General features: G+C 67.1%; 51 protein-coding genes. 21 read left to right on the top strand and 30 right to left on the bottom strand.

Annotated features, from left to right (window positions below):
* The first annotated feature begins 149 nt into the window (after positions 1-149).
* The 4 genes from U1H82_RS08380 (at position 150) to U1H82_RS08365 (ending at position 3,593) form a co-directional block, all read left to right on the top strand.
* Complete coding sequence (locus U1H82_RS08380) at positions 150-491, top strand: endonuclease domain-containing protein (protein ID WP_322964481.1); 342 nt, start codon at positions 150-152, stop codon at positions 489-491.
* Entirely contained in the window at positions 488-1,594 is a 1,107-nt protein-coding gene (locus tag U1H82_RS08375) for an ATP phosphoribosyltransferase regulatory subunit (RefSeq protein WP_322964480.1), read from the top strand. The genes U1H82_RS08380 and U1H82_RS08375 overlap by 4 nt, the downstream gene beginning before the upstream one ends.
* Positions 1,595-1,706: 112 nt before the next feature.
* Positions 1,707-2,996, top strand: a complete 1,290-nt coding sequence (locus U1H82_RS08370; RefSeq protein ID WP_294203840.1) for an adenylosuccinate synthase — start codon at positions 1,707-1,709, stop codon at positions 2,994-2,996.
* A 204-nt stretch (positions 2,997-3,200) separates the two neighbouring features.
* Positions 3,201-3,593 (top strand): hypothetical protein, encoded by a 393-nt coding sequence (locus tag U1H82_RS08365; RefSeq protein ID WP_322964479.1) that lies wholly within the window; start codon positions 3,201-3,203, stop codon positions 3,591-3,593.
* Positions 3,594-3,660: 67 nt separating this feature from the next.
* Here U1H82_RS08365 and aroC read toward each other — a convergent pair whose 3' ends face one another.
* The 5 genes from aroC to U1H82_RS08340 form a co-directional block, all read right to left on the bottom strand.
* Entirely contained in the window at positions 3,661-4,728 is a 1,068-nt protein-coding gene (gene aroC / locus U1H82_RS08360; RefSeq protein WP_322964478.1) for a chorismate synthase, read from the bottom strand.
* The gene (locus U1H82_RS08355; RefSeq protein ID WP_322964477.1) at positions 4,725-5,270 is read right to left on the bottom strand and encodes a GNAT family N-acetyltransferase; all 546 of its coding nucleotides are present in this window, start codon (positions 5,268-5,270) and stop codon (positions 4,725-4,727) included. The genes aroC and U1H82_RS08355 overlap by 4 nt, the downstream gene beginning before the upstream one ends.
* Positions 5,271-5,470: 200 nt before the next feature.
* Positions 5,471-6,262 (bottom strand): enoyl-ACP reductase FabI, encoded by a 792-nt coding sequence (gene fabI / locus U1H82_RS08350; RefSeq protein WP_322964768.1) that lies wholly within the window; start codon positions 6,260-6,262, stop codon positions 5,471-5,473.
* An 8-nt stretch (positions 6,263-6,270) separates the two neighbouring features.
* The gene (locus U1H82_RS08345; RefSeq protein ID WP_322964476.1) at positions 6,271-7,242 is read right to left on the bottom strand and encodes a YihY/virulence factor BrkB family protein; all 972 of its coding nucleotides are present in this window, start codon (positions 7,240-7,242) and stop codon (positions 6,271-6,273) included.
* Between the two features lie 7 nt (positions 7,243-7,249).
* Positions 7,250-8,212 (bottom strand): DnaJ C-terminal domain-containing protein, encoded by a 963-nt coding sequence (locus U1H82_RS08340; protein ID WP_322964475.1) that lies wholly within the window; start codon positions 8,210-8,212, stop codon positions 7,250-7,252.
* Positions 8,213-8,312: 100 nt separating this feature from the next.
* Between U1H82_RS08340 and U1H82_RS08335 the strand changes: the two genes are divergently transcribed.
* Complete coding sequence (locus U1H82_RS08335) at positions 8,313-8,543, top strand: hypothetical protein (RefSeq protein WP_322964474.1); 231 nt, start codon at positions 8,313-8,315, stop codon at positions 8,541-8,543.
* Positions 8,544-8,546: 3 nt separating this feature from the next.
* On the opposite strand, the gene U1H82_RS08330 is transcribed toward U1H82_RS08335, so the two are convergent.
* From U1H82_RS08330 to ku, 5 genes are read right to left on the bottom strand one after another with little or no spacing between them, the layout of a single operon-like run.
* Positions 8,547-9,185, bottom strand: coding sequence for a GNAT family N-acetyltransferase (locus tag U1H82_RS08330; protein ID WP_322964473.1), 639 nt, complete (start codon positions 9,183-9,185; stop codon positions 8,547-8,549).
* On the bottom strand, positions 9,182-10,099 hold the full coding sequence (locus U1H82_RS08325) for a transglutaminase family protein (RefSeq protein WP_322964472.1): 918 nt from the start codon (positions 10,097-10,099) through the stop codon (positions 9,182-9,184). The genes U1H82_RS08330 and U1H82_RS08325 overlap by 4 nt, the downstream gene beginning before the upstream one ends.
* Entirely contained in the window at positions 10,096-12,552 is a 2,457-nt protein-coding gene (locus U1H82_RS08320; RefSeq protein WP_322964471.1) for a circularly permuted type 2 ATP-grasp protein, read from the bottom strand. The genes U1H82_RS08325 and U1H82_RS08320 overlap by 4 nt, the downstream gene beginning before the upstream one ends.
* Positions 12,553-12,597: 45 nt before the next feature.
* A complete protein-coding gene (gene ligD / locus U1H82_RS08315) occupies positions 12,598-15,042 on the bottom strand; it encodes a DNA ligase D (protein WP_322964470.1) in 2,445 nt (814 codons plus the stop codon).
* Positions 15,035-15,925 (bottom strand): non-homologous end joining protein Ku, encoded by an 891-nt coding sequence (ku, locus tag U1H82_RS08310; protein WP_322964469.1) that lies wholly within the window; start codon positions 15,923-15,925, stop codon positions 15,035-15,037. The genes ligD and ku overlap by 8 nt, the downstream gene beginning before the upstream one ends.
* Positions 15,926-16,020: 95 nt before the next feature.
* Here ku and pdxH point away from each other — a divergent pair, with 95 nt between their 5' ends.
* The 3 genes from pdxH to U1H82_RS08295 are packed head-to-tail and all read left to right on the top strand — an operon-like array spanning position 16,021 to position 18,355.
* A complete protein-coding gene (pdxH, locus tag U1H82_RS08305; RefSeq protein ID WP_322964468.1) occupies positions 16,021-16,602 on the top strand; it encodes a pyridoxamine 5'-phosphate oxidase in 582 nt (193 codons plus the stop codon).
* Entirely contained in the window at positions 16,599-17,552 is a 954-nt protein-coding gene (locus U1H82_RS08300) for a cation diffusion facilitator family transporter (RefSeq protein ID WP_322964467.1), read from the top strand. The genes pdxH and U1H82_RS08300 overlap by 4 nt, the downstream gene beginning before the upstream one ends.
* A complete protein-coding gene (locus U1H82_RS08295; protein ID WP_322964466.1) occupies positions 17,552-18,355 on the top strand; it encodes a PhzF family protein in 804 nt (267 codons plus the stop codon). The genes U1H82_RS08300 and U1H82_RS08295 overlap by 1 nt, the downstream gene beginning before the upstream one ends.
* A 10-nt stretch (positions 18,356-18,365) precedes the next feature.
* Here the strand turns inward: U1H82_RS08295 and U1H82_RS08290 are convergent, their stop codons facing one another.
* Positions 18,366-19,082 (bottom strand): WecB/TagA/CpsF family glycosyltransferase, encoded by a 717-nt coding sequence (locus U1H82_RS08290; RefSeq protein WP_322964465.1) that lies wholly within the window; start codon positions 19,080-19,082, stop codon positions 18,366-18,368.
* Positions 19,079-20,275: a glycosyltransferase family 2 protein gene (locus tag U1H82_RS08285; RefSeq protein ID WP_322964464.1), complete on the bottom strand. Its 1,197-nt coding sequence runs from the start codon at positions 20,273-20,275 to the stop codon at positions 19,079-19,081. The genes U1H82_RS08290 and U1H82_RS08285 overlap by 4 nt, the downstream gene beginning before the upstream one ends.
* A 228-nt stretch (positions 20,276-20,503) precedes the next feature.
* On the opposite strand from U1H82_RS08285, the gene U1H82_RS08280 reads away from it, so the two are divergent.
* The 3 genes from U1H82_RS08280 to U1H82_RS08270 are packed head-to-tail and all read left to right on the top strand — an operon-like array spanning position 20,504 to position 23,577.
* Entirely contained in the window at positions 20,504-21,772 is a 1,269-nt protein-coding gene (locus U1H82_RS08280) for an O-antigen ligase family protein (protein WP_322964463.1), read from the top strand.
* A gap of 31 nt (positions 21,773-21,803) precedes the next feature.
* Positions 21,804-22,535 (top strand): GDSL-type esterase/lipase family protein, encoded by a 732-nt coding sequence (locus U1H82_RS08275; protein ID WP_322964462.1) that lies wholly within the window; start codon positions 21,804-21,806, stop codon positions 22,533-22,535.
* Positions 22,536-22,542: 7 nt separating this feature from the next.
* Complete coding sequence (locus tag U1H82_RS08270; protein ID WP_322964461.1) at positions 22,543-23,577, top strand: glycosyltransferase family 2 protein; 1,035 nt, start codon at positions 22,543-22,545, stop codon at positions 23,575-23,577.
* 22 nt (positions 23,578-23,599) lie between these two features.
* Here the strand turns inward: U1H82_RS08270 and U1H82_RS08265 are convergent, their stop codons facing one another.
* Positions 23,600-24,649: a glycosyltransferase family 2 protein gene (locus tag U1H82_RS08265; RefSeq protein WP_322964460.1), complete on the bottom strand. Its 1,050-nt coding sequence runs from the start codon at positions 24,647-24,649 to the stop codon at positions 23,600-23,602.
* Between the two features lie 135 nt (positions 24,650-24,784).
* Here U1H82_RS08265 and U1H82_RS08260 point away from each other — a divergent pair, with 135 nt between their 5' ends.
* Entirely contained in the window at positions 24,785-26,260 is a 1,476-nt protein-coding gene (locus tag U1H82_RS08260; protein ID WP_322964459.1) for a lipopolysaccharide biosynthesis protein, read from the top strand.
* A 4-nt stretch (positions 26,261-26,264) separates the two neighbouring features.
* Here U1H82_RS08260 and U1H82_RS08255 read toward each other — a convergent pair whose 3' ends face one another.
* Entirely contained in the window at positions 26,265-27,152 is an 888-nt protein-coding gene (locus tag U1H82_RS08255) for a glycosyltransferase family 2 protein (protein WP_322964458.1), read from the bottom strand.
* A 78-nt stretch (positions 27,153-27,230) separates the two neighbouring features.
* Here U1H82_RS08255 and U1H82_RS08250 point away from each other — a divergent pair, with 78 nt between their 5' ends.
* Positions 27,231-28,322 (top strand): hypothetical protein, encoded by a 1,092-nt coding sequence (locus U1H82_RS08250; RefSeq protein ID WP_322964457.1) that lies wholly within the window; start codon positions 27,231-27,233, stop codon positions 28,320-28,322.
* A gap of 3 nt (positions 28,323-28,325) precedes the next feature.
* Here the strand turns inward: U1H82_RS08250 and U1H82_RS08245 are convergent, their stop codons facing one another.
* Together U1H82_RS08245 and U1H82_RS08240 are read right to left on the bottom strand one after the other, a co-directional pair.
* Positions 28,326-29,285 carry a transglutaminase-like cysteine peptidase gene (locus U1H82_RS08245; RefSeq protein ID WP_322964456.1) on the bottom strand — a complete coding sequence of 320 codons (960 nt, stop codon included), beginning with the start codon at positions 29,283-29,285 and terminating at the stop codon, positions 28,326-28,328.
* 121 nt (positions 29,286-29,406) lie between these two features.
* Positions 29,407-29,610 carry a hypothetical protein gene (locus U1H82_RS08240; protein ID WP_322964455.1) on the bottom strand — a complete coding sequence of 68 codons (204 nt, stop codon included), beginning with the start codon at positions 29,608-29,610 and terminating at the stop codon, positions 29,407-29,409.
* Positions 29,611-29,851: 241 nt separating this feature from the next.
* Here U1H82_RS08240 and U1H82_RS08235 point away from each other — a divergent pair, with 241 nt between their 5' ends.
* The 5 genes from U1H82_RS08235 (at position 29,852) to U1H82_RS08215 (ending at position 35,879) form a co-directional block, all read left to right on the top strand.
* Positions 29,852-31,234, top strand: a complete 1,383-nt coding sequence (locus U1H82_RS08235) for a sugar transferase (protein WP_322964454.1) — start codon at positions 29,852-29,854, stop codon at positions 31,232-31,234.
* A complete protein-coding gene (locus U1H82_RS08230) occupies positions 31,224-32,504 on the top strand; it encodes a cell wall hydrolase (RefSeq protein ID WP_322964453.1) in 1,281 nt (426 codons plus the stop codon). Before U1H82_RS08235 ends, U1H82_RS08230 begins: the two co-directional genes overlap by 11 nt.
* A 92-nt stretch (positions 32,505-32,596) precedes the next feature.
* Positions 32,597-33,064, top strand: a complete 468-nt coding sequence (locus tag U1H82_RS08225; protein WP_322964452.1) for a hypothetical protein — start codon at positions 32,597-32,599, stop codon at positions 33,062-33,064.
* Positions 33,061-34,479 carry a polysaccharide deacetylase family protein gene (locus U1H82_RS08220; RefSeq protein WP_322964451.1) on the top strand — a complete coding sequence of 473 codons (1,419 nt, stop codon included), beginning with the start codon at positions 33,061-33,063 and terminating at the stop codon, positions 34,477-34,479. Before U1H82_RS08225 ends, U1H82_RS08220 begins: the two co-directional genes overlap by 4 nt.
* A 41-nt stretch (positions 34,480-34,520) precedes the next feature.
* Positions 34,521-35,879, top strand: coding sequence for an O-antigen ligase family protein (locus tag U1H82_RS08215; protein ID WP_322964450.1), 1,359 nt, complete (start codon positions 34,521-34,523; stop codon positions 35,877-35,879).
* Here U1H82_RS08215 and U1H82_RS08210 read toward each other — a convergent pair.
* The 6 genes from U1H82_RS08210 to U1H82_RS08185 form a co-directional block, all read right to left on the bottom strand.
* Positions 35,813-36,442: a hypothetical protein gene (locus U1H82_RS08210; protein ID WP_322964449.1), complete on the bottom strand. Its 630-nt coding sequence runs from the start codon at positions 36,440-36,442 to the stop codon at positions 35,813-35,815. The two genes, U1H82_RS08215 and U1H82_RS08210, sit on opposite strands and share 67 nt — an antisense overlap.
* 4 nt (positions 36,443-36,446) lie before the next feature.
* Positions 36,447-38,594: a GumC family protein gene (locus U1H82_RS08205; RefSeq protein WP_322964448.1), complete on the bottom strand. Its 2,148-nt coding sequence runs from the start codon at positions 38,592-38,594 to the stop codon at positions 36,447-36,449.
* A gap of 12 nt (positions 38,595-38,606) precedes the next feature.
* Positions 38,607-39,896, bottom strand: a complete 1,290-nt coding sequence (locus U1H82_RS08200) for an outer membrane beta-barrel protein (protein ID WP_322964447.1) — start codon at positions 39,894-39,896, stop codon at positions 38,607-38,609.
* Positions 39,897-39,945: 49 nt separating this feature from the next.
* Entirely contained in the window at positions 39,946-40,416 is a 471-nt protein-coding gene (locus U1H82_RS08195) for a hypothetical protein (protein ID WP_322964446.1), read from the bottom strand.
* 34 nt (positions 40,417-40,450) lie between these two features.
* Positions 40,451-41,056, bottom strand: a complete 606-nt coding sequence (locus U1H82_RS08190; RefSeq protein WP_322964445.1) for a polysaccharide biosynthesis/export family protein — start codon at positions 41,054-41,056, stop codon at positions 40,451-40,453.
* Between the two features lie 138 nt (positions 41,057-41,194).
* Positions 41,195-42,403, bottom strand: a complete 1,209-nt coding sequence (locus U1H82_RS08185; protein ID WP_322964444.1) for a glycosyltransferase family 4 protein — start codon at positions 42,401-42,403, stop codon at positions 41,195-41,197.
* Positions 42,404-42,642: 239 nt separating this feature from the next.
* Between U1H82_RS08185 and U1H82_RS08180 the strand changes: the two genes are divergently transcribed.
* Together U1H82_RS08180 and U1H82_RS08175 are read left to right on the top strand one after the other, a co-directional pair.
* Positions 42,643-43,698 carry an acyltransferase family protein gene (locus U1H82_RS08180; protein WP_322964767.1) on the top strand — a complete coding sequence of 352 codons (1,056 nt, stop codon included), beginning with the start codon at positions 42,643-42,645 and terminating at the stop codon, positions 43,696-43,698.
* On the top strand, positions 43,695-44,222 hold the full coding sequence (locus U1H82_RS08175; protein ID WP_322964443.1) for a serine O-acetyltransferase: 528 nt from the start codon (positions 43,695-43,697) through the stop codon (positions 44,220-44,222). The genes U1H82_RS08180 and U1H82_RS08175 overlap by 4 nt, the downstream gene beginning before the upstream one ends.
* A gap of 6 nt (positions 44,223-44,228) precedes the next feature.
* On the opposite strand, the gene U1H82_RS08170 is transcribed toward U1H82_RS08175, so the two are convergent.
* The 7 genes from U1H82_RS08170 to U1H82_RS08140 all read right to left on the bottom strand — a co-directional run bounded on the left by U1H82_RS08170 (position 44,229) and on the right by U1H82_RS08140 (position 51,150).
* Positions 44,229-47,615 (bottom strand): chromosome segregation SMC family protein, encoded by a 3,387-nt coding sequence (locus tag U1H82_RS08170; RefSeq protein ID WP_322964442.1) that lies wholly within the window; start codon positions 47,613-47,615, stop codon positions 44,229-44,231.
* Between the two features lie 121 nt (positions 47,616-47,736).
* Positions 47,737-48,981, bottom strand: a complete 1,245-nt coding sequence (locus U1H82_RS08165; RefSeq protein WP_322964441.1) for a tyrosine-type recombinase/integrase — start codon at positions 48,979-48,981, stop codon at positions 47,737-47,739.
* The gene (locus tag U1H82_RS08160) at positions 48,981-49,175 is read right to left on the bottom strand and encodes a hypothetical protein (RefSeq protein WP_322964440.1); all 195 of its coding nucleotides are present in this window, start codon (positions 49,173-49,175) and stop codon (positions 48,981-48,983) included. Before U1H82_RS08160 ends, U1H82_RS08165 begins: the two co-directional genes overlap by 1 nt.
* A gap of 166 nt (positions 49,176-49,341) precedes the next feature.
* The gene (locus U1H82_RS08155; RefSeq protein WP_322964439.1) at positions 49,342-50,118 is read right to left on the bottom strand and encodes a phage antirepressor KilAC domain-containing protein; all 777 of its coding nucleotides are present in this window, start codon (positions 50,116-50,118) and stop codon (positions 49,342-49,344) included.
* Positions 50,119-50,175: 57 nt separating this feature from the next.
* Positions 50,176-50,361, bottom strand: coding sequence for a hypothetical protein (locus U1H82_RS08150; RefSeq protein WP_322964438.1), 186 nt, complete (start codon positions 50,359-50,361; stop codon positions 50,176-50,178).
* Positions 50,358-50,975, bottom strand: a complete 618-nt coding sequence (locus U1H82_RS08145) for a hypothetical protein (RefSeq protein ID WP_322964437.1) — start codon at positions 50,973-50,975, stop codon at positions 50,358-50,360. Before U1H82_RS08145 ends, U1H82_RS08150 begins: the two co-directional genes overlap by 4 nt.
* Positions 50,968-51,150 carry a hypothetical protein gene (locus U1H82_RS08140; protein WP_322964436.1) on the bottom strand — a complete coding sequence of 61 codons (183 nt, stop codon included), beginning with the start codon at positions 51,148-51,150 and terminating at the stop codon, positions 50,968-50,970. Before U1H82_RS08140 ends, U1H82_RS08145 begins: the two co-directional genes overlap by 8 nt.
* 454 nt (positions 51,151-51,604) lie before the next feature.
* Between U1H82_RS08140 and U1H82_RS08135 the strand changes: the two genes are divergently transcribed.
* Entirely contained in the window at positions 51,605-52,102 is a 498-nt protein-coding gene (locus U1H82_RS08135) for a hypothetical protein (RefSeq protein WP_322964435.1), read from the top strand.
* Positions 52,103-53,018: 916 nt separating this feature from the next.
* On the opposite strand, the gene U1H82_RS08130 is transcribed toward U1H82_RS08135, so the two are convergent.
* Positions 53,019-54,226 (bottom strand): IS3 family transposase gene (locus U1H82_RS08130; RefSeq protein ID WP_322962882.1). Its coding sequence is split into 2 segments (ribosomal slippage): positions 53,019-53,902 and positions 53,902-54,226, totalling 1,209 coding nucleotides; the frame shifts between segments, so codons are not numbered across the junction.
* Positions 54,227-54,282 lie beyond the last annotated feature (56 nt).

The following is a 54,282-nucleotide window of genomic DNA, read 5'->3' as shown; positions in this document are numbered from 1 at the left end:
CCAAACCCCCCTCCCCCCGGGGGGGTTGGGGGTGGGGGGGGGGGCGGGGGCTGGGCAATGGCGCCTTGCCAAGCCCCGACCCCTCACCCCGGCCCTCTCCCCAGTGGGGAGAGGGAGTGGTACGTTCCCCATGAAGGGGGAGCCATCACATGAAGACCGATCCGGTCCTTCGCGACCGTGCCCGCGCCATGCGTCGCGAAATGACCGAACCGGAAAAGCGTCTCTGGCTCATACTCCGTGATCGCCGCTTTCACGGAATCAAATTCTCCCGCCAAGTCCCGATAGGCCCCTATATCGCCGACTTCGCCGCCCGCTCGCACCGAGTGGTCATAGAGGTTGACGGCGATACGCATAGCGACCAATCACGCGATGCCCGTCGCACCTCCTGGCTGGAGAGCCAAGGCTATGCGGTGATCCGCTTCCCGAATGCGGATGTCATGACCAACCCCGACGGCGTGGCGCACACGCTGATGAACAGGCTTATCCGATGACCGCGCTCCTTCCCGAAGGCTATCACGACCGTCTTCCCCCCTATGCCGATGCCGCCGCGTCGGTGGAGGCGCGGGTGCTGGAGGCGGCGCGGCTGCATGGCTATGAGCGCGCCGATCCGCCGTCGATCGAGTTTGCCGAGGCGCTGGGCTCGCGGCTGAAGGCTGGGGGGCTGCATGACGCGGTGCGCTTCGTCGATCCGGTGTCGCAGCGTACGCTCGCCATCCGGCCCGACCTGACCGCGCAGGTGGCGCGGATCGCCGCCACCCGCATGGGCCACCACCCGCGCCCGGTCCGCCTGTCCTATGCGGGCACCGTCGTCCGCCTGCGCGGCTCCGAACTCGCGCCCGCGCGCGAGTGGCGGCAGATCGGGGCGGAGCTGATCGGGCTGGACTCGACGGCGGCCGCGACCGAAGTCGTGCGCGTCGCGGTCGAGGCTTTGGTCGCGGCGGGTACGACGGGGATTTCGATCGACTTCACGCTGCCCGATCTGGTCGACCTGCTCGCCGCCGGGCCGTTGCCGGTTGCCGCCGATCAGGTCGCCGCGTTGCGTGACCGGTTGGACGCCAAGGATGCGGGCGGGGTCGCGGCGATCGCGCCCGAATACCTCCCGCTGGTCGAGGCCGCCGGGCCGTTCGCGACCGCGATGGAGCGGTTGCGCGCCTTCGACACCCATGGCGTATTGGCCAGCCGCCTCGACGCGCTGGAGGCGATCGCGGCCGCGCTAGGGCAGGGGGTGGCGATGACGCTCGACCCGACCGAGCGGCATGGCTTCGAGTTTCAGAGCTGGCTAGGCTTCTCGCTGTTCGTGGCAGGCCCGCCGCGCGAGGTCGGGCGCGGCGGCACCTACACCATCTTTCACGAGGACGGCACAGAGGAGAAGGCCACCGGCTTCTCGCTCTATGCCGACGCCATCGTCGCCACCGCGCCGCCGACCGAGCGGCGACGGCTGTTCCTGCCCTTCGGCACCGAACCCGCAACCGGCGCTGCCCTGCGCGCGCAGGGCTGGGTGACGGTGCAGGCGCTGGAGGCGGGCGACACGCCCGAGGCACAGCTTTGCACCCATATCCTGACGAACGGCGAGCCGACGGCCATCGCCGGTTGACATACGGGGCCGCGTCCCGCTAGGCGCGCCCCGCACATTATTGGAAACCCCCATCCGCCGAGTCCTGTCGAAGGGCGCATGGGGTCCGTCCGGCAGGCGGAGCATAGCATCCATGGCAAATGTAGCAGTCATCGGCGCGCAATGGGGCGACGAAGGCAAGGGCAAGATCGTCGACTGGCTGGCCGAGCGCGCCGACATGGTCGTCCGCTTCCAGGGCGGGCATAATGCCGGTCACACGCTGGTCGTGGGCGAGAATGTCTACAAGCTGTCGCTCCTCCCCTCGGGCATCGTGCGCGGCACCCCCAGTGTCATCGGCAACGGTGTCGTCCTCGACCCCTGGGCGCTGAAGGCCGAGATCGAGCGGCTGGGCGAGCAGGGCGTCCATGCGTCCCCTGAGACGCTGCGCATCGCCGACAATTGCCCGCTGATCCTGCCGATCCACCGCGATCTCGACGGTCTGCGCGAGGATGCCAGCGGCGCAGGGAAAATCGGCACGACGCGGCGCGGCATCGGCCCGGCTTATGAGGACAAGGTTGGCCGCCGCGCGATCCGCGTGTGCGACCTGGCGCATCTGGACGACCTGGGGCCGCAGCTCGACCGCCTCTGCGCGCACCACGACGCGCTGCGTGCCGGGTTCGGCGAGCCGCCGGTCGACCGCGAGCGGCTGCTCGCCGATCTGCGCGAGATCGCCGCCTTCGTCCTGCCCTTCGCCAAGCCGGTGTGGCGCGACCTCAACGAGGCGCGGACGGGCGGCAAGCGTATTCTGTTCGAGGGCGCGCAGGGCGTGCTGCTCGACATCGACCATGGCACCTATCCCTTCGTCACCTCGTCCAACACCATCGCGGGCGCTGCGGCGGGCGGTTCGGGGCTCGGGCCGTCGGGCGTCGGCTTCGTGCTGGGCATCGCCAAGGCCTATACCACCCGCGTCGGCTCCGGCCCGTTCCCGACCGAGCTGGAGGACGAAACTGGCCAGCGCTTGGGCGAGCGCGGCCATGAGTTCGGCACCGTCACGGGCCGCAAGCGTCGCTGCGGCTGGTTCGACTCGGTGCTGGTGCGCCAGTCGGCGGCGGTCGGCGGCATCACCGGCATCGCGCTGACCAAGATCGACGTGCTCGACGGGTTCGACGAAGTGAAAATCTGCGTCGGCTACAAGCTGGGCGACGAGACGCTCGACTATTACCCGACCCATGCGGCGGATCAGGCCAAGGTCGTCCCCGTCTATGAGACGATGGAGGGCTGGCAGGAGTCGACGGCGGGTGCGCGCAGCTGGGCCGATCTGCCAGCACAGGCGATCAAATATATCCGGCGGATCGAGGAGTTGATCCGCTGCCCCGTGGCGCTGGTGTCGACAAGCCCGGAGCGGGAGGACACGATCCTGGTTCGCGATCCTTTTGCGGATTGATGGGGAAGGCCCTGGCGGAAGTCGGGGCCTTTTTTATTGAGGCGAGGCATTCGGCTTCGCGCGCGATGACGCACCGGGAAAGCCCGGTTTTTCTCAACGCAATTCGGCCTGAGCGAGGCCAGCGGCCATGTCCGAACCCCAGTCAAAAGCCCGGCCGCTTGCGCGACCGGGCCTTTCCCGTAGTGACGAACCCGAAAGGGTTACATGCCGCCGCTGCTACCCGGCGGGGTCGTGGTGCCGCCGGTCGTGCCGCTACCCATCGAACCGCTGGTCGTCGGATCGCTGCCCAGCGTGCCGCTGCCCGTGGTGGTCGATGAACCCGTCGTGTCGGGCAACGTCGACGGCGTGTTCACCGTGCTGTCGGGCGTGGTCGTCCGGCTGCGGCTCTTATTGCGCGTCGTCGAGCGGGTCGAGGTGCTCGGGGTGGTCGACATTGTGTCGCCCGGCTGGCCCATGGTCTGGCCGGGCATTTGCCCCGGCATCGTTTGGCCCGTGGTGCCGGTCTGTCCCGACATCCCGCCCGTCGTACCGCCCGATACCTGCGCGAAGCCCGCGGCGGGGATCACAAGCGCGGCGGCGGCGATTACATGCATGTAACGCATTGATTCTCTCCTGCTTTATTCTCGCAATGGTTAACGAGGCAGGAGAACGTCCGTTCCTCTATTTAACCACATTGGCCGCGATGAAGCAACGCTTGATCGGCTAAAACCAGTGCGACCATCGCTTCGACCACCGGCACGCCGCGAATGCCGACACAGGGGTCGTGACGGCCCTTGGTGGCGATCTGGGTTTCCTCCCCGGTGCGGGTGATGGTGTCGACCGGGGTCAGGATCGAGCTGGTCGGCTTGAACGCGACGCGCATGGTGACGGGCTGGCCGGTGGCGATGCCGCCCGCGATCCCGCCCGCATGGTTGGCCAGGAAGCGCGGGCCGCCATTCCCGGCGCGCATCGGATCGGCGTTCTGCTCGCCGGTCAGCGCGGCGGCGGCGAACCCGTCGCCGATTTCGAAACCCTTGACCGCATTGATGCTCATGCAAGCCGAGGCGAGTTCGCTGTCCAGCTTGGCATAGAGCGGCGCACCCCAGCCCGCAGGCACGCCGGTCGCCTCGCAGGCGACAACCGCGCCGACCGAGGAGCCCGACTTGCGCGCGCCGTCGACGATCGCTTCCCAGCGCTCGGCGGCGGCGGCATCGGGGCAGAAAAAGGGGTTGGCGTCGATCTGCGCATCATCGAACGCGTCATAGTCGATCCGGTCGCCGCCGATCGACTCGACCCAGGCGCGGATACGGACCTGCGGGATCACCGCCCGCGCGACTGCGCCCGCCGCGACCCGCGCAGCCGTCTCGCGCGCCGAGGACCGCCCGCCGCCGCGATAGTCGCGAAAGCCGTATTTGGCGTCATAGGCGTAATCGGCATGGCCGGGGCGATAGGCGAGCGCGACGTTGCTGTAGTCCTTGGATCTTTGGTCGACATTCTCGATCATCAGGCTGATCGGGGTGCCGGTGGTCCGTCCCTCGAACACGCCGGACAGGATGCGGACCTGATCCGGTTCGCGCCGCTGGGTCGTGAAGCGGCTGGTGCCCGGGCGGCGCTTGTCGAGCCAGGGCTGGATGTCCTCTTCGGACAGCGCGATCCCCGGCGGGCACCCGTCGACCACCGCGCCGAGTGCTGGTCCATGGCTCTCGCCCCAGGTGGTGAAGCGGAACAGGCGGCCGAACGTATTGAAGCTCACGCAGCATCTCCCAGCCGGGCAAAGGCCGGCGCGTGTGTGGCGGCCCCGCGCACGCCGCAGGGGATCAGGCCGCCCTGGAGCGGGGCGGCAAGGAAATACTCACCCGCATAGGGGCTGTCGAAGCCGCTCGCGACATCGGCAGCGAAGCCGAACCGGTTGTAGAAAGCGGGGTCGCCCAGCGCGAAGCAGAGGACGACGCCTTCCTTTTCCAGGCGTTCGAGCCCGGCGGCGACCAAAGCCTCGCCGACGCCCTGCTGTCGCCAGTCGCGGGCGACCGCGATGGGGGCGAGGGCGACGGCGTTGATCGGCTTGCTGCCGATCTCGACGGTCATGCGGCTGAAGGCAATCGCGCCGATCAGGCTGTCCGTCGCTTCGTCGATCGCGACCAGCATCAGGACCATGTCGCCCTCGACGCAGAGGTCGCGGACCAAGGCGGCTTCGGCGGGGGCGGGGAAGCTGGCGACGAGCAACGCATCGAGCGCGGCGACGTCCGGCCCTTGTGCGGGGCGAATGGTGATGGCGGCGATAGGCTGGTCGGACATGGGTTCGTCTTTAGCGTCGCCGGGGCGCAAGGCGCGATAGATAATGTTGGCGGGCATTCCTCCCCTGGAAGGGGAGGTGGCAGGGCGAAGCCCTGACGGAGGGGTGTCCCGCTAAGTGATGGCAGTCCGCCCTCGCTGCCGGTTACACCCCTCCACCAGCTTCGCTGGTCCCCCTCCCCTTGCAGGGGAGGAAGAGTTTATTACGCCAGCGCGATATCGGGGGCGTCTTCGGCCTTCATGCCGATGACGTTGTAGCCTGCGTCGACATGGTGGATTTCACCCGTCACGCCCGACGACAGGTCGGACAGCATGTACAGGCCCGCGCCACCCACATCCTCAATCGTCACGGTACGACGCAGCGGCGAATTCAGCTCGTTCCACTTCAGGATATAGTTGAAGTCGCCGATGCCGCGCGCCGCCAGCGTCTGGATCGGGCCCGCCGAGATCGCGTTGATGCGGATATTCTCCGGGCCGAGGTCGACCGCGAGATACTTCACGCTGGTCTCCAGCGCCGCCTTGGCCACGCCCATGACGTTGTAATGCGGGATGACCTTTTCCGCGCCATAATAGGTCAGCGTCAGGATCGAGCCGCCCTCGGGCATCATCGTCCGCGCGCGCTGGGCGACGGCGACCAGCGAATAGGCCGAGATGTTCATGGTCATCAGGAAATTGTCGAGCGTGGTGTCGTAATAGCGACCGCGCAGCTGCGACTTGTCCGAAAAACCGATGGCATGGACGACGAAGTCGATCGTCGGCCACTCGGCCTTCAGATCGGCGAACAGCGTGTCGAGCGACTCCATCTCGGACACGTCGCAATCGAACAGGCGGGCCACGCCCAGCTGTTCGGCCAGCGGGCGGACCCGCTTTTCCATCGCCGCGCCCTGATACGAAAAGGCGAGCTCCGCGCCCGCCTCCGAAAGCTGCTTGGCGATGCCCCAGGCCAGCGACTTGTCATTCGCCAGGCCCATGATGAGCCCCCGCTTGCCCGCCATCAATCCGTTCACGCCGTTACCGCTCCTGCCGGTTCACTTCCATCAATCCCCCTCTCTAGCGCCGTTTCCGGGGGTTCCGCCAGTGCCGCGTTCAAATGCGCGCCAAAAACCAGGCCCAGACCGATCAGATAGAAGAACAGCAGCATGACGACGACCCCCGCCAGGCTGCCATAGGTCAGGTCGTATCCGCCCAGTTGCGACAGCGCCCAAGGGAGGAGCGCGGTCATGCTGACCCACCAGGCGGCGGTGAACAGCGCGCCGGGCCATTTGGGACAATCGCTCTCACGATATTTGCCCGGCGTGACCGAATAGAAGAGCAGATAGAGCGCGCCGAACATGACGACGCCGGGGATCATCCGCGACAGGCCGACCCAGCCCGCGACGTCCTGCGAGAAGGGGACGAGGCGATAGATGAACTGCTCGGCGGCTGTCAGGATACCGGCGGCCAGGAAGGACAAGAGCGCGACCACGACCGAGGCGATCATGACCAGCGTCGAGGACAGCCGCGATTTCCAGAAGGCTGCCGTCGCCTTCACGCCGTAAGCGCGGTGGAAGATATCGCGGATCGTCTCGATAAAGCCGCCGACCGTCCACAGTCCGACCAGCCCGCCCAGCCACAGCAGCGAACCGGTCCGCGCCGCCAGCACATCGGCGATGGGTTTGCGCAACAGGTTGCTGACATCGGGGGGCAGGACGTGGAGGAAGCTTTCCACTGCATGCTGCGTCTCGTTGCTCTGTCCGAACAGCGACAAGAGCGCGGCGGTGGTGATGAAGAAGGGAAATAGCGTCATCAACGCCAGATAGGCGAGGTTCCCGGCATGGATGAACCCGTCGTTGAACACGCCCAGGCTGGTGCGTTTCAATATCTCAAAGGCATAGGAGCCCGGCCGGACCTTGGCGAGTTGCCGGTCCAGCCGGGTACGGGCCTTGCCCCGATGATGCGCACGTTCTTCGGGGGTCAGGCCATTCACATCGCTCATGGAACGATCAGACGCCCATGGCGGCCCTCGGGTTCCTGCCGTCGGTCCATTCGGTGGCGAAGCGTTGCAAGGCTGCATCATCGGCGGGGATGTCGATCATCAGGGTGATCAGCTGGTCGCCGCGCCCGCCATCCTTCTTGTGAAAGCCCTTGCCCTTCAGGCGCAGCGTCTTGCCCGATGTCGTGCCCTTCGGCACGGTCAACATGACCGGGCGTTCGACGGTCGGCACTTTCACCTGGCCGCCCAGCACCGCCTCGGTCAGGCTGATCGGCAGGTCGAGGCGGACATCGTCGCCATCGCGGGTGAAGAAGGCGTGCGGCACGACCTCGATGGTGATGATCGCGTCGCCCGCGCCGCCGGGGCCCGGCTCGCCTTTACCGCCGAGGCGCATCTGGGTGCCGGTCTCGACCCCGGCGGGCAGCTTCAGGTCGATGGTCTTGCCATCGGCCAGCGTGATCCGTTGCGGGCTGAGCGTCGCGGCATCGACGAAGGGGACGCGCAATGCATAGGCGGAATTGGCGCCCTTCGGTGCCGAGCGGCCCCGGCCGAACCCGCCAAAGCCGCCCGAGAAACCGCCGCCGCCGCCGCGCCCGGCTCCGCCGAACATCCCCTCGAAGATGTCGGACATGTCGGCGCCCTCGCCGCCAAAATCGAATTGCTGGCGAAAGCCCCCGCCGCCGCCAGCCCCCGGCCGCGCGCCGCCGCCAAAGCCGCCCGCGCCGCCACCATAGCCGAAGGGCGACGTCGGATTGCCGTCGCCATCGATCTCGCCCCGGTCGAACCGGGCGCGCTTGTCCTTGTCGTTCAGCAGGTCATAGGCATTGGTGACCTGGCTGAACTTCTCCGCCGCTTTCGGATTGTCCTTGTTGCGATCGGGATGCAGTTCCTTCGCCAGCTTGCGATAGGCTTTCTTGATATCGGCTTCGCTGGCCATGCGGCTGACGCCCAGCGTCTGATATGGATCGGCCACTCTGTTCCCCGTTGGCAGTGTATTACCGATCTATGTGGGGAAGTCCGCGCCGGAGCGCAATCCGTCCCCCGTGCGTTGCAGCATGACAAGGAGACGGATCATGACCCAGCCGATGCAGGCCATTGGAAAAGACGGCAAGAAAGGCGCGCCCGACGGCGTGTCGGATGCCCCCGGCAAACATGGCGGCGAAAGCCAGGGCGGCGGTTACGAAGGCGTGCCCGAGCGCGAAGGCGACTTCCATGGCGGCCAGAGCGGCGCGGCCTATCATGGTACGGGCGGGCATCCGGACCCGGACAAGGACAATCCCAACGCAGTGACCGAGGAGGGGTGACGATCAGGCCGCGAGGATTTCTGCCGTCCAATAGGGGCTGATCGTCCGCCACCCAAGGGTGGTATAGAGCGCCCGACCCTCTTCGGTGGCGGTAAGCAGGGATGGCGCGGAGGCGTGGCGCTTTGCCGAGCCCAGCGCCGCCATCAGTGCTCTACCAAGTCCCTTTCGGCGATGCTCCGGCGCCGTCACGATCCGGTCGTAGACGAAGGCGTCCGGCGTGTCGGCGGCATAGCCGCTCGCGGCAAGCGCGCCGCCGTCATCCAGAATGCGGACCGTGATGACCTGGTCGGTGCGCGACATCGCGATCCGATAGCCCTTTGGCGTGCTGGGTTCGGCAAGGTCGTCGCCCGCCTGCATGAAATAGGCGGGAGGTTGAATATGCCAGTCGTTCGGCAGGACTGCTCGCACGGCGTCTGCTTCGCCCAACCATTTCAGCAGATAGCCGGGCGCGTGGAGCGAGCGGGCGAGTTGCGACAGGCCGTCGTTCACGGTCGGATATATCCAGCGGCTGACCTCGACATCGCTGCGCGTATCGACACGGTAACCGCCGTGATCGGGGACCGGCAGTGATACGCCCCGCGCCAGGGAGCGTCCGGTGAGCCATGCCAGTACATGATGCGGGTCGACCATCGCCCCCGTCATGCGGTGATCCTGCTTTGGGTGGCGGGAACTTCGATGTCCTCCACCGGCGCGACGTCGACGCTGACCTCCATCTTCTGCGCGCCCGAGCCCAGCACCACACCATCGACCGGTGCGATCTCGGCATAGTCGCGGCCGACCGCGACGATGATATGGTCGCCCGCCATCCAGATGCCGTTGGTGGGATCGACCCCGACCCAGCCCGCTTGCGGCCCGCACCAGATCAGCACCCAGGCATGGGTGGCGTCCGCGCCGACCAGTCGTGGCTGGCCCGGCGGCGGCAGGGTGCGGATATAGCCCGAGGCATAGGCCGCCGGGATGCCCGCGGCGCGCAGGCCCGTAATCATGATCTGCGCGAAATCCTGGCACACGCCGCGCCGCTGGCGAAAGGCCTCGGCCGGGGGCGTGTCGACCAGGGTGGCGGCGGCGTCGAAGGCGAACTCGCGCTGGATGCGGCTAGCCAGCGCGAACCCCGCCTCCAAGGCGCCGCGCTCCGGCGACAGGTCGGCCGCGCACCATTCGGCAATGGCGGGGTCGAGCGGGATCAGCGGCGAAGGAAAGATATAATTGGCCGGACCCGCCGCCGACAGGTCACGGCTGCTACGGGCGAGCGCCGAGACTTGGGCCAGCGTCGGGTCGCCGGGCGAGGGCATCGGCACCAGCCGGTCGACCAGCATCCGTGCACGGCTCTCGATGGTCAGGCTGCGCACCGGGCGGTCGACGACCAGCCGCGTGACATGCGCCAGTCCCGCTTCGGCGCGGGCCGAGCGGGTACGGCCGACCGGCTGGACGATCAGGTCATAGCGTTCCAGCGTCTGGCCGGGCCAGTCGATCGGCTTCAGCCGCAGGTTGCACCGCGCATATTTGACCTGCGCACCGTAATCGAAGCGGGTGATGTGGCGGATGTCGTAGATCATGCGAGGGTAAGCCCTCCGGCACGGAGAGGCTCCGCCCCTTGCAGGAAATAGCGGCGTGCGATCGCCTCGGACAACAGGCCCAGCCGTCGTTCGATATCGCCCAGCGTGTCCGCGTCCAGCGTGCGTGCATCCTGGGTCTCGACGGCGGCGCGGATCGCGATGGCGAGCGCCTGTTGCGGCTCGGCCATGTCGTCGTCGGACAGGACGGGCAGGCGCGACAGGCAGTCGGCGATGCGCGCGGTCTGATAGGCGAGCGCGCGCGGATTATTGGGATCGAGCGCGACGAGATCGACCACCGCGACGCGCGCGAGACCACTCGGATAACGCTGGCGATAGCTGATCTGGCTGTTGGCGAGGTCGAGCAGGGTGGACAGGTCATCCGCCGACGCGCCCGCCATGCCGAACAGCCGTGTCGCGCGCGCCACCGCCACCGCCCGCTCCACCCGGCGGCCCAGATCGTGGAAGCGCCAGGCGGTGGTGCGCACCATATGCTCGGCCGACAGCCCGGCGATGGCGGCGTAGCGGCGTTGCAGCGACCCTGCCCGGTCGAGCATCCCGACATGGCTGGGGAAGGGCGCCTCCAGCAGCCGCACCATGTCGGCGGACAGGCGGTCGCGCGAACCTTCGCTGATCCCGCGCGCCAGCCGGTTGATGCGGGCGACCGAGTGAAAGCCCTCATCCTCCATCGCGGTGCGCGCGAACTGGGTCAGCGCGGCGCGGTGCAGGCTGTCGGGCTGTGGTGCCGCCCCGCCGCCCGCGATCAGCCCGACCAGCCGCCCGACGGTGCGCGGGTCCAGCGCCGCGCCGCCATCCACGTCGATCGAATTGCCCAGCATCACGCGGATTGCGGACAATAGTGCCTCGCCGCGCTCCAGATAACGGCCCAGCCAATAGAAATTGTCCGCGACCCGGCTGGGCAGTGTCCCCGGATTGCGCCGGACGTGAAGCGAATCGGGGTCGGCGAGCAGCGATATGGGTGTGACCGGCTCCGGTCCGTGGACGCAGACATCGGCGGACCACAGACCCTCGCCGATCATCGCGGCGGTCGCCTCGGGATGGTCGCCGATCCGGCCGAAGCCGCCGGGCATGACGGTCCATGCCCCTTCGGCATCGCGGGCGGCAAAGACGCGTAAGGTAAAGGGACGGGGCTCCAGCCGGTCGCCGATCACGACGGGCATGGTGGACAGACGCACGATCTCCTGCCCGACATAATCCTGCGGACGCTTCGCCATATCGGCGATCAGCGCGCCGCGTTCCTCGGGCGACAGGCTCATGCCCGCGCGCGCGCCGCCGGGCAGGCCCAGCGGTCTGGGGCCGAAGGCGGGGGCGATCAGCAGCGAGTCGAGATGCCCGGCGACATGGTCGGCCTGGGCCGGGCCGCCACACCACCAGGTCGCGATATTGGGCAGCGTGAGCGGCGCACCGAGCAGCTGTTTCGCCAGCACCGGCAGGAAGGCGGAGAAGGCCGCACTTTCCAACACACCCGCACCCGGCGCATTGGCGATCACCACCTGCCCCTCGACATAGGCGTCGATCAGGCCGGGCACGCCGATCTGCGAATGGCTGTCGAAGGCCAGCGGGTCGAGCATCCGGGGATCGAGCCGCCGCCACAGCGCGTCGATCCGCTTCAGTCCCGCGACGGTGCGGACATAGACCTGTCCCTCGATCGCGGCGAGGTCGGCACCCTCCACCAAAAGCAGGCCGAGATAGCGCGCCAGATGCGCCTGTTCGGGATAGCTGGGATTGAACCGGCCCGGCGTCAGCAGGCCGATACGCGGATCGGCGCGGCGGCACTGGGCGGCGAGCCCGGCGCGGAAGGCGGCGAAGAAGGGCGCATGCCGCTGTACGTTCAACCGGTTCTGCAGGCCGCCCAGCGTGCGGCTGACCGCCAGTCGGTTCTCCAGCGCATAACCCGCGCCCGCCGGATTGCGGAGGTGATCGGCCAGCACCCGCCACTCGCCGTCCGGTCCACGCGCCAGATCGAAAGCGACGAAGCTCAAATGATGCCCGCCCGGCGGCGTCACCCCGACCATCGGCCGCAGGAAATAGGGGCTGCCGGTCGCCAGCGCGGCGGGGATATGCCCCTCCGCCACCAGGTCACCGGGGCCATAGAGATCGGCCAGGATCATCTCCAGCAGGTCCGCCCGCTGCACCACACCCGCTTCGATCCCGGCCCATTCGGCGGTATCGATCAGCAGGGGGACGGGCGAGACGGGCCAGGGCCGCTCGTCGGTTTCGCCGATGATGCGGAAACCGGTGCCGATATCGGCGGCGTGCCGCTGCACCCGCTCGCGCGCATGGGCCAGGTTGCTGGCGACGGCGGCCAGCTCCTCCAGCATCGCGGGCCAGGCCGGGTCGCTCGACCCCGCCAGCACGTCCGCAGACGTCGCGGCCCTGCGATAGTCGGCGATCCAGGCGCTGGCCTGTGCGGGGCTATCTTCGGCAGGGTCCATCGGGGCGGGAAAATCGCCGTATCGGCCCCAGGTTGCAACAGGTGATTACAGGTCGGGCAAAATCTGGTCCGCCACGCCCCAGCCGCGCAAGCCCGCGCTACCCGCCCGTTTGAGCAGTTCCGTGCCGTCTCGGATCGTCCAGCGCGCCGCCGTGTCGATCCCGTCCAGCTCGCGCCACGCCACCGGGGCCGCGACCGGCGCACCCGAGCGTGCGCGCGCCGAATAGGGCATGACGGCGGTCGCACCGCGCTGGTTGCGCAGCCAGTCGATGAAGATGCGGCCTTTCCGTTTCGCCTTGGTCGCCACCGCGATGAAACGGTCGGGATCGTGCTTCGCCAGCGCCTTGGCGAAGCGTTCGGCGAAGTTCGACACGGCGGGCCATTCGGCATGTGGGGTGAGCGGCACGACGACATGCACGCCCTTGCCCCCCGACAGCATCGCAAAGCTGGTCAGCCCCAGTTCGGCGAGCTGGTCATGGATATGGACGGCCGCACGCTTCACGTCGGCGAAGGTCACCGACGGGTCGGGGTCGAGGTCGAAGATCATCCGGTCGGGCTGTTCCAGCGTGGCGATGGACGAGCCCCAGCCGTGGAACTCGATCGACCCCATCTGGATACAGGCGCGCAGGCCATCGGCATCCTCGATATAGAGATAGGGTTCGGTGCCGCCGTCCTTCTCCTTGATCGGGACCGAGTGGACATGCGGCCCAAAACTGCCCGCGTCATGCTTCTGGAAGAAACAGGCCCGCGCCCGGCCCTGCGGGCAGCGGACCAGACTGACCGGCCGGTGCGCGACCCAGGGCAGCATCAGTGGGGCGGTCGCCGCGACATAGTCGGCCAGATCGCCCTTGGTGAGATCGCTGTCGGGGAAGATCACCCGCTCGGCATGGGTGATGGCGACATCGCTGTCCTTGGCCGGGGGCGTGGGTGCGGGGCGTTCCTCGACCACCTGCTCGGCGGGCTTGTCCTCGCGCAGGCCGATGAAGCTGGGGTGGCGGAGCAGGCCGTCGGGCGTCGTCTCGGTAAAGGCGATCTCGGCGACCAGATCGGGGCGCACCCAATGCGCGCCCCGCACCATCGCGCGCGGGGCCTCGACGGGGGCGGTCTTGCGCGCGCGGGCGTCGAGCAGTTTGCGGAGTTCGGCCATGCGCGCTTCGGTAAAGCCGGTGCCGACCTTGCCGACATAGGCGAGCGTGCCGTCGCGGTTCACGCCCAGCAGCAGCGACTTCAACCCCCGCCGCGCCTTATCGGACGGGAGCCAGCCGACGATCACGAATTCCTGCCGCTTCAGGCATTTGATCTTCAACCAGTCGCGGCTGCGCGCCGATGGATAACGGCTGTCGGCGCGTTTGGAGACGACGCCCTCCAGCCCCTCGGCGCAGAGCTTGACGAACAGCGCCTCGCCCGAGCCGGTGACATGGTCGGCGAACTGGATCGTCTCGTCGCCCTCGGGGATGATCCCGCGCAGCCGCGCCTTGCGCTGGACCAGCGGCAGGTCGGTCAGGTCCTCGCCGTCGAGCGAGAGCAGGTCGAAGGCGAACAGGCTCATCGGCTGGTCGGTGCCGATCGCGTCCTTCAGCGTCGAGAAGTCGGGCCGCCCATCCTTGAACGCGACGATCTCGCCATCGATCAGCGCGGTGGTGACGGATAGCTCGGCGGCGGCCGCGACGATGCCGGGGAATTTCGCGCTCCAGTCCAGGCCATTGCGCGTGAAGACCTGCGCCTTGCCGCCGCCGACCGCGATCAGCGCGCGGTAGCCATCATATTTGATCTCGTGCAGCCAGCCATTTCCGGCAGGCACCTGATCGACCAGCGTGCAAAGCGCCGGGGCTTGGAATTCGGGCATCGTGCCCGCTTTCGCCTTGGCCTTCGCCTTGCGTGGTGGCGCCTTCGGGGTCTTGGCTGGCCTGGGCTTTGCTGCTTTTCCCTCGGCGATCTGCGCCATGGTCCGCCCGGTCGACACGCTGGTCAGCGCCTGATCGGTCAGCGTGTCGGTGCCCCCGGCCTGCGCATCGGCGACCTTGCGAAGAAGCCAGTTCTCGCGCTTCTCCTTGCCCCGTGGCTTCATGCGGACGAGCAGCCATTCGCCCTTCATCCGCTCGCCGTCGAGGATGAAGTGGAGATGGCCGTCCTCAAGGTCCTTCGCGCTTTTGCCCGCGACCGGCGACCATGTGCCGCGATCCCACAGCATCACCGTGCCGCCGCCATACTCCCCCGCAGGGATCGTCCCCTCGAAGGTCGCATAGGACAGCGGATGATCCTCGGTCCGCACCGCCAGCCGTTTCTCGTCCGGGTCCAGGCTCGGCCCGCGCGTCACCGCCCAGCTTTTGAGCACCCCGTCCACCTCCAGCCGGAAGTCCCAGTGCAGCCGGGTCGCATCATGTTTCTGCACGATGAAGCTGTTGCCCTTGCCCGGTTCCAGCGTCCCCGCAGGCTCGGCGGTGCGGGTGAAGTCGCGCTTGGCGTTATAGCGTTCGAGCGGATCAGCCATGTTTGCGCGCCGGGGCTTTGCGCGTGGTCGTCTTCTTGGGCGCAGCCTTACGCGTCGTCTTGGGCGCGGCTTTCCGCGAACGGCTGCGCGTCTCGCCCGTCTCCATCGACTGTTTCAGCGCCGCCATCAGGTCCGCGACATTGCCGCCCGATTTCGCGGGCGCGTCGTCCTCTTCCTCGATGACCTTCTTGCCCTTCGCCTTGCGCTTGCGGTCGATCAGGCGGTGCAGCGCCTCGACATAATGGTCGTGGAATTGCTTGGGGTCGAAGGGGCCGGACTTCTTCTCGATCAGCGCCTCCGCCAGATCGAGCAATTCGGCGTCGGGCTTGGCATCGCCGATGTCGCTGAAATAGGCCTGCGCCTTGTTCACTTCATCGGAATAGCGCAGCGTCTCCAGGATCAGCCCGCGTCCGCATGGCCTGAGCGAAACGATATATTCGCGGCCCCTGAGCGCCAGTTGCCCCAGTCCGACCTTGCCCGTCCGCTTCAACGCTTCGCGCAGGACGATGAAGGCTTCCTCCGCCAGATCGTCGGCGGGCACGACGAAATAGGGGCGTTCGTAATAGAGGACGTTGATCTCGTCCGCGTCGACGAAGCGCGTCAGTTCCAGCGTCTTCTTCGACTCCAGCTTGACCGCGTCGATCTCGTCCTGGTCGAGCAGGACGTAATCGCCCTTGGCGACCTGATAGCCCTTCACGATTTCATCGGTGTCGACCGGGCCGATGTCGTTGACGACCTTTTCGTAATGGATCGGCTTGCCGCTGGGTTCGTGGATCTGCTTGAACTGGATGGTCGCGCCGCTCTTGGTCGCGGCGTAGATCTCGACCGGGATCGAGACGAGCGCGAGGCGTATCTGACCCTGCCAGTAAGCGCGTGCGGGCATTGGGAAATCTCCGTATCGTCACCGGCCCAATGACGGACTCAGCGTTTCCGTTCCCGACATTGGTTTTCGGGTGGCACAGGCGTATGGGCGAGGGCATGGCTGACGATCCCTTTGCCCTTTTCGACACCTGGTTTGCCGAAGCGCGTGCGAGCGAAATCAACGATTCCAATGCGATGGCGTTGGCGACGGTCGATGCGACCGGACAGCCTTCGGTCCGCATGGTCCTGCTGAAGGGCCATGACCCGCGCGGCTTCGTGTTCTACACCAATCGCGAGAGCCGCAAGGCGCAGGATCTAGGCGAGGGCAGCAAGGCCGCGCTTCTGTTTCACTGGAAGTCGCTGCGCCGCCAGATCCGCATCGAAGGGCCGGTCAGCCGCGTCGATGATGCCGAGTCGGACGCCTATTTCGCCAGCCGTGGCCGCGATTCGCAGCTGGGTGCCTGGGCCTCGGACCAGTCGCGCCCGCTGGCCGATCGCGCGACGTTCGAGGCGCGGTTCGAGGATATACGCGCCCGCTTCGAGGGCGGCGACGTGCCGCGTCCGCCGCATTGGGGCGGCTACCGCGTGTCCCCGCAGCGTATCGAATTCTGGCTGGACCGCGAACACCGGCTGCATGAGCGCCGCGTCTTTACCCGCACCAGCGAAGGCGGTTGGGACGAAGGATTGCTGTTCCCATGACCCAGGACGAACGCAAGACGGTCATCCCGCTCGCCACCAAGGCAGCGCTGGCCAGCGTCGCGATGGCGCTGTTCCTGCTGGCGCTCAAGGGCTTTGCCGCGTGGCGGACGGGCTCGGTCGCGATGCTCGGCTCGCTGGCCGACACCGCGCTCGATCTGCTCGCCAGCCTCGTGACCCTCTACGGCGTGCGGCTGGCGGCGACTCCGGCCGATCACGACCATCGCTTCGGCCATGGCAAGGCGGAGGCGCTGGCGGCCTTGTTCCAAGTCGCGCTCATCACCGCCTCGGCGGCGGGGATCGCCTGGCGCGCGGTCATGGCGCTGGGCGCGGACAATCCCACGACGGATGCCGAGTTCGGCATCGGCGTGTCGGTGATCGCAATTCTGGCGACCATGGTCCTGCTCGCCTATCAGCGCAGCGTCATCCGCCGGACCGGATCGGTCGCGATCCTGGCGGACAATGTCCATTACCAGTCCGACGTGCTGCTCAACGGATCGGTGATCGTCGCGATGGTGCTCGACCAGTATTTCGGCTGGCATGGCGCGGACCCGATCTTCGGCATCGCCATCGCGGTCTGGCTGGCCTGGGGGGCGTTCCAGGCGTCCTCGACCGCGATCGACCAGCTGATGGACAAGGAATGGTCCGACGACCAGCGCGCCGCCTTTCTCGACGTCGCCGCGCGCCAGCCGGGGCTGAAGGGTATCCACGACTTCCGTACCCGTCGTTCGGGCAGCCACGACTTCGCGCAATTCCATATGGAGGTGTCGCGCGACCTGACCGTCGCCGCTGCGCATGACATTGTCGAGGGCGTCGAGCGCGCGCTCCGCCGTGCCTTCCCCAAGGTCGAGGTGCTGATCCATCTCGACCCCGAAGGCCATGTCGATACCGACAATCCGATGGTCGAGGCCGACGTGACCCCGCACTGGTTCGGCAAGCGGGTAGGATATTGATGCGCATCCCCTTCACCCAGGTCGATGCCTTTGCCGACGCCGTATTCGGCGGCAACCCGGCGGCGGTGATGATGCTGTCGGCGTGGCTGGACGACGCCACGCTGTTGCGAATCGCGCAGGAGAACAACCTGTCGGAAACCGCCTTTCTCGTCGCCGCGGACGGGGCGGAGGCGGATTTCGAACTGCGCTGGTTCACGCCCGGCGACGAGGTCGAGATGTGCGGCCACGCCACGCTGGCGAGCGGCCATGTCGTGCTGTCGTCGGACACCATGCGCGAGCGGGTGCGCTTTGCGACCCGTCATGCGGGCGTGCTGGAGGTCGCGCGCGACGGACTGGGTTACAGCCTGACGCTGCCCGAACGCACGCCGTCGCCCGCGGCTCTGCCGGGCGTGGTCGAGGCGCTGGGCGTTGACGGCGTGGTCGAGACGCTGCGCCACCCGGCGGGCTATGCCGTGGTGGTGGTCGATGACGCGGCCCGTGTGCGGAACTGCACGCCGGACTTTGCCGCGCTGGCCCAGGCGGGGCGCTATGTCGTCATCCTGACCGCGCGCGGCGCCGAGGGGGAGGCGGATGTGGTCAGCCGCGTCTTCGTGCCCGCCTTCGCCATCGACGAAGACCCGGTGACGGGCGCGGCCCACGCCGTGCTGACCCCCTATTGGGCGAAAATGCTGGGCCGCGATGCTTTTGTGGCGGAACAGGCCAGTGCGCGGGGCGGGCGGCTGACCTGTCGGCTGGCGGGCGACCGCGTCGTGCTGGGCGGCGGCTGCGTGACGGTGATCGAGGGCAGTTTCCTGCTGCCCTGACACTTCCGAATTACTGGAGCAGCAGGCGGATGATCTGCGGCCCCTCGACCAGATAGCGCCGCCAGAGCCGCCGGGGATTGCTGGCCAGCCGGTGCAGCCATTCCAGATGACAGGCGCGGACCCAGTGCGGCGCACGGGTCTGGCGGCCGGTCAGGAAGTCGATCGAGGCGCCGACGCACCAGGCGACACCCGGCGCATGACGCAGGGCGCCCACATCTTGCGCGAACCGCTCCTGCTTGGGGGAGCCCAGACAGAGGAGAAGGATATCCCAATCCGCCCCGGCCGCCGCCGTGACGCATTGCCGCCACTCGGCCGAACCCGGCGTCATGATCGCGGGTGAGGGGATCAGGGTCATCGATACCGCCGGATAGCGCGCGACCAGTGCCTGCCAGTCCTGCGCATCCGGGCCGACCACCGCGATACGCTGTCCCGCGCCGTCCCGCGCCAGCAGATCGGCGACGAGATCCGATCCCGGATAACAATCGAGCGCGACCCCCTTGGCCTTGGCCATCATGGTCAGCACCTTGCTGTCGCACAGATGCACGGCGGCGCCGTCATACAGCGCGCGTATCTCGGGATCGCGGGCGGCGCGGTTGACGAAGTCGACATTGGGGGTGACGACATAGCCATAGGGCGCGCGGCCCATCGCGATCAGTCGCTCGAACAGCGCCTCGCGCGTGCCCTTTTCGAACCGGAAACCCAGGAAATCGGTGGTGGCCGTCATCATTCGCGCCCCTTCATCTCGTCGCCGCGCGCGGTGCGCACCCATCCCCGCTGCGGCGTGCGCAGCAGGCGGCGGTAAAAGCCGAGCTTGGCCAGCACACTGAGCGGCAGTCGCGCCACCTCACCGGGGCTCAGCAGATCGCGGCCATAGCGGACCCAGGCGAGGCCGACCGCTGCGACCAGCACCACCGTCTGCACCATGCCCAGCACCAGCGGCGCGATCTGTCCCGACACCAGCGCCCAGATCGCCGCCAACCCGACCAGCCCGCCCTGCGCCGCCACCAACAGGCTGAGCGGCGGGATCGCCAGATCGAGCGCCAGCGCGACCACCCGCGCATCGCCGCGCGCGATGCCGGTGCCGAGCAGCCGCAGGACATAGCGGCGCATGATCGACATATAGCCACCCTCCCAGCGCGCGCGCTGCGTCTCGGCAGCGTCGCGGGTGGCGGGCAGCGGGCTGGTGATCCGCGCCTCGGGACAGAAACGCGGCGGCGCGCCCTGCAGCGTCAGGTCGACGCCCAGCAGCAGGTCCTCAACGATCTCGCCCGACCCCAGATCGACCCGCGACAGCAGCGCGGTCGGAAAGGCCATGCCGCTGCCGGTCAGCAGGCACGGTATGCCCAGCCGCGATCCGCCCAGCAGCCGCCCGTAATTCTTGACCCGGATGGCAAAGGCGCTGAACCGGCTGGCGCGCGATCCGTTGGGTGCGGCCTCCAGCCGGTAATCGCCCTGCACCGGCCGTCCGCTGCCCGCTGCCTGGGCGGCCAGCTGGTGCAGCGCGTTCGGCGAGAGCAGGCAGTCGGCATCGACGATGATCGTGACCGGATGCGCCCAGCGCGCGGCATGGGCCAGGCCATGCGCCAGCGCATAACCCTTGCCGCGCCGGACGGTATCGTGCCGCTCGGTGACCTCGGCCCCTTGCGCGGCGGCGATCGCGGCGGTCTGGTCCGAACAATTGTCGGCGACCACCAGCATCCGGTCCTGCGCGCGCAGCTGGCCCGCAATGGCGCGCAGCGTCGGGGTGATGACCGCCGCTTCGTCATGCGCGGGGATCAGGACGGTGAAGGGCGGCGCTTCTTCGGCGCCCTGTGGCGTCGGTCGGCGAAGCCCCGCGACGATCTCGGCCGCGAACAGAAGGACGGCCGGCATCAGCAGCAAAAGCGCGACCAGCAGCAATCCGTTGCCCAACATCGTCATGAACCTGTCCCCCGGCCGACCGCACCCCCGCCAAGCCGCCGTTAGCGCGCGACCGGCCCCCTGAACAGGCGCGATGATCGGGGCGACCGTCCCAAAGTCTGACGTTGCGGTGCAACAAGCCCGTTCAATTGCCGGATGGCGAACGATAGGGATGCGCGCGGCGGCCCTGATGCAGGTGCCTGGCCGGGGGGCTTGATGACAATCGGATCGCAACGACAGGGATGGGGCATGCCTTTTGCGGGCTTCGTGCTTCCGGCACTGATCCTGCGTCCGGGGCTGGAGACGGCATTGGGGCTGGTCCATATCAATATGGGCCCGATTTCCGTCACGCTCGGCTTTGTTTTCAACATCCTGATGGTGGCCATCGCGGCAGCACTGGCGGGCTATGCGTTGCTCGTAGACCGGCGTTATCAGGCGCCGCTCGTCACGATCGCGCTGATCTGGGCGCCGTTTCTGTTGGCGGGGGTGCTGGCCGCCGTGCGATCGCCCGAACCGGCCGCCGCCATCCAGGTGTTGTTCAACTATTTCACCTATGCGGCGGTGGCCTTCATCGCGCTGCTCTATTCCCCCGCATTAAGTCGCGAGCGGTTGACGATGGTGATCTGGTCGTCCGGCTTTTTGCCATTGGCGATCGGCTTTGTGCAGGTGGCGACGGGGACGGCCGGTCCCCGGCTGATGGGATCATTTTCGCACCCCAATATCCTGGCCTTCTTCCTCTTCGTTTATATAGCCTTTCTGTTCCATGCCCTGCTCGCCGGTTATGTGCGCGAACGGCGGCTGGTTCTGGCGATCTGGGGAACGTTGGGGCTGGCGGGGATTGCGCTGCTGTTGACGGGCACCCGTTCCGCCTATGTCGCCGTCTATGCCTATGTCTTTCTCTATTCGGCCTTTCGTAAGCCGATCTTGATCCTGCCGCTGATCCTGTTGCCATTCGCCGCCCTTCTGGTGCCGGGTGTGATGGATCGGTTGAGCGATGTGTCGGGCGGTGGGCCCGATGTCTCCTACGACTATCTCGTTGCGGTCGGGCGAGGGGACGTGGCCGGATCGACGGCGATCGGACTCGATTCCGCGACATGGCGGAAATTTCTGTGGGAATCGTCCTTACCCTGGATTCGCCGGAATCTTCTGCTGGGTTACGGACTGGCCTCATTTCCTCATTATATCAGCGAGTTCTTCCCGTTGCGGGAAGAGCGTGGGGCAGCCCATAACATCTATATTCAAATGATGTTCGAGGGCGGACTGTTCCTGACGCTCGGCTATATCAGCATCCTTATCACCGTCATGGTTCGGGCGATGCGTCATGTTCGACAATTGCCTGCCGAAGCGGCCTTTACCGTATTGACCGTCATCATGTTCGCCGTGGCGTCCTTTTCGGACAACATGCTCTATTATCTGTCGGTCAATATCGAATTCTGGCTGGTGATCTTTGCCATGTATCCCATGGCCCAGCCAAACGTCCGGCGCCATTTCCATCCGCGCTCCGTATCGGTGCGCTGAACCTTTCATTCTGGCGGGGAGCCTGTCGAAGATGCGTAGCAACGGTTGGAGGATCGCAGCCATCCTCCTGGCCCTTTATGCGGTGGCGTTGACGCTGGTGAACGGCATCTGGATCGCCAAGCGCGGCGGTATCAGCTATATCGAGGAGCAACTGGGCCTTCGGCAGCCGCACCAGATCTATAACCGCCACCAGACGGGGCGGGTCCGGCAATTCGCCCTGTATCCCAAGATGGCGGGCGGCATCGTGTTTGCCGGGGACAGCATTACCGAGGGCATGCCTTGGGCCGAATATTTCGAGGGTGCGCATAATCGCGGCATTGCCGGGGATACCTCGATCGGCCTGCGCAACCGGATCGTCTCGGCCGTTGCGGCGCAACCCGATCATATCGTCATCAACATCGGAACGAACGACCTTGCCCATGACCGCGATGTCGATGCCGTTCGCGATACGATCTGGGACATCGTCGCCATGGCCCATCGCACTGCCCCCAAGGCAAGGCTGGATATCGTCTCCATCCTGCCGGTAAGCACGCGTTTCGACACGTCGCAGCTTCAGGCGCGCAAGAAGCAGGCAATTCCCACGCTCAACGCGATGCTGGCGCAAGGAGCGGCCGCGCATGGCTATCGGTTCCTGAACGTCTACCCCGCCATGGTCGACGCATCGGGTGATCTGCGCCGCGACTATACGGTCGACGGCACGCACCTGACCATGCTGGGCAAGGACCGCTACGCCAGGGCCCTGCGCCAGGCGATGGGGATGTGATTCGACCATGACGACGATCGATATCGGCATTTTCGCGCATAACGAGGAAGCGGGCATCGGGGCGATGCTCGGGGATCTGGCGCGGCAGACGATTCTGCGGGACGATCGCTTTTCGGTGCGGGTCTTCGTGCTGGCCAATGGATGCCGGGACGGTACGGCGGCGGCGGCGCAGGGGGCGGTGGCGGCGTTTCCTGATCCGGCCATGGTCGCGGTGCTCGATCTGGCCGAGGGGGGCAAGTCGCGGACGTGGAACCGCTTCGTCCATGACTTCGCCCGGCCCGATGCCGATCTGCTCGCCTTTCTCGATGCCGATATCGGCCTGCCGCAAGAGGATGTGCTGGCGCGGCTCGTCGCGTTTCTGGAGGCGCATCCGGGGGTGGATGCGACGTCGAGCCAGCCGGTCAAGGATATCGACTATCATCCCGTCCCGCTCGGCTTTGTCGAGCGGCTGATCTCGGCAGGGGGGGGCAGCATGGGCAATCTGCGCACCTCGATCTGCGGGCAGCTTTATGTGATGCGTGGTGCCGTCGCGCGGGGCTTGCGGGTGCCGATCGGCCTGCCCGTGGAGGACGGGTTCATCCGCCATGCGCTGATCACCGGCCGCTTCGCCGATCCGATCCGCTACGACCGGATCGACCAGCCCGACGGGGTGATCCATCTTTACGAGTCCGAGCGAAAATTGGGGTCGCTGATCCGGCATCAGATCCGGATCGTCGTCGGCGGTGCGATCAATGCCGCCGTCTTCGGCTATATTATCCCGCTGCGCGCCCGCGAGGGCGAGGCGGCGCTGGCCGGACAGCTCGACCAGGCGGCGCGTGATCCGCAATGGCTGCCCGCGCTGCTGCGTCGGGAACTGCCGCGCGGCCGGTTCGGCTGGGTGCCGTGGCCGTTCCTGACCGACCGCACGACCTTCTTCCTGAGGAACGGCCCGCATACGCCGCGGAAAGCCCTGATGGCGTTTCTGGGGCTGGGCTTCGACAGCATCGCGTTCGTGGCGGCGCAGCTTCGGCTGGCGCGGGGCAAGGGCGCGGGCTTCTGGTGAAGCCCTGCGCCCCGACCCGGCCTTAACCGAGCAGCCGCTTCTTCTGCTGGGACAGGATATGGCGCAGCGTCGCCATTTCGTCGGTGTCGGCCTGGTGAGTCATCTGGAACCGGGCGAAGCGTGCCAGCAGGATCGGCAGCGTCCGGTTCGCCAGGACATCGCGAAACGCGAGTTCGCGCCGCACCCCAGGCGTGTCGCCGAAGATACGCAGCAGTTGCGCGCGCAGCGTGCGCCAGGCGCGGGGCAGGGTTTCGGGTGCCTCCACCGGCGCAAGCTGCGCACCGTGATTGCAGAAGGGGCGTATCGTCTGCCACGCTTCGTCGTGCCAAGCGGCCAGAAGACGCATCAGATGGTCGGAAATCTCTTCCGATATGGCCATTTGCGCCTGAAACTTGCTGACCCCGATGCTCATCTCGTGCCGCCGATAGCGGATCAGCGTATGGGGCAGGTTGGCGCATAGCCCCTTCATCGCGAGCTGTGCGAAAAGCCAGTAATCCTCGGCGAGCGTGCCGACCTGCGGCGCAACGATTCCCGGCGCCTGGAGAAAGCCATGGTCGTAACGCGCGCCCAGGCCCTCCAGCACCGATCGGCGGAGCATGACGGTCGGCTGGGCGATGGGATTGTTGAAAAGGCTGGCGATGGCCAGTCGGTCGGCGGTGTGCGGCAAGCGGCGAACGCCGAACGAGCGTGTCGCCGTCGAGTCGACGATCTCATATTGGCCGCCGACCAGCGCCAGGGCCGGATTGGCCTCAAGAAAGGCGCGCTGTTGTGCAAGGCGATCGGGCAGCGAGATATCATCGGCATCGTGCAGCGCGATCAACGGCGCATCCGACCGATCCAGGCCAAGGTTGCGGACATCCGAAAGGCTGAGCGCCGCATCGCACGGGATCTGGACGATGCGCGAATCGCGTGCGGCGGCCTGATCGACGATCTCCCCCGTCCGATCGGTCGAGGCGTGGTTGAGCACCAGCAATCGCCAGTCGCGCTCGGTCTGCATGCGCAGCGAATCGATTGCCGCAGCAATGAACGCCTCGCCGTTGCGGACGGGCAATATGATATCAATGAGCGCCAACTTGCTCCCACCCTTCGGATCGCGCGCGGCCGTTCCCCTCCGGCATCGCAAACTGTCTCACCCTGACACGGATGCGCCATGGCGCGGCGGCGGGGCGGAGGCTAGAGCAGATTTCGGCAAAGCCGGGGGAAGAACGTGCAAAAGCAGGACGGCTATCGCCGCAAGGTTATGGGCGGCGCGATTACGACGTTGATTGCGCAGCTCTTTCGCGTGGGATCGAGCGTCGGCGCGATCATTGTGGCGTCGCGCATTTTGTCGCCAACCGATTACGGTATCTACGCCATGGCGGCGCCGGTGACCGGATTCGCGATGTTGTTTCAGAATATCGGCTTCGATCATGCGGTCGTTCAGTCGGACGATGTCTCCGACGTGCAGTTGTCGTCGCTGTTCTGGCTGAACATCGCGCTGTGTACGGGGCTGGCGGTGTTGCTGGTGGCGGCGGGGCCGCTGGTCGGCATGTTCTATGACAGCACCCAGGCGGGCGTGCTGGTCGCCGCCTCCGGCCTGCTGATCCTGGCGACGGCGCCCAATCCGCTCTACAGCGCGCTGCTCAACCGCCAGATGCGGTTCCATGCGCAAAGCGTGGTCGATATCGTCAGCAGCATCACGATGTTCGCCGCGACGGTGATCGCGGCCTTGCTGATGCGGTCCTATTGGGCGTTGCTGACCGGGGCGATCGCGGCGACCATGGTCAATACGGTGTCGTTCATGGTGATCGAGCGGTGGCGTCCGCGCTTCACCTTCCAATGGGCGACGATCGCACCGATGGTGCGCTTCGGCGGCGGCGTGTCGGTCTATGGCTTTGCGCTGTTCGTGACGCGCAACATCGACAAGGTGCTGCTGGCGCGCGTCTGGGGCCCGGCGACGCTGGGACTTTACGACCGCGCGTTCAAGCTGATGCTGTCGCCGCTTCAGAATTTCAGCACGCCCCTGTCGCGCACCCTGCTGCCGGTGCTGGCGCGGACGCGCGAACAGCCGGAGCGGTATCGCCGTGCCTATCTGATGTTCATGCAGGCGATGGTCACCGGCGCGGTGCCTGCGGTGATGGCGGCATCGGTCGGATCGGATGCGGCGGTTCGCATCCTGCTCGGCGACACGTGGCAGGCGACGGGGCCGATCTTCGGCTGGCTGTCGGCCACCGCGGCGATGCTGCTGGTCAATGAATCCGCGCCCTGGCTGTTCATGTCGACCAACCGGTCGCGGCTGATGATGCATTGGGGGCTGTTCGCCTCGGCGACGGTGGTGATCGGCTTCCTGATCGGCCTGCCCTGGGGCGCGATCGGCATGGCCAAGGCCTATTTCTTCGGCGAGGCGCTGCGCACGCCGATCCTGTTCTGGCTGGCCGCGCGCGGCACGCCGATCAGGATGTCGGATATCGCGCGCCTGCATCTCATCACCGCAGCGTCGGCCGGGGCGACGGCGGGGGTGCAGCTCTTGCTGCCGCCCGGCCTGTCGCCGGTCCCGCACCTCGCCATCCTGGTGATCGCGGCCTATGCGGTCGCGCTGCCCGTCCAGTTCCTGTCGGCACCGGGGCGCGAAGGACTGGCGATGATCGGAAGCTGGGCCGGAAAGGCGATGGCGCGGACCCCGTTGCGACGCGGCCGCGCCTGATCGGTCAGGCGCGGGTCAGCCCCCAACTCGTCGCGAGCAGGTGAAGCGCCGACCGCCGCGTCGTGCGCGGATGGGGGCGGATCAGGTTGCGGAGCGCCGGACCCAGCGTACCCTGACGGACCCCGGTGAAATAGGCGAGCGTCTGCGCCAGGTGGAAGGGCTGGAACCGCCGGATATCGGCGACCTGCTCGGCGGGGGCATAGTCGGACAGGATGCGGCGATAGAGCAGCGCATGCCCCTTCACGACCGACGTGGGATTGCGCGAAATCCGGTCGCCCGCATCGAAATAATAATGGGTCAGCGGTTCAGGGCAGAGCGCGATCCGCCCGGCCTGTTGCAGCTTCAACCACATGTCCCAATCCTGGCAGCTGGGCAGCGAGATGTCGAAGCCGCCGATATCCAGAAAGACATCGCGGCGGATCATCGCCGCCGAACAGCCGCCCAGCGTATTTTCATAGAGAAGCGCGCTGGGCTCGTTCGCGTCCGGCCCGAATTTGCGCGTGCCGCCGCCCTGACCGTCCAGGAAGACGGTGTCGCTGAAGACCGCGACGACATCGTCCGTGATCAGCGGGATCAGCGAGGCGAGCTTCGTCTCGTCCCAGCCATCGTCCGAATCGAGCAGGGCGATCCATTCGCCGGTCGCCGCCGCCGCGCCGATATTGCGCGCATTCGGGGCGCCCGAGCGCGTGTCGAGCGGGATGATCCGAATCGGAACGGCATCGCTTTGCGCGGCGAGCGCGGCGGCGATGGTCCCGCCGTCATCGTCGGACCCGTCATCGACGACGATGATCTCGACCGGTCGAACCGTTTGGCTGTTGGCGCACGCAATGGCGCGCCCGATCACCGCGGCGCGATTGCGGGCCGGAATGACGACCGATATCCTGGCTGACATGAAACCCCCGTCTCTTCCCCTGAATAGGGCTGGTATGGGGGAAGCCCTGTTCGGTGACGAGCATGGACTGGAGTCCCGATGATCCATAGTCGCACAGCCAAGTATGACGATTGGCGAATTTTCCGTCATTTTCCGTTCATCATGGCCTTGACGCTGGGTTTTGCCGGGGGGAGCGGGGGCATGGCCGAGGCCGGGCAACACCGCGATCCGGGAGAACAGCCTTTCTCGGCCGACAGCGTCTGGAACACGCCAATCGGGCGCGGGGCGATCTATGACGGGCCGGACTCGCCCGAGAGCCGCCTGCTCCACACCGACGATGCGGGCGGTCGGGCGGGCTCCTATCCCTGGATCGGCTGGGACGCGATCGGCCTGTATCAGGCGCGTGCGTCGGACCCGATACGGCGCTGGTCCTATGACGTGCGGGCGGCCGGTGCGCCGTGGCGCGGGGGGCCACCGATGCAGAAAGGGTGGGTCGACCTGCCGACCCCGGCCGATATCCGGTTCCTGGGCGGCACCGACAAACATGCCATCCTGATCGATCCCGGCCACCGCTATGCCTATGAGGTCTGGCTGGGGGAGGCGAGGGGCGAGGGCTATCACGCCGCCTATCTGGTCCGCACCGACCTGCGCGGATCGGGCATTTCGGCGGTCGACGGCCAGTCGCAGGGGATTCGCGCCTTTGGCGGCTCGCTGGCCGGGGGGCTGATCCGCTGCCGCGAACTGGCGAACGGCGATATTCCCCATGCGCTGGCGGTGCTGCTGTCCAACGATCAGCTGCGCAAGGGCGGCACCATGTTCAAGCAAAAGGTCTGGCCCGCCAGCTTTACCGACAGCAATGGCCGCAACGGCTATGCCGGGCTGGTGCCGATGGGGGCGCTGCTCGCCATCCCCGCCGATGTCGATGTCGAGGCACTGCCCCTGACCCGCGAGGGCAAGGTGCTGGCGCGCGCCTATCAACGCTTTGGCGGCTATGTCGTCGACCGGACGTCCAAGACGATGACGCTCGCCACGCTGGAACAGGGGTGCGGCAAGACGGCGGTCGACCACCTGATGGCGGACCGGCGGACGATTCGCGATCGCCTGGTCCGCATCCTCAACAATGGGCCGCGCCATGTCGGCGGCCCCGGCGCGCGCATCGCCGTGGCGCCGCCGCCGCTGAATCCCGAATAGCTTCTACAACCGCGCGCTTTGCCAGCGCATCCCGTTGTCGGGCGACTGGATGCTGACCCAGCTATAATCGGTCTGGTCGACCCGGCGAATCCAGGGCGTGTCGCTGTCCAGCACCATGTCGCCATCGTCGGTGCGGGCGATCAGCACGGTGTGGAGCTTGGTCTGGCGGCTATAGACGACCGCGAAGCTCAACCTTTTGCTGTCGAAGCCCTGCGCGATCAGCTGATAGCGTTTCTCGATCGCCAGATCCTCGCAATCGCCCTGTGCGCCGTTGCCGATGCCGCTGCGCGCCCAATGTTCGGCGGTGGCATAGATTTGCATGTCGGAGCGCTGCCGGACTCGGCCGTTGACCAGCTTGTTGACCGATTCGAGCCGCTTGTCCGTGCCCGGCACGGGCGGGACGGCGGGCGCGGTGACCGTGACGGTGGGGTCGATGTCGAATACCGGTTCGGCCACCAGTAGCGGCATCGGAGCGGTCAGGACCGGCTCGGCATTCCAGGACGGCAGGGGGGCGACGAGATCGGTATCGGCTGTCCCCGTCGATTCCCCGAAGGATACAGGCAGAGGCGGCTTGGCCATATCGGCGAAGGTCGTGATCGGCAGGCTCGGCACCACCGACAGGTCGGCCCCACGCGGCACGGCGCGGACGCGGAAGGACGTACTCGGCTTTTCCAACCGGGTGATGATATTGGGCATGACCGCCGCGATCATGTTCGTCACGGTCATGGCGAAGGCGGGCAGACCGGTCGCACCCCGGCCATCGCCAAGGGCGGGCGGCGGCGTATCGACGCTCTGGCGGCAGAAGGTCGCGTCGGTCCGGCACATATCGGCAAAGCCCGTAGGGGGCGCCATGACGTCGCCGCGAAGAATGAATCGCGATGCGCCGGTATGCGCCCTGGCCGGACTCGCGGCGGCAAAGGCCACCGTGATCGCCGCTATGGTCAAGCCTGCTTGATATCGCATCTCTACCTCCTGTTCGGGAGGAAGGAATGCGACCCCGGCGCTTACGCGGGAGTTCAGCGGAAAGGTTTAGGCGTTGTTAACCCATTTTTTACGGAAAGACCCCGCCGGGCCCGAATTAGGGTCAGCGCAGTGCCATCACGCACAGGGCGATCATGCCCCAGCACAGGCTGGCCGCCGCACCGATCGTTACCAGATTGACCAGCGAGATCGTCTTGGCTGCGACCGGCCGTCCGCGATCCGACAATCCGGCCGCCGCCATGTCCTCGGCCGCGAGATCGGCATGGTCCGTGGCAGTGGCGACATCGAACTCGTGCTGGTGGATCATGAATCGTCCCTTCCCGGCCGTGATAGGCGACGTAGCTTTCGGAAGGCTTAATATCGGGGTTAACGGCGCAGATACCAGGGTTGGCCACGCGCTTGGCGCGCAAAGCAGGGGGCATCGGCCCATGCCGGCCCCGTTTCGTCGAAATCCCGCGACAACTGCCCCGCAATGGGATTCGGGCCCCTGCGGCTGATCGTGGACGGCGCAAAGCCACGCTCGGTATACGACTAGTCAGGGGGTATCGGTGCAGATCGTCAGCTTTTCACGCGTCGGAGAAGAACCGCTGGAGGGCGATGCCCGCCGGACGACGACGCGCGCCCTTCGCCTGCAATTCTATGTCGCGATGCTGGTCGCCGATGCGTTCGCGGTCATGCTGGCGATCACGCTGGCCAGCCTGTTGCGGTTCGAAACGCCCTTCTCGCCCGAGGCGGCGACGCTGATCCTCGGGCTGGTGCCGTTCTTCTGCTTCTTCGACCTCGCCAATATGCGACCCGATTATCTGAACGACTGGCGCCGCTCGATCGTGTCGATGGTCGTGGCGCTGGGCAAGGCGGTGCTGGTCCTGCTGTTCTTCGGGTTCCTGCTGCATGCGATCGGCGACGCGTCGCGCCTGCTGGTCGGTTATGGCGTGGCGTTCGCGTTACTGATCGCGGTCGTGCTGCGCGCGCTGATTGTCACCCTGTCGTCGCGGGCGTTCCAGGGGGGCGCGGTCAACCATGTCCTGCTGATCGACGGGGTCACCATCGACATTCCGGCGGGCCAGTCGGCGCTTCAGATCGAGAAGATCGACGGCGGCGATTTCAACAATCCCTATCTGCTCGACCAGTTTGCGCGGCGATTCGCCGATGTCGATCACCTGACCGTCGCTTGCTGTGCTGAGCGGCGGCGCGACTGGGCGATGGCGCTGAAGGGGATCGACGTGCGCGCCGATATCATCATCCCCGAGCTGGATGATCTGGGCAGCGTCGGCCATGCGGTGGTGGCGGGGTCGTCGACGATCCTCGTGTCGACCGACCCGCTGGGCCCCTATGACCGGATCGTGAAACGGGCGGTGGACCTGGTGCTGGCGACCTCCGCGCTGGCCTTTCTGTTGCCGCTGCTCGTCATGATCGCGATCGCGGTCAAGCTGGACAGCCGGGGCCCGATCTTCTTCCGGCAACAGCGCGTCGGCTACGGCAACCGGCTGTTCATGATGTACAAGTTCCGCAGCATGAAGGTGGAGACCAGCGACGCCAAGGGCGGGCGTTCGGCCAGCCGCGACGATGATCGCATCACCCGCATCGGCCGGATCATCCGCGCGACCAGCGTCGACGAACTGCCGCAGCTGTTGAACGTCCTGCGCGGCGAGATGAGCGTGGTCGGCCCGCGTCCGCACGCGCTGGGCTCGCTCGCGGGGGATCAGCTCTTCTGGCATGTCGATGCCCGCTACCACCACCGTCATGCCTGCAAGCCGGGCCTGACCGGCCTGGCGCAGGTACGCGGCTTTCGCGGCGCGACCCACAGCCGCGAGGATCTGGTCAGCCGTCTTCAGGCCGATCTGGAATATCTCAACAACTGGAGCCTGTGGCGCGACATCATGATCCTGTTGTCGACGGTCAGGGTCATCGTCCACCGCAATGCCTATTGAGACGCCCGCCGGGCCGGGCATGCTGCGCCTGTTATGGGAGGACCGGCGCGGCGACCTGTTGCTGGGGCTGGGCCTGCTGTTCTGCGCCGTCATCGGGGGCCTTGCCTGGCTGGGCTGGTCGCCGTGGCAGGGCGATCCCTATCACCGCGCGCGCCTGGCGTCCGATCCGGCGGGCTATGCCGCGCAGGTCGCCCGGCAGGTCAATGCGCTGCCCGTCGTCACCGGCATCCCGACCGTCGCCCCGGTCGCCAATCTCGACCTGCCGCCTGATATCGCGCGGCGGATCAACGCGCTGACGCCGTTCGCGCGCGGGGCCAATCCGGCGGCCCGTCCTTTCCGCCTGGACGAGGCGACGCCCGACCGCCAGGCGGCCGAGGCCTGCCTGGCCGCCGCCGTCTATTACGAAGCGGGCAGCGATCCGATGGGGCAGGCGGCGGTGGCGCAGGTCGTGCTCAACCGCGTCCGCCATCCCGCCTTTCCCAAGACCGTCTGCGGCGTCGTGACCCAGGGGGCCGAGCGCAGCACGGGATGCCAGTTCAGCTTCATGTGCGACGGATCGCTGCGCCGCCGGGTCCCGTCACCCGCGGCGCTGACCCTGGCCCAGGCCACCGCACGCTGGGCACTGGGCGGCGGCGTCTTCCGCGCGGTGGGTAGCGCGACCCATTATCACGCCGATTATGTCGTGCCCCGCTGGAGCGGCGCGATGGACAAGGTGCTGGCTTTTCACACCCATCTCTTCTTCCGCTGGCGGGGACCGGCGGGCGCGGCCAGCCTGTTGCGCGCCAGTCCGGCGCCCGGCGAGCGACCCGGTGCGCTCGCCGCCTTCCTGTCGGCGACCATGCCCGGCGGGGAGGGGGCCGCGACGACCGCCGCCGATCCGGCCGCCACGACCCCCACCGGCGCGACCGATGGCGCGCCGACCGCAGCCCTGCCCGCCAGCGGTGGAGTCGTGCGATCGGACGAGTGGCGCGGCATCTATTATCTGCTGCTCAGCCCCGATGATTATCCGGGCAGCTATGCGATCAAGGCGGTCCAGGCCTGTGGCAAGCGCCAGACCTGCCTGGTCTATGGCTGGGATTCGGCGCGGCGTGTGCCCGTCGCGGTGACCGAGGCGCGTCCGGCAGGCGTCGTCTTCGTCTGGTCGCGGCATGGCGAGGAGCAGAAGGCCTTGTGGGATTGCACCAAGGCCCCGCGTGACAAGTCCGAACAATGCCTGCCCGGCACCGCCCCCCGCGCGGAAGTCCCCGCCACGCCGCCCCTTACGCGCTGATCGCGAGCGGCGGCGGTGTCTGCAAATTTCGCTGTCCTACAGGCGATAATGTGGAACATATGCGGAACTTCCTGATGCAGGGAGGGCAAGTGATGAGAGGAATCATACAAGGCGGCTTCGTCAAGGGGGGCGTGGCGTTGATCGTGATGGGGGCCATGCCGGTGGCGGCACAGCAGGTGGCGGCCCCGGCGGGCTATGCGCCGCTGACCGCGCCGTGCGTGGTGCAGGCCGATGGCCGCTGCACCGCGATTTCGGGCGATGCGCCGATGCCGGTCGCGTCCAAGGCGGAACGGCTGATCCTGGCCAGCAACAATGTCGCGGCTGCGCCCGTCGCCGCATTGGGCGGGCTCTATATCCTGAACCAGATGTGCAGCGGCTATGGCACGGTCGTCCTGCGCTATCAGGCGGCGGACGGCAGCGCGATGCTGCCGCTGGTCAGTCGTTCGGCGGGGGATTCGGGCGGCGGGACCAGCCTGTATCTCGGCGCAGGGACGGTGGTCGATGTCCAGTTGTCGGGGACGACCGGCTGCGGCGTCCAGCTCGCACGGGTGCCCGCATGATGCGGCGGCTGTTCGTTGGCCTGGTCGCGGCGGCGACCCTGCCGCTGTCGGCATCGCCGGTGGCGGCGCAGGCGCTGACGGGCGGGCCCGGCGCCTCGCCCGCCACCGCGCTGGCCAGCCCCGATTGGGCGCAGCAGCCCATCGACAGCGACAAGGCGCCGCTGGTCGGCGGGCGCATCCATCAGCGTTATCGGATCGCCGCGCCGATCGCGGTCCTCGCCTCGCTGGACCAGACCGCCCGGCTGATCTCCGCGCCGCCCGAGGCGAGCGACGTGGCGAGCGATCCGCTATACGGCGACACCCGGCTGACCGTGGCGATGACCTCGTTCAACGCGCGCCAGTTACGTCCCAACGCCACGCTGGCAACGCCGGTCAATGGTGCCGGACAGCTGATCCGCTTCTGGACGAAGCCGATCACCAATGTCGATGCGCGGCTCAGCAGCTACAAGATCCGCCTGTATTCCGAGGGCGGGCCGAACAGTCCGGGCGGCAATTACCTGGAATATAATGCCGCCACCCTGATCCGAGAGGGGCAGAAGACGGGGGAGCAGCGCTGGGGCAGTTTCACCGTGCCCGTGAGCGCGTTTACGGCGGTCGGGTCCGGCGCCAATAGCGCGGCGCTGACCTGGGCCCTGGTCGAGGTGCAGGCCAATAGCAGTTCGCCGATGACGATCGCGGTCGGCAATATCGAGCTCGTCGCCAACGCCCTGACCAAGGCGAAGATGATCATCGGCTTCGACGATCAGTTCCCCGCGACGATCGCCTATGCGTCGCGGGCGCTGGCGCGCTACGGCTTTCGGGGGGTGCTGTACGTGTCACCGGCGACCGACACCGGCAAATCGGGCAAGCTGGCCACCGCCACGATCAAGAATCTGCACGACAATCTGGGGTGGCAGATCGCCAGCCAGGCCTGGTCGACCGAGATGGCGAACGGGGCAGGCGGCATCGACATGATGACCGCCGACCAGCGCACGGCGGAGATGGCCAAGCTGCGTAACTGGCAGAATGCATTGGGCCTGACCGGGGGCGGGCATGGCAGCTATTTCAGCAATGTCGGGGCGACGGACGCCATCGCCTATCCGATGTTCCGCCAGCATTTCCGGTCGATGCGCGGCTATTATTTCGGGGAGTTCGCGCAGGTGGAGACCTATCCCTGGGGCGATCCGATGCGGATTCGCGCCATGGGAGCGGGCGAATTCCAATGGGGTAATAGTCCGTCCATCTATTCGACCTATTGGAAAAACCATGTCGATCGGGCCATCGCCCAGAAGGGCGTCGGCTTTATCGTGTTCCACGACGGCTTGTCGGGGGCGATGTCGAACTGGCAATCGGGTTTCGACCAGTTGCTGGCCTATCTCGATGCGAATCGAGCGGTTATCGATGTCGTCACGGTCGAGGATCTGGAAAATCCGTAAGTGACGACCGGCTTGGCCATGGATGAGAGGATTGTGAGGGGATGACCGCAGCGGACAGGAAGGTCGGCCTTGCCGCGTCGCTGCTGACCGCCTTGTTGTTCGGCGAAGTGGTGGCGGTCGGGGTCGACGGGCCGTTACTGGCGACGATCGCCGCCATGGCCGAGTTGATCGGCGGTGCGCTGATCCTGTTGCTGCTGCGTCCCGCTCTATCCTTCTGGCGGAGCTTTGCCGTGCCGTTGTTGCTGGCGATCCTGGCCTGGGCCTGGATCGCCAGTCCGACCTGGTTCGCGGTCGATCCGTTCGGGCGACACTGGAGCGCGCCCGACCTGCTGCCCCAGGCGAGCGTGCGCTTTCTGGGGGGCATCGCGGTCATGACATCGGCCGCCGCGATCGGGTGGCGGCGCGGCGGGGTTCGCCTGACGATCGATCGGTGGCTGGTCTGGGGCCTCCTCAACATCGCGCTGGCGCTGGTGTTGCGCCATTATAATCCCGACGCGGTCTGGGGTATCGACAAGGGCGATTTGCGCGACCGTTTCACCGGCACCTTTCTGAACGCCAATGCGGCGGGCTGCTATTTCGCGGTGCTGGCGGTGCTGGCGATGGGGCGCGGCTTTGCGCTGGCGCTCGACCGCTCGGTATCGGCGCCTTTTCTGGCGCAGGTGGCGACACCGATCGCCTTTCTGGGCGGGCTCGGGGCCTGTGCGATCACCGGGTCGCGCACCGCCCTGTTCGCCGCGCTCGTCGCCCTGATCCTCTTGGCGGCGCAGTTCGGGCCGCAATGGATGCGCCAGCAGCGCGGGAATGTCCGCGCGCTGGCGGTCGGCGTCGGCGTGATCGTGCTGTTGCTGCTGGTGTTCCTATTGCTGGGCGAGGCGACGCTCGATCGGCTGGCGCTGCTCGGCGAGGATTGGACCGGGCGGACCGATATGTGGGCGCTTTACGGCCGCCTCGTCGCGCAGGCGCCGCTCGGCTATGGTCCGGGTGGGTTCGACGATGCGGCGCTGCACGGCTTCGCCTCGATCCATGAGGCGCATGTCGCCTGGTATGTCCATTCGGCGCACAATGTCATCCTGTCGCTGCTGATGACCGGGGGCTATCCCTATCTGGCGATGATGGTCGCGCTGGTCGTGGCGCTGCTCTTCCCGTTCTTCCGCCGGGCGCACCGGATGCGTGAGCCGGTGGTGGTGGCGACGGTCGTGGCGCTGGGGCTCATCCTGGTCTGCGCCAGCACCGACATCGCGCTCGACATGCCCGCACTGGCCGCCATGTCGGCGATGCTGGCCGGACTGATATGGGGGCGTGCCTCGCGCTTCGTGACCGAGGCGCGGGTCGATTATGAGGGGATGCGGCCTCTCACCAATGGCTCGGCGGGCGAACCCGCGACCAGCCCCAGCGCATAGGCATAGGTTCGGCCCGACGCCCCCGCCAGCCAGGCGGTTTCCGACACCAGCCGGTCGCGGGTCTGCGCATCGAGCTTCGGCCAGACGGCGACGCCGAACCGTATCCGCCACGGTGCACTGTCCCGCAGGAACGGTGCCGCGCGGTAGCTGGCGGCCAGCGCCGACAGGGCCTGCGGTGATTCCGCGCCGTGATCGAGCAGTTCGACATAGGCGCGCGCCACCTCGGCCTCGCCCCAGACGGGCCGCGTCGCCTGGGCCTGCGCGATGTCGCGCCGCGCCTCGGCCAGCAATTGCGGGGCATGGGCGGGATCATTGGCCGCGGCGCGGGCCCGCATCACCCCGCGCAGCAGCGCCGCTCGCGCGGGCAGGCGATCGGCGGACGGGGCGGCGGGCGCCAGGGCCTGTAGATCGTTGGAGGTCGCCAGTCCCGCCGCCTGCCGCACAGAGGCGTCGCGCATCGCCACGACGCGCGTCTCGTCGCGCAACACCGCGACCGTATAGATCAGCGCGCCACCCAGGGCCGCCAACGCGAGCGCGTTGACGACCCTGGTGGCGACCGACATTCGCTCATTCCGAGCGGTAATAGGCATGATATTTGGACGAGTAATAGAGCGCGCCATAGGCTTCCTCACCTGACTCGACCATCGAGAACAAGGCACCCGCCACCGGGGCGCCATCCTGTTGCAGGCCCGCCAGCGCGGTCTTCACCGCATTGACCGGGGTGTCGCCCCATTTGATGACCATCACGACCGCATCGGCAAGCGCCGCGATCGTCCGGCTGTCCGCCACGCCCAGCAGCGGTGCGGTGTCCAGCACGATCCGGTCGTACCGCGCCGCCAGCATGGCCAGCAGATCCCGCATCGCATCGCCGCTGAACAGGTCTTCGGCGCGGAAGGCGGTGTCCGCCACCGGCAGCAGGTCGAGACCCGGCTGCTTGTCCGCGAGCAGCGCCTGGTCGACCGGCAGATTCTGGGTCAGCACCTCGACCAGCCCGACCAGCGGTTCGATCGCCGCGGCCTCGCGCAGTCCCGCACGACGCAGGTCGGTATCGATCAGCAGCACCTTCTCACCCGCCAGCGCACAGATCCGCGCCAGCGCCAGCGCACTGCTCGTCTTGCCTTCGTCGGGCAGGCTGGACACCAGCGCGCAGACCTTGGCCGTCTTGGGCAGCGAATGGCGCAGGACGCGCAGCGTCTCCGCATAGGAGCTCATCGGCTTTTCGAGCAGCAGCGCGGGGGCCGAGCAGCGTTCGCCCGCCGCATTGCGGAGCTTGCTGGTGGCGATGCGCGGCACGCTGGCGAGCACGGGCAGGCCCAGCGCCTCGATATCGCGGATCGAATAGAGTCCGGTCGCCAGCACCTCGCGCGTCACCACGCCCAGGCTGCCCAGCACCAGCGCGCCCAGCCCGGCCAGCGCCAGCAACAGGCGGCGATTGGGCGAGGTCGGCGCCTCGGGCGGCACCGCGCTTTCGATGACCTGCGCCTGGCTCATCGAGCTGCGCGACACCTGGCTGACCTGCTGCGCCTGTTCGTTCAGGCTGTTGAGCGCGGCATGGGCGGCATCGGCCTTGCGCTTGTAGCTTTCGGCGGCACCGGTGGCGCGGGTGTCGCGCGACTGTTGCGCGCGCAGCCGGGCCATCTCGCCGCGCAGGCTGGCGGCGCGTGCTTCGGCGGCATTGGCCTCGCTCTGCAGGCCGCCGACGATGCGATTGGCCTCGTCCTTGATCTGCGCGTCGAGCGCGGTCAGCTGTTCGTTGACCTTGATATTCTCCGGGTGGCGCGGACCATAGCGGGCGACGACTTCGCCCTGGCGCTGGATCAGCTGGGCCCGCTGGCCGCGCAGGTCGGCGATCACGTTCGAGTTGAGCACCGCCGACACCGCGTCGATCCCGCCCGACGCGATCTGGGTCCGCGCGACGCGCAGCCGCGCCTGGGCCGCCGCCGCTTCGGACTCGGCGGTGGCGAGCTGGGTGGCGAGCGGGGTGATCTGCTGACCGGTGACGGTCGCATCGCCGTCGTTCACGATGCCCGACTGCGCCCGGTACTGCGCCAGTTGCGCGTCCGCCTGCGAGGCCTGCTGGTTCAACTCGGCCAGCCGCTGGTCGAGATAGCTGGTCTCGCGCGAGGCGGTGCCGCTGCGCTTGCCGACGCTATAGGCGATATATTCATTGGCAAAGGCGTTGGCGACATCGGCGGCCAGACGCGGATCGCTCGCGGTATAGCCGACATTGACGATATAGGTCATCTTGTCGCGCGCGGTGTCGAGGCGACCCAGCAGGCGATCGGCCAGCTCATTTTCCCGCTTGGTCCGCTCGGCGGGCGTGGCGTTGGCGGGCAGGGGCTTCAGCCCCTTGGTGAAGGCCGGGTCGCTGCCCAGCTTGAGCTTGTCGATCACCGCCGCCGCGATGTTGCGCGAGCGCATGACGTTGACTTCGGTGTCGAAGATATTCTGGTCAGGCCGCTCACCGCTCATCTGCCCCAGCGCGGCATTGGGCGAGGGATCGATCTTCACCCGCGCCACCGCCTGATATTTCCAGGGCATCATCAGGACCAGCGCGGTCGCCACGGTGAAGGTGACGATCGCGATGACGGCAAAGGTGCGCCAGCGACGGCGGAACATGCCGATCGTCGCACTCCACAGGGCACGGACCACGCCGGGTCCGGTGGGCGGCGGCGCCATATCGGCGTTGGGATCGCCCAATCGTTCGGTAAGCATGATGGTCGTGCCTTATGGGTGGATGGTGACGCCCGCGAGCGCCCGGAATTCGGAAAGCGCCGGGCCGTTCAGCCCGACATTCTCGCTGCTGCGCTGCGAATAGCCCAGGCTGAGGTTGCCGCTGAGCAGGCGGCTGGCCAGATAGGTCGCTCCGCCGGTCACCTGCTTGACCCGCGCCTTGCCGACGACGCCGATAAAGTCGTTCTCGGCATAGGAGACGGCGTAGTTGAGCAGCAGGTTGCGCAGCAGTTCGTGATCGAACCGCAACGCCGCGCCGGTGTTGAAGAAGCCGCTGCCGCCGAAGGTCGAATCCTGAATGTCGCGGAAGGCGTTGAAGGTGACGGTGGTCAGCGCCGAGGGGAAATATTCCAGCTTCGCGTCGAACGACAGGCCGCCGATATTCTGATAGATCGGCGCGGTGAAGCGACGGTCGATATAACCGATGCCCGCCGATCCGCGCAGCAGCGCGGTCAGGTCCAGCGACACGCCCGCCAGCGCGCGGATTTCGCGCGAATCGCGGTTGGCGATCGTGGGCGTCAGCGGCTGGTCATAGCTGGTGCCGGTATAGGTCAACTGGCCGAACAGACCCGTATCGGGCGTCAGGCCATATTCCAGTTGCAGCGCGCCGCGCGCCACCTCGCGGTCACGATTGTCCTGCGAGATCAGGAAACCGGTCAGGGTGCGGACCGGCATGAAGTTGTACTTGGCATAATCCGCGCTGCCCACGACCCGGACACGGGCGAAGCGTGCATCGGCCATCAGCCGGGCCTGGCTCTGCTGATAGGGGGTGACGCTGCGCACATTGACCAGCGCGGCGCCCGAGAATTGCGATTCGAACCGACGCGCGGTGTCGAGCGCCAGGGTCAGCGCGACGTCGCTGGTCGCGTCGAAACGGCCGACCGATCCGATCGACCAGCCATTCTGGTTGCGCGGGCTCGCCTCGGCATAGCGATAAAAGTCGCCGCCGCCGGTCAGCTGCAGGCTGTGGCGCGACCAGTCGGACCGGGCGAGCAGGCGGGGGGCGACCCGCAGGAACACGTCGTCGGTCTTGTTCGACGTCGTCTGATAGACGTTGTCGGTATAGCCGACCTGGGTGTCGAGCGTCGGCAACAGGGTGAAGCCGGAGAGCTTGAAACCGACCGGGTTGGTTTCGGGACGCGCGCGCTCGGTGACGCTCTCGTTGCGGCCGCGATCGAAGGCGATCGGAACGACCGTGTCGATGGCGTTGGAAACCTGCGCTTCGGCGGCAGCCGAAACCGTCAGCGCGCAGACAGCCGCGCCCGTCGTCCAGAAGCGAAACATTGATGCCCCCATATATTTGGGTCGGCCCCCCGGACCGATCCCGAACTTTTTAGTTTTGCGTGGTGTAGTTCACGCCGACGCCACCGCCGCCGATCGTCGGACCGGCACCCAGCGTCGCGGCGGTCGTGCCCGCGCCGCCAGTACCGCCGGTGCCCGCCTGGCCGCGGCGAACCGCAGCGGCGACGGCGTTCAGCGCGGCCTTGACCTTGCGGCTCTGGCTGCCCGGCTGCTTGGCGACATAGGCGAGGGCGGCCTCCTTGACGGCGGCGCTCTGCCCCTGCTGATCGACCGCGAAGCTGATCGCCGCCTCGACATCCTGTTCGGTGGCGGTGGCGGGCAGATTGGCGATGGCGGCGGTGATCGCGTCGGCGACCCGCTGCACCGCGGCCGGATCGGGCTCGCTGGTGGCGGTGGCAGGCGCGGCGGGCGTCTGGGTCTGCGTGGCGGCCAGGGCCGGGGCGGCGACGCCCAGCGCCATGGCGGTCATGGCCCCCAGCGTCGTGTGTGCGATATTCGACATGTTGCTTCCCCTGTTGCCCCGTCCCCTGGAGCGATCAAAAATACCGTTCGCCGACCCGCACCGTATCGCCCGGATAGACCATGACGCCCGAGTCCAGCTTATATTCCTTCTCGGCGGCCTCGCCGAAGCGCTTGATGAAGACCTTCCGCTTGTTGGCGCGGTAGGTAAAGCCTTCGGCGCGCGCGACCGCGTTCAGCGCCGACAGGCCGCTCGAATAGGGATATTCGCCCGGCTTGGTGACCTCGCCCAGGATGTAGAAGGGGCGATAGGTCAGCACGTCCATGCTGACCCGCGGCTGGCGCAGATAGCCGTCGGCGAGCTTTGCCTCGATGTCGTGGATCACCTCGCGCGGGGTCCGCCCGATCGCCTTGACGTCGCCGATCAGCGGCAGCGACAGCGTGCCGGAGTCGCTGACCGTGAACTCGCCCGAAAGCGTGTCCTCGTTGAAGACGATGATGCGGACCTTGTCGGCGACGCCCAGCTTGTAATCGACCAGCGGTGCGGCGGGCGTCGCCGGAGCCGTCGTGGTCGAGGCGGGCGTGGCCGGGGCGGGCGCCTCGGCCTTTGGCGGCACGCCCTGCTGCGCAGCGACGGGTGTCGATGCGACCAGCAAAGAAAGACACAACCAAAGACTACGCATGCGAACGCCCCCTAAAATCGGCGTCCCGTTCATACGCCGTGCTGCATATGCTAACAACGATCCGTATGATGCCATGCAGGCGCAGCTTACCGAGGGTGCGTCCCGATTTCGGACAGAGGTCGCCTGTTCTCAAGCCGTTCAGGCCAAGACCGGGTCGGACAGGAGTCGACTCAGCTTGGCAGCCTCGCGCATCTGATCATGACGTTCGGCAACCAGCGCGCGGCCGGTCCGGCCCATCGCGGCCAGCGTCCCGCGATCCGTGGCGGCGCATTCGCGCATCGCCTGGGCGATCGCCTCGGCCGAACCGGGGGTGTAGAGCCAGCCCGTCTCGCCATTGCGGACGAGGTCGGCCATCGCCGCGACATTGGTAGCGAGCACCGGACGGCCGAGCGCCAGCGCCTCCATCACGACGATCGGCAGGCCTTCGGCAAAGCTCGCCATCACCATGGCGCGGGCCTGGTCGAGCTCGGCGCGGACCTGGCGTTCGTCGGCCCAGCCGGTGATCGTGACATGGGCGCGCATGCCGTGGCGGGTGATCGCCGCCTCGACATCGCCGCGCATTTCGCCGTCGCCGACCAGGGTCAGCGTGGCGGGCACCCCTTGCCGCCGTGCCAGTGCCAGCGCTTCGATCAGCAGCAACTGGCCCTTTTGTCCGCTCAACCGGCCGATGCAGACGAAATGCGCATTCTCGGCAGGCGGCGTCAGCGGAGCGTCGAGAAAGTCGGGCAGCAGGCCGCAGCGGACGACCTTCACCTTGGCCCAATCCTCCAGCGCGGCCCAGCGATAGAGCTGGCTGGCGCAGAAATCGGTGATCGCCACGACATGGGTCGCCTGCGCGATCTTCAGCCCCAGCTTGGTCGATAGCGGCCGGTCGAACTCGTCGGGACCATGGACCGTGAAGCTATAGCCGATTCCCGCCATCGCCGCGCCCAGCATGGCGATCTCGGCGGCGTTGGTGCCGAAATGGGCGTGAAGATGCCGGACGCCCGCCGCCATCATCTCCTGGGCCAGCTTGGCGCCTTCCAGAAAACTGACGAGATGAAGCGGGATCGAACGGTCGGTCTTGCGGCACATCGCGGCGGTCAGGCGCAGCGCGGCGAACCAGCGACCGGGATGGCGCACCAGCATCGCGATCCCGGCGACCAGCAGTGGCATGATCCCGCCGCGCAGCAGGAAGCGGGTGCGGTCGCGTTCGGCCAGATCGATCGGGTCGACCAGATCGGCATCCCAACCGCGCAAGGCCCAGCGATGGACGGTCGCCCCCTGCGCCTCCAGCGCCAGGATTTCGCGGCGGACGAAGCTGTGGCTGACCTTCGGATATTGGTTGATGAAATAGCCGATGGCCATGAGCATGTTCCGACGGGTAAGAGGCGTAAGGCGGCCTTTGGGAAGCGGGCCGGGGGGATGCAACGCGGCATATCGCGCGACCGTATCATTACGGGGCATTCACGATATCCGGTCATCGGGACCGCCCTATCGTCGATCCGTTCGCCGATTTATGTCCCGTTCCGACAGGTTCGGGGGGATAATTGTATGTGCCGGAACGACTTTTGGGTCGGACGCCGCAGGGTGCGTCTTTGACGGACATGGCCCTGTCGCACGACATCCGGGATAGCGGCGACGTGTCGTCGGGGCGCCATCTCGGGCGGCTGGACGGCTGTCGGGGCATCGCAATTCTGGCGGTCATGACCGGTCATATGCTCCCGTTCGGACGGGCGGCCTGGGGCGGCAATGTCGCCATTGCGGCGGCGGGTATGGCGATCTTCTTCGCTTTGTCCGGTTTTCTGATCGTCAGCCTGTTGTTGCGCGACGATGCGGTGATCCCGTTCATCATCAAGCGGCTGTTCCGCATCGTGCCGCTCGCCTGGCTCTACATCCTGGTGGTGATCGCCGGGCAGGGGGCATCCTGGGACGTGGTCGGGGCGAATCTGTTCTTCTTCGCCAATGTCAGCAAATTCTGGCTCAGCTATGCCCCGCATTTCTGGAGCCTGTCGGTCGAGGTGCAATTCTACGCCTTCGTCGCGGTCCTGGTCGCGTTCGGTCGCCGCCGTGCGCTGTGGCTGCTGCCGGTCCTGGCGATGGCGGTCACCGCGTGGCGGATCGGGCATCACACGACCTTTGGCAGCCACAGCTTCGACCGGGTGGACGAGATCATGGCGGGCGGCACGCTGGCGTTGTTGGTGGCCAGGCGGTGGCAACCGCCGCGCTGGGCGACCCGCCCCGCCATCGTCCTGGCGCTGTTCGCCATGTTGTTCGTCGGCATGCTGGCGCCGGTCGTTTCGGGCTTTCCATGGATCGCCTATCTGCGGCCCTATCTCGCCACGCTGCTGGTGGGGCTCAGCCTGACCATGCGCGACGGCGCGTTCGCGCGGCTATTGGGCGGGCGTGTCCTGGGATATGTCGCACGCATCTCCTATGCGCTTTACGTCCTCCACCCGCTTTCCTATGCCGGGTGGATGGGGAGCGGGAATGTGGCGGTTCGCTATACCAAGCGGATCTTCAGCATCCTGATCGCCTTTGGGGGCGCGCATGTGTCGACATTCTATTTCGAACAGCCGCTGACCCGGCTGGGTCGGCGGATCGCGGCCCGGTGGTCGCGGCCCATGTCGGTCGTGCCGCATAATGTCGCGGGGGTGGCATGAGTCATTTGAGTGTGTGCGGGCGTATCCGGGAAGACCGGGCGCTCTATCGCGAAGGCTGGCTGGCGCAGGGGCTCTGGGCACTGGCGATCCATCGTCTGTCGGCGGGGAGGTTCGCGCGACCGCGCGGGCCGGTGCGCAGCCTATGGGGTGTCGCAGCCAAGCTGGCGGGCAAATGGGCCGAGTTCGCATGCGGCATCTCGCTGCCCGAAACGGCGACGATCGGCCGCCGCCTGCGTATCGAGCATTTCGGCGGGATCATCGTCCATGGTGCGACGGTGATCGGCGATGACTGCGTGTTGCGCCAGAATGTCACGCTGGGCAATCGCAGCGAAGCCCGTCCGCTGGAGGCCCCCATATTGGGCAATCGGGTGCAGATCGGAGCGGGCGCGGTCGTGCTCGGCGCGGTGCGGATCGGCGACGGCGCGATCATCGGCGCCAATGCGGTGGTGCTGACGGATGTCCCGCCCGGTGCGATCGCGGTCGGCAATCCCGCCCGGATCATCGCGCGCGCGCCGCAGCCCTGATCCGCTTCACTCCGCCGCGAGCAACGTCTCGGCCGCCTGCAGGTCCACCGACACCAGGCGGCTGACCCCGCGTTCGATCATCGTCACGCCGAACAGCCGGTGCATCCGGCTCATCGTCACCGCATTGTGCGTCACGATCAGATAGCGCGTATCCGTCTCGCGCGTCATCCGGTCGAGCAGCCCGCAGAACCGGTCGATATTGGCATCGTCCAGCGGCGCATCGACCTCGTCCAGCACGCAGATCGGCGCCGGGTTGGTCAGGAACAGCCCGAAGATCAGCGCCACGGCGGTCAGCGCCTGTTCGCCGCCCGACAACAGGGTCAGCGACTGGAGCCTTTTGCCCGGCGGCTGCGCCATGATCTCCAATCCGGCCTCGAGCGGATCGTCCGAATCAATCAGCGCCAGATGCGCCGAGCCGCCGTCGAACAAGGTCGCGAAGAGCGTCTGGAAATGGCCGTTCACCGCCTCGAACGCCTCCAGCAGCCGTTGCCGCCCCTCGCGGTTGAGCAGCCCGATAGAACTGCGCAGGCGCGCGACCGCCTGGATCAGATCTTCGCGCTCGGCGGCGCTGGCGGCCCCGCTCGCCTCCAGGTCGGCGAGTTCCTGTTCGGCGACCAGATTGACCGGCCCGATCCGTTCGCGGTCGGCAGACAGCTTGTCATGCGCGGCGGCCTCGGTCTGGGGCGAGCCGACGCTGGCACTGTCGAAGGCGAGTTTTTCCGGCAGCACCGGCGCAGGGCAGGCGAAGCGTTCGCCCGACACACGACCCAGTTCGACCCGGCGGAGTTCGTGATTTTCGACCCGCGCCAGGGCCCCCGCACGGGCCTCGCGCGCGGCGGATAGCAGCGCATGGGTTTCGGCATGGGCCGCTTCGATGGCGCGCAGCGCGCGTTCGGCATCGGCTTCCTCGGCCTGGGTCCGCTCGGCTTCGGCCTTGGCCGCGTCGTGCGCGGCGGCGAGGGTCGCGATCTCGTCGGCGAGTTGCGTGGGCTTGTCGGCGAGCGCAGCGGCGTCGCGGTCGAGCGTCGCGGCGCGGTCGTCCATCTCGGCGATCCGGCCCGCTGCCTGGCCCGCCCGCTGGTCCCAGCCTTCCGCCTCGGCCATCGCGGCTGACAGGCGGTCGCGGGTCTGCGCCAGGCTGCGCTCCAGCGTCGTACGCTCCGACCGCGCCAGCGCCACCGCCGAGCGGGCGAGCTGCGTCTCCTGCTGGAGCCGCGCCGTCTCCGCCGCACTCGCCGTGCCGTCGGGCAGCGCCGTCAGCGCGGCCTGGGCGCGGTCGCATTCGGCCAGCGCCTCGTCCATTTCGGCGGCGATCCGCTCGGCGCGGGTGGCGAGGTCGGTGCGCTGGGCCGACAGGCGCTCGATCACCGCCTGCGCCCGGTCCTCGGCGCGCTGGGCATCGCGGAGCGACGCCTCGGCGGTGGCATGCAGGTTTCGCGCGCTGGCGGCGGCGGCGCGGGCGCGGGCGATCCGCTCCTCGATCGCGGCGCGGGCCTCGGTCGCACTCTGGACCGCCGCCTCGGCCGCCGGACGCTCGGCCTCCAGCGCGGTGAGCCGGTTGCGCCGTTCCATCCGCTCGGCCGCCGCCGCGCCGCCGCCCTCGCCGATATAGCCGTCCCAGCGCCGCAGCCGCCCCTCGCGCGTGACCAGCCGCTGTCCGACGCTGAGCTGCTGGCCCGAATCCGCCTCGACCAGGAAGATTTGCGACAGTCGCCGGGCGAGCGTCGGCGGCGCCTTGATCCGCTCGCCCAGTGGCAGCGTACCGACCGGCGCGGCGGGGTCGTCGGGCGCAACAGGCGAGCCGTGCCAGTCGACCAGAGGCGTCTCCAGCTCGTCGCCAAGGGCTGCGGCCAGCGCGCGTTCGAACCCCGGTTCGGCTTGCACCTCGTCGAGCAGCCGGTCGCCGCCCTTGCTCGCGGTCGCACGGGTCAGCGTCGCCGCTTCCGCTTCCAGCGCTGCGAGCGCGGCGATGGCGCGGGCGCGGGCACCCTCGGCGGAATCACGCTCGCCGGTCGCGGTCAGCTCGCTCTCTTCGGCCCAGCCCAAAGCCGCGCGCGCCTTGTCGGCGTCGACCTTGGCGGCGGCCTGCGTGGCGATGGCCTCTTCGCGCGCGGCCTCCTGCTCGGCCATGTCGGGCAGTGCCTCGATCGCCGACGCAACGGCGCGGGCGTCGCGTTCGGCGCGGGCATGGCGGGCGCGGGCGGCGGTCAGCGCGGCCTCGGCGATGCGGCGCTCGGCCGCCTCCGCAGCCTGGGCCGACAGCGCGCGGGCCAGCGCGACCTCGGCATTGCGGTTCTTCGTCTCCGCCTCGGCCAGCAGCGCGTCGAGCCGGGGCATGGCCTGCACCGCATGGGCGATGCGCGCCTCCAGATCCTCGCGCTCCTCGGCCAGCCGCCGGATCGCTGCCGCCGCGTCATGCGCCAGCGCATCCTCGCGCGCGCGGTCCTCGTCGATCCGGGTGCGCGCGGCGGCCAGTTCCTCGATCCGCCGTTGCAGCCCGTGGCGGCGGTCGCGGGTGCGCGACAGGGCATGACCCGCCTCGCTCAGCGCATCGCGTGCGGCCAGCGAGGCGGCGCGGGTGCGCGCGGCGCGCGCCACCGCCTGTTCCTGTGCGGCCGCCGCCTCACGCTCGGCGGCGGTGGTTTCGGTGACGCGGCGTTCGGCGGCCTCCGCCTCGATCTTGGCCGCGCCCGCCGCCTCGGCCGCGTCGCGCCAGCGGGCGAAGATCATCCGCGCCTCGGCCACCCGAATTTGGTCGGAGAGCAGGCGATAGCGCTCCGCCGCGCGCGCCTGTCGGCGCAACGTCGCGATGCGGGCATCTTGATCGGCGATCGCCTCGTCCAGCCGGGTCAGGTTGGTCTCGGTTGCGCGCAGCTTGGCCTCGGCATCGCGGCGGCGGACGTGCAGCCCGGCGATCCCGGCCGCTTCCTCCAGCATCGCGCGGCGCTCGGCGGGCTTGGCGGCGATCACCGCGCCGATCCGGTTCTGGCTGACGAGCGCGGGGGAGTGCGCGCCGGTTGCGGCGTCGGCGAACAGGAGGGCCACGTCCTTGGCCCGCACGTCGCGCCCGTCGATCCGATAGGCCGAGCCCGCGCCGCGTTCGATCCGGCGGACGATCTCGGTCTCCTCGCCCTCGCGCTCGGCCAGGATCGTGACCTCGGCAAAATCGCGCGGCGGGCGGGTGGCGGTCCCGGCGAAGATCACGTCTTCCATGCCAGCGCCACGCATCGACCGCGCGCTGTTCTCGCCCATCGTCCAGCGCAGCGCCTCGAGCAGGTTCGACTTGCCACAGCCATTCGGCCCGACAACGCCGGTCAGCCCCGGCTCGATGACCAGATCGGCCGGATCGACGAAGCTCTTGAAACCCGAAATGCGAAGCCGCTTGATCTGCACGGACCCGGTCGCTGCTCCTACGGCGGTACGTGGTTAACCGATAGCGTATGGAGGCGGGATGTCGAGGGGTAGGCTGTACGTGACAGGGTTATGGTATGGCTGGTTTGAAAAAGTATGGCTATTACAGTGTGATAACACTGCTTGCGTTGCCAATGCGCAGATGCTTTGCGTGTTGAGACGGGGCAACGGGCACAATCTCCGCCCCGGTCAGGCGATCCGCCAGTGCGTCCATGGCCTCCAAGGACTGCGCTCGCTTCTCGATACTGTGTGCGTAAACCTGCATCGTGATGTTCACATTGGCATGACCAAGTTGCGCTGAAACGTCGGGCAAAGGCCACCCGTTCTCGATCATCCAGCTTGCGGCAAAGTGCCGCAAGGCGTGGAAGTGGAACGACTGCCCGCCCTTCAAACCGGCGCGCTCCAGCAGCTTGGACCAACTCTTCGTCCACCAGCTGGCGTATCCGATCGGCAAGCCATGGCAGGTCTGGAACACCAAGCTGTCCGGGTCGTCCGGGGGGAAGTCGGCGACATAGGCGCGCAGCAGCGCCAGCATCGTGCTGGGCAGCCGGATGTCGCGGCGTCCCGCTTTGGTTTTCGGGTCATTGAGCTCGCGGCCAAGATGGACTCGGCCAAGGGATGTCCGCACCCGCAGGATACCTGCGTCGAGGTCCAAGTTTTTCGCCTGAAGGCCCGCAATTTCGCCCCAGCGAAGCCCAAGGAACGCGGCCAGGGACACGAAGCATTGCAGGGTGGCCGTCGGGCGGCGCTTGCTCTTGTGATAGCGCTGCCCCGCCGCTGCCAGCAGGGCACGAACGTCATCCACCGTGAATTGCCGGATCGGTTCGGTCTTGGCCGCGCGGACCGATCGGGGGACCGATACGACCGGGTTAACGCGCGCCCACTTATACCTGATCGCGAAATCAATGATGAGCTTCAGCAGGCTGATCGAATTGGATACCGTCTTGGGGGCGTACCCCTCGCGCCGGAGGTCGCCGATCCATTTCTCGACGTCGAATACCTCCACCTCGTTGATGAACCGCTCCCCGAGGCGCGGCAAAACTAGCGCCTCGATGCGTTGGATGTACTGCGCGACGGTCGAGCGGCGCATTACACCACGTTTCGCAGCCTGATCGATCTCGGTGATATACGCATTGGCGACGAAGCTGATCGTCTTCCGCTGCGATCCGGCGATGTGCTCGCGGTTCGCGAGTTCAGATTCAACCGTCGTGCGGTATGCGTCCGCCTCTTTTTTCCGCTTGAAGGTGCTCTGCCGGTAGGACCCGGTGGTGTCCTTGTATCGGACGACCCAAGCCTCCTTCGTGCCGCCGCCGGGCGTCGTCCATTGGCGCTTCGTTACGCTGGCCATCACTGGCCTCCTTTCATGCTATTCCAGTGATCCAGCGCCGCCGTGCTGGCGACCGTGCAACCGTCGTCCTGATAGGTCGGCAATCGGCGTTCCGCGTCCAATCGGGTCACGTCGCTGGCGGGGATGCCGAGATGCGCGGCGATAGCCCGATGGCCGTAGAGAAGCGCCGCCCGTTGCGTGGGCGCGTCGCGCACTTCCACCACCACGGGCGGCGATCCCCGACGCGCCCAATCTTGAAGGTCGGGATGCCGCCCGTGCCGTGGAGGTGCTGAACCTGCCGCCCGCCCAGACCGATAGCGGCGCCGATTGCCTCTAAGCCATACAGGAGGTCCGGGTCATTGCGCCGGAGTGTTGAATTGCTCATGCCGCTCTCCGCTTTTCCGCGAAGATGGCCGCGAGCTTAGCCACCCCCTTCGCCGTCACCATGACCTGAAATGTCGAGCGCTCCGGCTGACCCGGCGGCTGGAATTTCACCAGCCGATGCTCCAGATACCCGGCGTCGACTTTCGCCTGATAGGCCAGCACCCGGTCGCAATCGGGACGGCGATAGGTCCACCCGTTCGAGCGCAGCCAGTCGTGCAGTTCACGCGGCCCGACCTTGATGACCTTGGCGGCGGCGGTGATGTTCATGCTGCCCTCGGTCGATCCGATGCGGTCCAATGCCTCCGCCTTCGGGGTAAGCGCCGCATTCTGCCCCTCCAGCGCGGTGTTGCGATCCTCCAGCGCAATGACCCGCTCGGAATAGCCGAGCAGGAGCCCGCGCAGCGCCGCCGGATCATTGAGCGCCGCCGCCGTGGTTGCGCCCCCATAGGCCCCGTCGCGGCGCAGGGCGGGCAGAACCTCCCCCGTCACCCATTTGCGGAACCGATGCGCGGGCGCGCCGGGCGTCATCGCATCGCGGCTCCGAAGGGTGAGGGTGTATAGGCCAGCCTCGTTGATCGCGGCCACCGTCTGGCGACCGCCGGGGGTGTCGACTTCAACCGACCCCCTTTCGTCAGTGTCGAGGCGGGCGATGGCGTCGCGGTGGCTGGTGATGCCTAGCGCGGCGCAAACGTCAGCCGCGACGAACCATGCCTGCCCGCCGCGCTCCACCGCGCGAACGGGCGTCGTGTCGAATTGAAACGGTATGATGCTCATGGGTATCTCCATGATAAGCCCCGCGCCGCCGCCGATCGGGGCGGGCGGGGCAGGGGGTCATCGGGCGCGCAGCGCCGTATCAAGGCGTTCAGCAACGGTCGAAACGACTACGCCGACGCACCTTGCAAAATCAGCGTGTTCATCCGCGCTGTAGTTTCCGGCGGCTATAGCCTCGCATAGCGTGTGGACCGCGTTCAGGTCGGATATGGCCCCGCGAATCTGGTTGGCTTGGGCGTCGGTCATGCTCGACCTCCCTTGATGACGCGCCAGCCGTTCCGGTCCAACAACTGGTACGGCAGGGGCGCGGTGGGATTGTGACGGCACCGGGTCCGACGAATGCGCCGCCGATGCGCATTCCATATCTCTTGCCCGTCCGGCTCCTGATCGTCGCCCGCGTCGGGATGGCACAGCGTGTCGGGCTGTCGGTCGTGATATTCGGGATAGGTCATCCCCTCCCGGTCGGGTTCCGCCTCTGCCGTGCCGTCGTCCTCCGGCTCGTCGTCTTGCTCAAGCGCGTCGTCGTCTTCGTCGTCCTCTCGGCTCGCGAACCCGCCGATAGGCTCATGCTGCGCACGGCGGCGCGCCTTGGGGTCGCGGGCGTCCCATTCTTGCCATGCGCGATCGCCGCCGTCGGCGTCGTCCTCTGGCACCTGATCGGCCAAGGTGTGGTAGTGGAGTTCCCGCCCGAAAGCGTCGACGTGCGCGCTCAAATGCTCGCCGTCCTCAAGGTCGGGGTCGGGGTCGCGCTGGTCGAGTTCCGCGATGATCGCCTCTACCGCCGCTTCCAATTCCAGCCGGTCGGAATAGTGCAGCAACGGCTTGAGCGCCGCCGCCGTGATGGTCTGACCCTCAAGCATGGTTCGCCTCCCCGGTCAGGGCGGCGCGGATGCGCTCGATCGTCGCGGGCGTCGGCATCCCGCCTTCCCGCAGGCTGGGGACAAGGCGGCTACTACCGATGATCTGGCGACCGAAGGTGCTGGGGGAGGTGCCCGTCTCTTCCAAATGGGCTTCCACCTCGCGCAGGAGGCGCATGGCGGGCGTCATCGCCGGGCGCGGCTTTATCGCGCGCGACGGAGGGTTGCTCCGAAAATGGTGCATGTTTCACTCACTGGTTTCGGCTTTCTACGGCCGTTTTCAGGGTGTCGGACCCTGAGCCGGGGGGTAGAAACCTGCCAGTGAGACAGGCCGGCGGTTTTTAAGCACGAATGCTCTGGACATGGCGCACCGCCCCCGGCCATAAGGTGGCCAAGGCCGAGCGACGCCGCCAAGCGTGCTCTGTTAGAACCCCGCCAAGGGTTCTCTTCGGCACACGATCCCGCGCCAACGGGAACGACTGCCTATCACTGGTCCGGGTTTCTACGCCCACGGTCCAAGATGCTCTCTTTATTGATTTCGTGCAAGCCCCCCGCGCCAACGGGGTGGCTTTCGCGCATGCGACGCCAACGATAACTCGACATCGTGCGAGGCGCTGCCTCATCGTAGGCCGATGAGCGAATCAACGACTGAACATTCGGACAACGAAGCCTTTTTCCGCCGACACTGGTGGGGCTATGGGATTGCGGCACTAATACTGTACGCATTCACAAGCCCCTACTTGAAGTACGTTCCGGCTGGGCAAGTTTTCGCCTGTGCGGCGCTGATTAGTGTGACTGTATTGTCCCTTTACTGGGGTACGATTTATCTTAAGCGGGTGGACGGGAAATTTTGGTTTGGGATGGGTGTATGCATGGGCGTATTTGCATTTTTGCTAACACTATATACTTCAATGAAAGCCCTTGATGGTGCCGATGCAAATGCAAAGCGTTGCTTAGCCATTCAACGGGATATGCTCTCCGCTCACCCGCGCCGCTCCGATGATCCCGATCTCTTTCAGGCCCTTGGATGTGCGCCCAGTGGTGAAGGCAGCGTTTCGGCCGCGCCGACCGATCGGGAAAGAAAGGCCGGGCACCCTCTCCCATGGGGAGGGTATCCGCCGTCGCGCTGATGCGCCGGTTTTCCGGCACAGGTCTTTAAGAATTGAAACACTTATTCAGCGCAAACTGGCTGGATGACGACACCACCACCGCCACCCGGCCCAATCTATCCGCCCCTCTGGAAGAGGGTTGCCCTACGAATTAAAAGCGACTGGCTTGGGCTGCGGTCTGAAACGCTTGATGCGGAGCGGGGGCGGCTAGTTCTATGGGGCGTAGGGATTGTCGCGGTCTGCGCTCTGACGACAGGGCAAGCCGTTTTGCGATTTGGCGATAGCGCCTCAATGCTTCTGGTAGGTTTGCTTGCCGGTCTCTTCGCGTTGCTCTTCAACGCAGTCTATGTTTTGCCAGGCTGGACCCGTCGATTCTTCCTCATTGGGTCAATTCTGGCATTGGCTGCCTGTATTGCCCTCCTAGTCTCGCAATTCAATCCAATGATTGAGCGCGCGAACGCGAACGACAAACGGTGCGAGAGGCTGCAGGAGCAGATGTTAGCGCGAAATCCAGCTATGCCGTCGGCCCCTCAGGTGTTCCGGGCGCTTGGCTGTGACCCCACCGGCACCGATCCTCGTATTATGATCCCCTGACGGCATGGCCTTGGTCGATAAGCGCCAACCGGCTGAGCGCAACCAAGGCCAATGCTTCTCGCTCGGCTTCCCCGGCAGTGTGAAAGCGATTGTGCAGCGCCTGCATTCTCATTGAGACTGACGGCGCGGTCAGCGATTCGGAAACGAATGTTTCTGCCGCACGAAGCTGGTCGCGGATTTCTAGGATAGCCATGGGAATTATCACCTCCGATTGCCCGCACTGCCGGGTTAAGAATATGACGTTCGCGGTGTTTGGGATAGCGGCCCCGCCGCAACTTGCGATGCGTGAGCGGGCCACCGCACTGGTCGCGGCCTGATCTGGCCCCCGTTTGGCCGGACGGATTCAAGCGGTTGCAGAAACCATTGCGCGATGCTCGCGCGGGGAACGCATTTTGAGCCCTGAATGAGGGTGGTTGTCGTTGTAGTCTTCGATCCATCCGGCAAGCGATGTCAACGCGGTGAGTGCATCGGGTAGCGACGAGACGCGGACGTAATCGCGTTTGAGGGTATGCACGAAGGCTTCGGAGATGCCGTTGGATTGCGGGCTGCGGACAGGGGTGAAGCAGGGTTTGAGCCCGAGTTGCCGGGCAAAGGTCCGCGTTTCGCGGGCGGTATAGGCCGAGCCGTTATCGGACAGCATCTCAACCGGCGCGACCGTGCGCATACCGCCGAAGCGGGCCTCCACGGCTTCCAGCATGATGTCGCGCACGTCCGAACCGCTGATGCCGGCATTGGTGACGGCGTGCCAGGCGATGATCTCGCGGTCGTGGGCGTCGATGATAAAGGCGCCGCGCACGACCTCGCCGTTCCAGCAGGTGAACTCGAACCCGTCCGAGCACCAGCGCAGGTTCGAGCGGATCGCCACCACGACGCCGTCATGACCGTAATCGGTTCGCTCGGTATAGCGCCGCGCCAGCAGCAGGCGGTTGGCTGCCATGATGCGGTAGACGCGTTTGTGGTTGACCGGCACCAGTCCTTCGGCGCGCTGCTGTCGATTGAGGACCGCCGCGATGCGGCGGTAGCCGTATGTTGGCCGCTGCGCGGCGATCTGGCGAATGCGGGGCAACAGGTCCGCGTCGTCGGCCTTCGTGTATGGCCCGCGCGTCTTGGTGCTGCCGGTCAGGCGGTCGTACACCGTCGAGCGTCCGACGCCGAGCGTGCTGGCGACCAGGCTCACCGGATAGTCTCCGGCAGCGGCGAGTGCATGAGCAAGCTCGCTTTTTTTGGGCGCGAGCGCTCCAGCGCCTCCTTCAGTATCTCGACCTCCAGCGTCTTGCGGCCGAGCTGGCGCTCCAGTTCGCGGATGCGGGCTTCCATCTCACGGACCTGACGGTTGCTGGTTACGTCATCGTCGCCGACGATCGCGACGCTTCCGCCTTCCAGCATCAGCCGCCGCCAGCGGTACAGCAGGTTCGGGGCCACGCCATTGCGGCGCGCCACCACCGATATGCTCTCGCGACCATCGAGCGTTTCCTCAACGATCCTCAGCTTCTCGGTGGAACCCCAGTGACGACGCCGACCGCCGTCGGTGATGATCTCGGACACGGACATAAGCCTATGCTCAGGGGATAGCCCCAAGCCTCCTTCTTAGGCTTGAATCCGTCCGG

The organism is Sphingomonas fuzhouensis, from assembly GCF_034659795.1.
Lineage (GTDB): Bacteria > Pseudomonadota > Alphaproteobacteria > Sphingomonadales > Sphingomonadaceae > Sphingomonas > Sphingomonas fuzhouensis.
Note: the sequence above shows the minus strand (reverse complement) of the source record. Positions and strands in the feature narration are given on the sequence as shown.

What these genes read in the sequence shown, in the direction of transcription:
- U1H82_RS08345 (WP_322964476.1), bottom strand. Translation starts at nt 7,242, where the DNA reads ATGAGCGATGTGAATGGCCTGACCCCCGAAGAACGTGCGCATCATCGG.
- U1H82_RS08320 (WP_322964471.1), bottom strand. Translation starts at nt 12,552, where the DNA reads ATGGACCCTGCCGAAGATAGCCCCGCACAGGCCAGCGCCTGGATCGCC.
- U1H82_RS08335 (WP_322964474.1), top strand. Translation starts at nt 8,313, where the DNA reads ATGACCCAGCCGATGCAGGCCATTGGAAAAGACGGCAAGAAAGGCGCG.
- U1H82_RS08325 (WP_322964472.1), bottom strand. Translation starts at nt 10,099, where the DNA reads ATGATCTACGACATCCGCCACATCACCCGCTTCGATTACGGTGCGCAG.
- U1H82_RS08380 (WP_322964481.1), top strand. Translation starts at nt 150, where the DNA reads ATGAAGACCGATCCGGTCCTTCGCGACCGTGCCCGCGCCATGCGTCGC.
- U1H82_RS08215 (WP_322964450.1), top strand. Translation starts at nt 34,521, where the DNA reads ATGACCGCAGCGGACAGGAAGGTCGGCCTTGCCGCGTCGCTGCTGACC.
- fabI (WP_322964768.1), bottom strand. Translation starts at nt 6,262, where the DNA reads ATGGCGGGCAAGCGGGGGCTCATCATGGGCCTGGCGAATGACAAGTCG.
- U1H82_RS08190 (WP_322964445.1), bottom strand. Translation starts at nt 41,056, where the DNA reads ATGCGTAGTCTTTGGTTGTGTCTTTCTTTGCTGGTCGCATCGACACCC.
- U1H82_RS08225 (WP_322964452.1), top strand. Translation starts at nt 32,597, where the DNA reads ATGAGAGGAATCATACAAGGCGGCTTCGTCAAGGGGGGCGTGGCGTTG.
- U1H82_RS08205 (WP_322964448.1), bottom strand. Translation starts at nt 38,594, where the DNA reads ATGCTTACCGAACGATTGGGCGATCCCAACGCCGATATGGCGCCGCCG.
- U1H82_RS08135 (WP_322964435.1), top strand. Translation starts at nt 51,605, where the DNA reads ATGAGCGAATCAACGACTGAACATTCGGACAACGAAGCCTTTTTCCGC.
- U1H82_RS08230 (WP_322964453.1), top strand. Translation starts at nt 31,224, where the DNA reads ATGCCTATTGAGACGCCCGCCGGGCCGGGCATGCTGCGCCTGTTATGG.
- pdxH (WP_322964468.1), top strand. Translation starts at nt 16,021, where the DNA reads ATGGCTGACGATCCCTTTGCCCTTTTCGACACCTGGTTTGCCGAAGCG.
- U1H82_RS08240 (WP_322964455.1), bottom strand. Translation starts at nt 29,610, where the DNA reads ATGATCCACCAGCACGAGTTCGATGTCGCCACTGCCACGGACCATGCC.
- ligD (WP_322964470.1), bottom strand. Translation starts at nt 15,042, where the DNA reads ATGGCTGATCCGCTCGAACGCTATAACGCCAAGCGCGACTTCACCCGC.
- U1H82_RS08140 (WP_322964436.1), bottom strand. Translation starts at nt 51,150, where the DNA reads ATGCGCCTCCTGCGCGAGGTGGAAGCCCATTTGGAAGAGACGGGCACC.
- U1H82_RS08185 (WP_322964444.1), bottom strand. Translation starts at nt 42,403, where the DNA reads ATGGCCATCGGCTATTTCATCAACCAATATCCGAAGGTCAGCCACAGC.
- U1H82_RS08245 (WP_322964456.1), bottom strand. Translation starts at nt 29,285, where the DNA reads ATGCGATATCAAGCAGGCTTGACCATAGCGGCGATCACGGTGGCCTTT.
- U1H82_RS08250 (WP_322964457.1), top strand. Translation starts at nt 27,231, where the DNA reads ATGATCCATAGTCGCACAGCCAAGTATGACGATTGGCGAATTTTCCGT.
- U1H82_RS08295 (WP_322964466.1), top strand. Translation starts at nt 17,552, where the DNA reads ATGCGCATCCCCTTCACCCAGGTCGATGCCTTTGCCGACGCCGTATTC.
- U1H82_RS08150 (WP_322964438.1), bottom strand. Translation starts at nt 50,361, where the DNA reads ATGACCGACGCCCAAGCCAACCAGATTCGCGGGGCCATATCCGACCTG.
- U1H82_RS08165 (WP_322964441.1), bottom strand. Translation starts at nt 48,981, where the DNA reads ATGGCCAGCGTAACGAAGCGCCAATGGACGACGCCCGGCGGCGGCACG.
- U1H82_RS08220 (WP_322964451.1), top strand. Translation starts at nt 33,061, where the DNA reads ATGATGCGGCGGCTGTTCGTTGGCCTGGTCGCGGCGGCGACCCTGCCG.
- U1H82_RS08365 (WP_322964479.1), top strand. Translation starts at nt 3,201, where the DNA reads ATGCCGCCGCTGCTACCCGGCGGGGTCGTGGTGCCGCCGGTCGTGCCG.
- U1H82_RS08175 (WP_322964443.1), top strand. Translation starts at nt 43,695, where the DNA reads ATGAGTCATTTGAGTGTGTGCGGGCGTATCCGGGAAGACCGGGCGCTC.
- U1H82_RS08300 (WP_322964467.1), top strand. Translation starts at nt 16,599, where the DNA reads ATGACCCAGGACGAACGCAAGACGGTCATCCCGCTCGCCACCAAGGCA.
- U1H82_RS08280 (WP_322964463.1), top strand. Translation starts at nt 20,504, where the DNA reads ATGCCTTTTGCGGGCTTCGTGCTTCCGGCACTGATCCTGCGTCCGGGG.
- U1H82_RS08180 (WP_322964767.1), top strand. Translation starts at nt 42,643, where the DNA reads ATGGCCCTGTCGCACGACATCCGGGATAGCGGCGACGTGTCGTCGGGG.
- U1H82_RS08355 (WP_322964477.1), bottom strand. Translation starts at nt 5,270, where the DNA reads ATGTCCGACCAGCCTATCGCCGCCATCACCATTCGCCCCGCACAAGGG.
- U1H82_RS08200 (WP_322964447.1), bottom strand. Translation starts at nt 39,896, where the DNA reads ATGTTTCGCTTCTGGACGACGGGCGCGGCTGTCTGCGCGCTGACGGTT.
- U1H82_RS08270 (WP_322964461.1), top strand. Translation starts at nt 22,543, where the DNA reads ATGACGACGATCGATATCGGCATTTTCGCGCATAACGAGGAAGCGGGC.
- U1H82_RS08145 (WP_322964437.1), bottom strand. Translation starts at nt 50,975, where the DNA reads ATGCTTGAGGGTCAGACCATCACGGCGGCGGCGCTCAAGCCGTTGCTG.
- U1H82_RS08155 (WP_322964439.1), bottom strand. Translation starts at nt 50,118, where the DNA reads ATGAGCATCATACCGTTTCAATTCGACACGACGCCCGTTCGCGCGGTG.
- U1H82_RS08275 (WP_322964462.1), top strand. Translation starts at nt 21,804, where the DNA reads ATGCGTAGCAACGGTTGGAGGATCGCAGCCATCCTCCTGGCCCTTTAT.
- U1H82_RS08370 (WP_294203840.1), top strand. Translation starts at nt 1,707, where the DNA reads ATGGCAAATGTAGCAGTCATCGGCGCGCAATGGGGCGACGAAGGCAAG.
- U1H82_RS08210 (WP_322964449.1), bottom strand. Translation starts at nt 36,442, where the DNA reads ATGTCGGTCGCCACCAGGGTCGTCAACGCGCTCGCGTTGGCGGCCCTG.
- U1H82_RS08290 (WP_322964465.1), bottom strand. Translation starts at nt 19,082, where the DNA reads ATGATGACGGCCACCACCGATTTCCTGGGTTTCCGGTTCGAAAAGGGC.
- U1H82_RS08285 (WP_322964464.1), bottom strand. Translation starts at nt 20,275, where the DNA reads ATGACGATGTTGGGCAACGGATTGCTGCTGGTCGCGCTTTTGCTGCTG.
- U1H82_RS08330 (WP_322964473.1), bottom strand. Translation starts at nt 9,185, where the DNA reads ATGACGGGGGCGATGGTCGACCCGCATCATGTACTGGCATGGCTCACC.
- U1H82_RS08255 (WP_322964458.1), bottom strand. Translation starts at nt 27,152, where the DNA reads ATGTCAGCCAGGATATCGGTCGTCATTCCGGCCCGCAATCGCGCCGCG.
- U1H82_RS08195 (WP_322964446.1), bottom strand. Translation starts at nt 40,416, where the DNA reads ATGTCGAATATCGCACACACGACGCTGGGGGCCATGACCGCCATGGCG.
- U1H82_RS08375 (WP_322964480.1), top strand. Translation starts at nt 488, where the DNA reads ATGACCGCGCTCCTTCCCGAAGGCTATCACGACCGTCTTCCCCCCTAT.
- ku (WP_322964469.1), bottom strand. Translation starts at nt 15,925, where the DNA reads ATGCCCGCACGCGCTTACTGGCAGGGTCAGATACGCCTCGCGCTCGTC.